The 57,671-nt window shown below is 58.3% G+C and carries 49 protein-coding genes (1 of these 49 only partly in view); 30 read left to right on the top strand and 19 right to left on the bottom strand.

Features of this window, described 5'->3' with window-relative positions:
* Nucleotides 1–1,904, bottom strand: partial view of a phosphoenolpyruvate--protein phosphotransferase gene (ptsP, locus tag ACZCED_RS01070; protein WP_464860018.1) — the 5' portion only. Its footprint begins 367 nt before the window's first position; only the first 1,904 of its 2,271 coding nucleotides appear in the window; the start codon lies at nucleotides 1,902–1,904; its stop codon lies beyond the left edge, outside the window.
* A gap of 358 nt (nucleotides 1,905–2,262) precedes the next feature.
* Between ptsP and gltB the strand changes: the two genes are divergently transcribed.
* The 12 genes from gltB to ACZCED_RS01010 all read left to right on the top strand — a co-directional run bounded on the left by gltB (nucleotide 2,263) and on the right by ACZCED_RS01010 (nucleotide 20,947).
* Entirely contained in the window at nucleotides 2,263–6,804 is a 4,542-nt protein-coding gene (gltB, locus tag ACZCED_RS01065; protein WP_464860017.1) for a glutamate synthase large subunit, read from the top strand.
* 5 nt (nucleotides 6,805–6,809) lie between these two features.
* Nucleotides 6,810–8,270: a glutamate synthase subunit beta gene (locus ACZCED_RS01060; protein WP_462968430.1), complete on the top strand. Its 1,461-nt coding sequence runs from the start codon at nucleotides 6,810–6,812 to the stop codon at nucleotides 8,268–8,270.
* A gap of 163 nt (nucleotides 8,271–8,433) precedes the next feature.
* Nucleotides 8,434–9,672 (top strand): diaminopimelate decarboxylase, encoded by a 1,239-nt coding sequence (gene lysA, locus ACZCED_RS01055; protein WP_464860016.1) that lies wholly within the window; start codon nucleotides 8,434–8,436, stop codon nucleotides 9,670–9,672.
* Nucleotides 9,673–9,702: 30 nt separating this feature from the next.
* Nucleotides 9,703–10,173 (top strand): pyridoxamine 5'-phosphate oxidase family protein, encoded by a 471-nt coding sequence (locus ACZCED_RS01050; protein ID WP_464860015.1) that lies wholly within the window; start codon nucleotides 9,703–9,705, stop codon nucleotides 10,171–10,173.
* Nucleotides 10,170–12,425 (top strand): PEP/pyruvate-binding domain-containing protein, encoded by a 2,256-nt coding sequence (locus ACZCED_RS01045; RefSeq protein ID WP_464860014.1) that lies wholly within the window; start codon nucleotides 10,170–10,172, stop codon nucleotides 12,423–12,425. The genes ACZCED_RS01050 and ACZCED_RS01045 overlap by 4 nt, the downstream gene beginning before the upstream one ends.
* A gap of 774 nt (nucleotides 12,426–13,199) precedes the next feature.
* The gene (locus ACZCED_RS01040; protein ID WP_464860013.1) at nucleotides 13,200–15,065 is read left to right on the top strand and encodes a hypothetical protein; all 1,866 of its coding nucleotides are present in this window, start codon (nucleotides 13,200–13,202) and stop codon (nucleotides 15,063–15,065) included.
* A gap of 194 nt (nucleotides 15,066–15,259) precedes the next feature.
* On the top strand, nucleotides 15,260–15,790 hold the full coding sequence (locus tag ACZCED_RS01035) for a DUF2867 domain-containing protein (protein ID WP_464860012.1): 531 nt from the start codon (nucleotides 15,260–15,262) through the stop codon (nucleotides 15,788–15,790).
* 455 nt (nucleotides 15,791–16,245) lie between these two features.
* A complete protein-coding gene (locus ACZCED_RS01030) occupies nucleotides 16,246–18,177 on the top strand; it encodes a hypothetical protein (RefSeq protein ID WP_464860011.1) in 1,932 nt (643 codons plus the stop codon).
* An 80-nt stretch (nucleotides 18,178–18,257) separates the two neighbouring features.
* Entirely contained in the window at nucleotides 18,258–19,076 is an 819-nt protein-coding gene (locus ACZCED_RS01025) for a hypothetical protein (protein ID WP_464860010.1), read from the top strand.
* 35 nt (nucleotides 19,077–19,111) lie between these two features.
* A complete protein-coding gene (locus ACZCED_RS01020; RefSeq protein WP_464860009.1) occupies nucleotides 19,112–20,059 on the top strand; it encodes a peptidoglycan recognition protein family protein in 948 nt (315 codons plus the stop codon).
* Nucleotides 20,060–20,070: 11 nt separating this feature from the next.
* The gene (locus ACZCED_RS01015) at nucleotides 20,071–20,451 is read left to right on the top strand and encodes a hypothetical protein (RefSeq protein ID WP_462970697.1); all 381 of its coding nucleotides are present in this window, start codon (nucleotides 20,071–20,073) and stop codon (nucleotides 20,449–20,451) included.
* 40 nt (nucleotides 20,452–20,491) lie between these two features.
* Nucleotides 20,492–20,947, top strand: a complete 456-nt coding sequence (locus ACZCED_RS01010; protein ID WP_462970696.1) for a hypothetical protein — start codon at nucleotides 20,492–20,494, stop codon at nucleotides 20,945–20,947.
* Nucleotides 20,948–21,420: 473 nt separating this feature from the next.
* On the opposite strand, the gene ACZCED_RS01005 is transcribed toward ACZCED_RS01010, so the two are convergent.
* Together ACZCED_RS01005 and ACZCED_RS01000 are read right to left on the bottom strand one after the other, a co-directional pair.
* A complete protein-coding gene (locus tag ACZCED_RS01005; protein WP_464860008.1) occupies nucleotides 21,421–21,693 on the bottom strand; it encodes an OsmC family protein in 273 nt (90 codons plus the stop codon).
* Nucleotides 21,694–21,888 (bottom strand): hypothetical protein, encoded by a 195-nt coding sequence (locus ACZCED_RS01000; protein WP_319257385.1) that lies wholly within the window; start codon nucleotides 21,886–21,888, stop codon nucleotides 21,694–21,696.
* 366 nt (nucleotides 21,889–22,254) lie between these two features.
* Between ACZCED_RS01000 and ACZCED_RS00995 the strand changes: the two genes are divergently transcribed.
* The 8 genes from ACZCED_RS00995 to ACZCED_RS00960 all read left to right on the top strand — a co-directional run bounded on the left by ACZCED_RS00995 (nucleotide 22,255) and on the right by ACZCED_RS00960 (nucleotide 28,941).
* Nucleotides 22,255–23,313 carry a tartrate dehydrogenase gene (locus ACZCED_RS00995; protein WP_464860007.1) on the top strand — a complete coding sequence of 353 codons (1,059 nt, stop codon included), beginning with the start codon at nucleotides 22,255–22,257 and terminating at the stop codon, nucleotides 23,311–23,313.
* A 283-nt stretch (nucleotides 23,314–23,596) separates the two neighbouring features.
* Complete coding sequence (ahr, locus tag ACZCED_RS00990; RefSeq protein WP_462970693.1) at nucleotides 23,597–24,598, top strand: NADPH-dependent aldehyde reductase Ahr; 1,002 nt, start codon at nucleotides 23,597–23,599, stop codon at nucleotides 24,596–24,598.
* Nucleotides 24,599–24,623: 25 nt separating this feature from the next.
* A complete protein-coding gene (locus tag ACZCED_RS00985) occupies nucleotides 24,624–25,052 on the top strand; it encodes a YbhB/YbcL family Raf kinase inhibitor-like protein (RefSeq protein WP_462970692.1) in 429 nt (142 codons plus the stop codon).
* A 107-nt stretch (nucleotides 25,053–25,159) separates the two neighbouring features.
* A complete protein-coding gene (locus tag ACZCED_RS00980) occupies nucleotides 25,160–26,020 on the top strand; it encodes a PAS domain S-box protein (protein ID WP_464860006.1) in 861 nt (286 codons plus the stop codon).
* Nucleotides 26,021–26,045: 25 nt separating this feature from the next.
* Nucleotides 26,046–26,435, top strand: coding sequence for a DUF2784 domain-containing protein (locus tag ACZCED_RS00975; protein ID WP_464860005.1), 390 nt, complete (start codon nucleotides 26,046–26,048; stop codon nucleotides 26,433–26,435).
* 224 nt (nucleotides 26,436–26,659) lie between these two features.
* Entirely contained in the window at nucleotides 26,660–26,812 is a 153-nt protein-coding gene (locus ACZCED_RS00970) for a hypothetical protein (protein ID WP_462970689.1), read from the top strand.
* Nucleotides 26,813–27,039: 227 nt separating this feature from the next.
* Entirely contained in the window at nucleotides 27,040–27,984 is a 945-nt protein-coding gene (locus tag ACZCED_RS00965) for an NAD(P)-dependent alcohol dehydrogenase (RefSeq protein ID WP_464860004.1), read from the top strand.
* Nucleotides 27,985–28,077: 93 nt separating this feature from the next.
* Nucleotides 28,078–28,941 carry an epoxyqueuosine reductase gene (locus tag ACZCED_RS00960; protein WP_462970687.1) on the top strand — a complete coding sequence of 288 codons (864 nt, stop codon included), beginning with the start codon at nucleotides 28,078–28,080 and terminating at the stop codon, nucleotides 28,939–28,941.
* A gap of 2 nt (nucleotides 28,942–28,943) precedes the next feature.
* Here ACZCED_RS00960 and ACZCED_RS00955 read toward each other — a convergent pair whose 3' ends face one another.
* The 5 genes from ACZCED_RS00955 to ACZCED_RS00935 form a co-directional block, all read right to left on the bottom strand.
* Nucleotides 28,944–29,399, bottom strand: a complete 456-nt coding sequence (locus ACZCED_RS00955) for a VOC family protein (protein ID WP_462970686.1) — start codon at nucleotides 29,397–29,399, stop codon at nucleotides 28,944–28,946.
* A gap of 142 nt (nucleotides 29,400–29,541) precedes the next feature.
* The gene (locus ACZCED_RS00950; RefSeq protein WP_462970685.1) at nucleotides 29,542–30,396 is read right to left on the bottom strand and encodes an ABC transporter permease; all 855 of its coding nucleotides are present in this window, start codon (nucleotides 30,394–30,396) and stop codon (nucleotides 29,542–29,544) included.
* A complete protein-coding gene (locus tag ACZCED_RS00945; protein ID WP_462970684.1) occupies nucleotides 30,393–31,259 on the bottom strand; it encodes an ABC transporter permease in 867 nt (288 codons plus the stop codon). The genes ACZCED_RS00950 and ACZCED_RS00945 overlap by 4 nt, the downstream gene beginning before the upstream one ends.
* Nucleotides 31,256–32,341: an ABC transporter ATP-binding protein gene (locus ACZCED_RS00940; protein ID WP_464860003.1), complete on the bottom strand. Its 1,086-nt coding sequence runs from the start codon at nucleotides 32,339–32,341 to the stop codon at nucleotides 31,256–31,258. Before ACZCED_RS00940 ends, ACZCED_RS00945 begins: the two co-directional genes overlap by 4 nt.
* Nucleotides 32,342–32,558: 217 nt before the next feature.
* Nucleotides 32,559–33,623, bottom strand: a complete 1,065-nt coding sequence (locus ACZCED_RS00935) for an extracellular solute-binding protein (protein ID WP_464860002.1) — start codon at nucleotides 33,621–33,623, stop codon at nucleotides 32,559–32,561.
* Nucleotides 33,624–34,236: 613 nt separating this feature from the next.
* Between ACZCED_RS00935 and ACZCED_RS00930 the strand changes: the two genes are divergently transcribed.
* The 3 genes from ACZCED_RS00930 to ACZCED_RS00920 all read left to right on the top strand — a co-directional run bounded on the left by ACZCED_RS00930 (nucleotide 34,237) and on the right by ACZCED_RS00920 (nucleotide 36,257).
* A complete protein-coding gene (locus ACZCED_RS00930; RefSeq protein ID WP_462970681.1) occupies nucleotides 34,237–34,839 on the top strand; it encodes a GNAT family N-acetyltransferase in 603 nt (200 codons plus the stop codon).
* Nucleotides 34,840–34,899: 60 nt separating this feature from the next.
* Nucleotides 34,900–35,556, top strand: coding sequence for an NAD(P)/FAD-dependent oxidoreductase (locus ACZCED_RS00925; protein ID WP_462970680.1), 657 nt, complete (start codon nucleotides 34,900–34,902; stop codon nucleotides 35,554–35,556).
* 128 nt (nucleotides 35,557–35,684) lie between these two features.
* Nucleotides 35,685–36,257 carry a lipid-binding SYLF domain-containing protein gene (locus ACZCED_RS00920; RefSeq protein ID WP_462970679.1) on the top strand — a complete coding sequence of 191 codons (573 nt, stop codon included), beginning with the start codon at nucleotides 35,685–35,687 and terminating at the stop codon, nucleotides 36,255–36,257.
* Nucleotides 36,258–36,661: 404 nt separating this feature from the next.
* Here the strand turns inward: ACZCED_RS00920 and rlmN are convergent, their stop codons facing one another.
* A complete protein-coding gene (gene rlmN / locus ACZCED_RS00915) occupies nucleotides 36,662–37,714 on the bottom strand; it encodes a 23S rRNA (adenine(2503)-C(2))-methyltransferase RlmN (RefSeq protein ID WP_464860001.1) in 1,053 nt (350 codons plus the stop codon).
* Between the two features lie 275 nt (nucleotides 37,715–37,989).
* On the opposite strand from rlmN, the gene ACZCED_RS00910 reads away from it, so the two are divergent.
* The 3 genes from ACZCED_RS00910 (at nucleotide 37,990) to ACZCED_RS00900 (ending at nucleotide 40,292) form a co-directional block, all read left to right on the top strand.
* Complete coding sequence (locus ACZCED_RS00910; protein ID WP_464860000.1) at nucleotides 37,990–38,127, top strand: hypothetical protein; 138 nt, start codon at nucleotides 37,990–37,992, stop codon at nucleotides 38,125–38,127.
* Nucleotides 38,128–38,158: 31 nt separating this feature from the next.
* Nucleotides 38,159–39,853, top strand: a complete 1,695-nt coding sequence (locus ACZCED_RS00905; RefSeq protein WP_462970676.1) for a glutamine--tRNA ligase/YqeY domain fusion protein — start codon at nucleotides 38,159–38,161, stop codon at nucleotides 39,851–39,853.
* Between the two features lie 73 nt (nucleotides 39,854–39,926).
* A complete protein-coding gene (locus ACZCED_RS00900; protein ID WP_462970675.1) occupies nucleotides 39,927–40,292 on the top strand; it encodes a hypothetical protein in 366 nt (121 codons plus the stop codon).
* Between the two features lie 351 nt (nucleotides 40,293–40,643).
* Here ACZCED_RS00900 and ACZCED_RS00895 read toward each other — a convergent pair whose 3' ends face one another.
* Complete coding sequence (locus tag ACZCED_RS00895; RefSeq protein ID WP_462970674.1) at nucleotides 40,644–41,759, bottom strand: aminotransferase class I/II-fold pyridoxal phosphate-dependent enzyme; 1,116 nt, start codon at nucleotides 41,757–41,759, stop codon at nucleotides 40,644–40,646.
* Between the two features lie 361 nt (nucleotides 41,760–42,120).
* Complete coding sequence (locus ACZCED_RS00890; RefSeq protein ID WP_464859999.1) at nucleotides 42,121–43,332, bottom strand: THUMP domain-containing class I SAM-dependent RNA methyltransferase; 1,212 nt, start codon at nucleotides 43,330–43,332, stop codon at nucleotides 42,121–42,123.
* Between the two features lie 153 nt (nucleotides 43,333–43,485).
* Between ACZCED_RS00890 and ACZCED_RS00885 the strand changes: the two genes are divergently transcribed.
* Both ACZCED_RS00885 and ssb read left to right on the top strand, forming a co-directional pair.
* Nucleotides 43,486–44,595, top strand: coding sequence for a DUF362 domain-containing protein (locus tag ACZCED_RS00885; protein WP_464859998.1), 1,110 nt, complete (start codon nucleotides 43,486–43,488; stop codon nucleotides 44,593–44,595).
* Between the two features lie 53 nt (nucleotides 44,596–44,648).
* Nucleotides 44,649–45,110, top strand: a complete 462-nt coding sequence (gene ssb / locus ACZCED_RS00880; protein ID WP_462970671.1) for a single-stranded DNA-binding protein — start codon at nucleotides 44,649–44,651, stop codon at nucleotides 45,108–45,110.
* 92 nt (nucleotides 45,111–45,202) lie between these two features.
* On the opposite strand, the gene hcp is transcribed toward ssb, so the two are convergent.
* The 5 genes from hcp to ACZCED_RS00855 all read right to left on the bottom strand — a co-directional run bounded on the left by hcp (nucleotide 45,203) and on the right by ACZCED_RS00855 (nucleotide 51,542).
* Nucleotides 45,203–46,831 (bottom strand): hydroxylamine reductase, encoded by a 1,629-nt coding sequence (gene hcp, locus ACZCED_RS00875; protein WP_462970670.1) that lies wholly within the window; start codon nucleotides 46,829–46,831, stop codon nucleotides 45,203–45,205.
* Between the two features lie 94 nt (nucleotides 46,832–46,925).
* A complete protein-coding gene (locus ACZCED_RS00870; RefSeq protein ID WP_462970669.1) occupies nucleotides 46,926–47,261 on the bottom strand; it encodes a cupin domain-containing protein in 336 nt (111 codons plus the stop codon).
* 175 nt (nucleotides 47,262–47,436) lie between these two features.
* Nucleotides 47,437–49,734, bottom strand: coding sequence for a nitric-oxide reductase large subunit (locus ACZCED_RS00865; RefSeq protein ID WP_462970668.1), 2,298 nt, complete (start codon nucleotides 49,732–49,734; stop codon nucleotides 47,437–47,439).
* Nucleotides 49,735–50,137: 403 nt separating this feature from the next.
* The gene (locus ACZCED_RS00860; protein ID WP_464859997.1) at nucleotides 50,138–51,028 is read right to left on the bottom strand and encodes a DMT family transporter; all 891 of its coding nucleotides are present in this window, start codon (nucleotides 51,026–51,028) and stop codon (nucleotides 50,138–50,140) included.
* A 169-nt stretch (nucleotides 51,029–51,197) separates the two neighbouring features.
* A complete protein-coding gene (locus ACZCED_RS00855; protein ID WP_462970666.1) occupies nucleotides 51,198–51,542 on the bottom strand; it encodes a DUF2917 domain-containing protein in 345 nt (114 codons plus the stop codon).
* Between the two features lie 264 nt (nucleotides 51,543–51,806).
* On the opposite strand from ACZCED_RS00855, the gene ACZCED_RS00850 reads away from it, so the two are divergent.
* Nucleotides 51,807–53,237, top strand: coding sequence for an aminotransferase-like domain-containing protein (locus ACZCED_RS00850; RefSeq protein ID WP_462970665.1), 1,431 nt, complete (start codon nucleotides 51,807–51,809; stop codon nucleotides 53,235–53,237).
* Nucleotides 53,238–53,375: 138 nt separating this feature from the next.
* On the opposite strand, the gene ACZCED_RS00845 is transcribed toward ACZCED_RS00850, so the two are convergent.
* The 3 genes from ACZCED_RS00845 to ACZCED_RS00835 are packed head-to-tail and all read right to left on the bottom strand — an operon-like array spanning nucleotide 53,376 to nucleotide 56,496.
* Nucleotides 53,376–54,242 carry a hypothetical protein gene (locus tag ACZCED_RS00845; RefSeq protein ID WP_462970664.1) on the bottom strand — a complete coding sequence of 289 codons (867 nt, stop codon included), beginning with the start codon at nucleotides 54,240–54,242 and terminating at the stop codon, nucleotides 53,376–53,378.
* Nucleotides 54,242–55,030: an aspartate/glutamate racemase family protein gene (locus ACZCED_RS00840; protein ID WP_462970663.1), complete on the bottom strand. Its 789-nt coding sequence runs from the start codon at nucleotides 55,028–55,030 to the stop codon at nucleotides 54,242–54,244. The genes ACZCED_RS00845 and ACZCED_RS00840 overlap by 1 nt, the downstream gene beginning before the upstream one ends.
* Before the next feature lie 14 nt (nucleotides 55,031–55,044).
* Complete coding sequence (locus ACZCED_RS00835) at nucleotides 55,045–56,496, bottom strand: trimethylamine methyltransferase family protein (protein WP_462970662.1); 1,452 nt, start codon at nucleotides 56,494–56,496, stop codon at nucleotides 55,045–55,047.
* A gap of 474 nt (nucleotides 56,497–56,970) precedes the next feature.
* On the opposite strand from ACZCED_RS00835, the gene ACZCED_RS00830 reads away from it, so the two are divergent.
* A complete protein-coding gene (locus tag ACZCED_RS00830) occupies nucleotides 56,971–57,600 on the top strand; it encodes a GAF domain-containing protein (protein WP_462970661.1) in 630 nt (209 codons plus the stop codon).
* The last annotated feature ends 71 nt before the right edge of the window (nucleotides 57,601–57,671 follow it).

The following is a 57,671-nucleotide window of genomic DNA, read 5'->3' as shown; positions in this document are numbered from 1 at the left end:
GCAAAAAAATCGGCCTCTGCGGCAAACTCCGCCATGGTTTCCACCACCGCGGGCAACTCGACCATCATGCCGATGGCGGGGTGATCGTTATGGTCCAGCCCATCCGATTTGAGTCGATCCAGGCAGTCGCCCACCACCTGGCGGGCCAGCAAAAAATCATCCACCGAGGAGATCAGGGGAAACATGATTCCCACCGAGTCGCTTGCGGCGGCAGCGCGCAGGATGGCCCGAACCTGCTGCTCGAAAATATCCCGGTATGCCAGGGTGAAGCGGATGGACCGCAGGCCCAACTCCGGGTTCGCTTCCTTGGCTGTATCCGTGTATGCCGGGGTTTTTTCGCCGCCAAGATCCAGTGTGCGAAATACCACCGGCTTGTCTCCCATTGCCGCCACCACCTGTCGGTAGACCAGGTACTGCTCGGTTTCCGACGGAAGCGACGGGCGGATGAGAAAGGGGAACTCGGTCCGGTAGAGCCCGATGCCCGCCGCGTCCATCTCCCGGGCCAGGGGCAGTTCGCCCAGCAGATTGATGTTGGCCAGCAGATCAACCCGTGTGCCGTCCCTGGTGTGGGCGCTGCCCACCCGAACCGGCGCCTTCTGCGCTGTCACCTGCTCCCGGGCCTGATTGCGGGCATCGAAACGGGCAATGATGTCCACCGATGGATCCACATAGACATTGCCCACCTCCCCGTCCACCAAAACCGGCGTCGCTTCGGGCAGGAGCATCAAATCCGGGCACTGGACCACCACCATGGGAATTTTCAGTGAGCGGCAGATAATGGCCACGTGGGAGGTGACCCCGCCATTGGCCAGCACGATGCCAGCCACCGATTCGGCGGCCAGTTTGAGCAGTTCAGACGGGTATAGCTCCCGGGCGATAACCACCCGACCGTGGCTGTCCCCGTTGCCATCCGGTGACGGCGGCACCAGATTGTTCAACAGCCGGCCGGCTAGATCTTCGATGTCGCTGACCTTTTCACGGATATAGGGATGGGGGCTGTCGGCAAACAGATCCAGGTAATAACGGGCCACCTCGCGCACCGCCCGGCTGGCCGGATCCCCCTTTTCGATTTGTGCCTGCATCCTGTCGATGAATTTGGGATCCTTGAGCATCATGAAATGGGCGGCGAAAATCAATGCGGCGCTCTCCGGCAGCCGTTCGGCACATTGTTGCTGAAGGGCGTTCAATTGCTCACCGGTCTTTTTCACCGCCCGCAGAAAGTCGGCCATGGTTCCGCTATCGTCCACGGCAGGTTCAGCCACCAGCCGGCCGTGGCTCCTGCCCCAGATCGTCGCCCGGGCAAAGGCAAAGCCGCCGGAGGCGCTCTGTCCCTTGATGAAGCTCAGGTCGTCAACCGGTCGCTCCGGAATACTGCACATGCGCTGCAGATCCATGAGCAGCCGGGCATTTTCAAGCACCGCAGCCAGTTGGGCACCGGTGGCCTTCAGGGCCATGACATCGCTGGTTTCGAAATAGTCCGGCGTAGCATGCTGGACTACCAGCACACCGATCTTGACCACACCTTTTTGGATGGGCACGGCCAGAAAGGATTCGTATTGAAGCTCATCGGTTTCCGGAAAATAGCGAAACTGCGGGTTGTTGCTGGCGCGTCCCTCGCATACCGGCTGGCGTGTGGCCATGACCGTACCCACGAGTCCCTGGCCGGAGCCCATGCGCACCCGGCCCACCGCTTCCGGATTCAATCCGACCGTGGCCTTGAGTACCAGTTCGTCGGCCGTTTCGTCGTAAAGATAGATGGAGCACACCGGCGTGCCCAGATGCCCGGAAACCAGTGCCACGGTACGTTGAAGAAAATTTTCGATATTTTCACTGCCGGCAACCAGTGCGGACAGGTCGCTCAGGTCACAGAGCATGTTCAACAGGTCGTCTCGCTTGCCGGTCATTGGCGCCTCGGTTTTTTCATATGAATTGGGAACGCTCCGGTTGGATCAGGGAATATAATGCATGTCATGTACCGGGTCCAGTCTCGGTCCAAAAACTGTCAATTATGAACCCTAATGTCGCCCTGCATACCACAATGAACAACAAAAATGCGCTTTCTTGATTAAATATTTACATTTATGTAGGTATGCTTTGGGTACAGTTTCAGACCCATCCACCGCGATCCCGAACAAGGTCCACGTTGATCAAAGGGCTTGCAAAACATCCCGGACTTGGACCATAACCGGTATGTGCCTTGCAGCGTTTTCCCCGTACATTCCCTCCCTCCAGACATGATTTGCAAAAAGAATGGTAATATCCATGACCAGAACCGGCTATACGACATCCCACCGTCCAATCCATAAAGGCCTCTACCGCCCGACATTCGAGCATGACGCCTGTGGCGTGGGGATGGTCTGCGACATCAACAACCGCAAAGGCCATGCATTGGTCCAGGACGCCCTGCAGATCCTGGTGAATCTCACACACCGGGGGGCCTGCGGCTGCGATGAAACCACCGGCGACGGCGCCGGCATCCTCATCCAGAAGCCCCACCTCTTTTTACAGCAAGCGGCCCGGGAAGCGGCCATTTATCTCCCGTTGGAAACGGATTACGCTGCCGGCCTGGTGTTTTTGCCGCCGGATAAAGACCGTTGCCACGCAGCCAAAGCCGCCTTATCGGCCGCCGCCGAAGAAAAAGGGCTGGTTTTTCTGGGCTGGCGAAACGTGCCTGTAGATCCGGAGGCCGCCGGCGACCTGGCCAGACGGGTTATGCCTGTGATCCAAATGGCCTTCGTGGGCCGGGGTGACGCCGGCGGTGGTACCTTGGACTTTGAACGCAGGCTCTACCTTACCCGCAAAGCTGCTGAAAACCGAGTCCGCAAGTGGTTTGATCGGGGGACGGCCCTGTTTCACATCGCCAGTCTCTCGTCGAGAACACTGGTGTACAAGGGCATGCTGCTGGCGGATCAGATGCGCGCGTTTTATCCGGACCTGGGCGATCCGTCCATGGTCAGTGCCCTGGCCCTGGTCCACCAGCGCTACAGCACCAACACCTTTCCCTCCTGGGACCTGGCCCAGCCCTTCCGCTACCTCTGCCACAACGGAGAGATCAACACGGTGCAGGGCAATATCAACTGGATGCGGGCCAGGGAAACCCTTTTCCGCTCGCGTGCCTTCGGCGACGACATGGCCGATGTCATTCCGGTCTCCACCCCCGGCGGCAGCGATTCGGCCACACTTGACAATGCCCTGGAGCTTTTGCTTCACACCGGCCGTCCCCTGGCCCAGTGCATGATGATGCTCATTCCCGAGGCCTGGCAGCACCATGACACCATGAGCCGGGCAAAGAAGGATTTTTATGCCTACCACGCCTGCCTCATGGAGCCCTGGGACGGACCGGCAGCCATCCCCTTCACCGACGGCGTGAGTGTCGGTGCCGTATTGGACAGAAACGGCCTGCGACCCAGCCGCTACACGGTCACCCGGGACGGTCGAGTGATCATGGCCTCTGAAACCGGTGTGCTGCCGGTAGCTCCGGCCAACGTGGCCGTGAAGGGACGCCTGGAACCCGGCCGCATGTTCCTCGTCGATATGGAACAGGGCCGCATTATCCATGACGAAGAGATCAAGGAAACCATGGCCGCCAGGCGGCCCTACGGCCGGTGGCTGAAGGAAAACCGGCTGCACCTGGAAAGCCTGCCGCCAGCACCGCCGCTGCCGGTGTTGACCGGTGCGTCACTGCGAATGGAACAGCAGCGTTTCGGCTACACCGCCGAAGACCTGAAGCTCATTCTGGGTCCCATGGCCGAAAAAGGAGTGGAGCCTACCGGGTCCATGGGCGACGACATCCCCCTGGCCATTCTCTCCAAACGGCCTCGCCTGCTCTATGACTATTTCCGCCAGCTGTTCGCCCAGGTGACCAACCCGCCCCTCGACGCTATCCGTGAAAAACTGGTGACGGCCCTGTCCACCACCATCGGACGGGAGCACAACCTGTTCACCGAAACCCCCCTTCACTGCCGCCAGCTGTACCTGGCGCACCCCATTCTCACACCGGCGGAGATGGCTGCCATCCGCACATCGGGCCACGCTGACCTGAAGTCGGCAGACCTGTCCATCTGCTGGCCCCGGGCCGACGGCGGAGATGGATTGACCCGCGCCTTGGAAGCCTTGTGCCGCTTAGCCGTCCGTCAGGTGGAAGCGGGTGCCCGCCTGCTGATCCTCTCCGACCGGGATATCCCCGACGGCCACGTCCCCATTCCCGCCCTGATGGCCACAGCCGCCGTGCAACATGGTCTCATTGCCGCCGGCATGCGCGCCGGATGCGGCCTTATCGTTGAAACCGGCGAAGCCCGGGAGATCCACCACTTCTGCTGCCTGATAGGCTACGGTGCCGGTGCCGTCGTGCCCTGGCTTGCCCTGGACACCATCAACGGTCTGGTCGATGAAGACCGGCTGGGCGGCACTGACGTGGAGACAGCCCGCACACGCTATATCGACGCCGTTAAAAAAGGGGTCCTCAAAGTCCTGTCCAAGATGGGCATCTCAACATTACAAAGCTATCGCGGCGCCCAGATCTTTGAGTGCGTGGGCCTGGACGCATCGGTGACGGAGCGATGGTTCACCGGCACGGTCTCACGCATCGGCGGAGCGGATATGCAAACGCTCGCCAGGGAAATCGAGGCACGCTACGCCGGGATTCTCAAACAGCCGGCGACAATTGCCGGCACGCTCCTGCCCGCCGGGGGCCGCTACAAATGGCGCAGGGACGGCGAGGCCCACCAGTACAACCCTGCCACCATCCCCTTTCTCCAGCAGGCCGTGCGCCAGGATGATGAAACGGCGTGGCAGAAGTACCGGGAGGCGGTGCACGATCTCAACCGGGAGGAAGGGTTGATCCGCGGCCGGTTTGAATTCAAAGCCGCCGACACACCCGTGCCGCTGGAGGACGTCGAACCCTGGACCGAAATCGTCAAGCGCTTCAAGACCGGGGCGATGTCCTATGGTTCCATCAGTAGGGAGGCCCACGAAACCCAGGCCATCGCCATGAATCGCATCGGCGGGAAGAGCAACAGCGGCGAGGGCGGAGAAGACGCCGACCGCTTCACCCCCGACGCCAACGGTGACTGGCGCAACAGTGCCATCAAACAGATCGCCTCGGGTCGTTTCGGGGTCACTATTTCATACCTGTCCAGTGCGGTGGAGCTCCAGATTAAAATGGCCCAGGGCGCCAAACCTGGCGAGGGCGGCCAACTGCCTGGAGAAAAAGTCTACCCCTGGATCGCCGCCACCCGCCACAGCACACCCTACGTGGGCCTTATTTCGCCGCCCCCCCACCACGACATCTACTCCATCGAGGACCTGGCCCAGCTGATTTACGATCTCAAGTGTGCCAACCCCAACGCCCGGATCAACGTCAAACTGGTCTCGGAGGTAGGCGTGGGCACGGTGGCCGCCGGCGTGGCCAAGGCCGGCGCCGACGTCATCCTGATCAGCGGCGAGGTCGGCGGTACCGGCGCCTCGGGGCTGACTTCCATTCGCTACGGCGGCCTGCCCTGGGAGCTGGGCCTGAGCGAGACCCAGCAGACGTTGATCCAAAACGGACTGCGCGACCGGGTGGTGCTGGAGTGCGACGGTCAGCTCAAAACCGCCCATGATGTTGCCGTGGCCTGCCTGCTGGGCGCCCAGGAATTCGGCTTCGGCACCATTTCCCTGGTGGCTTTGGGATGCGTGATGATGCGGGTGTGCCACCTGAACACATGCCCGGTGGGTATCGCCACCCAGGACCCGGAGCTGAGAAAAAAATTCACCGGCAAACCCGAGCACCTGATCCGGCTGATGCGCTTCATCGCTGAAGACCTGCGCGCCATCATGGCCCGGATGGGCTTTCGCTCTCTTGACCAGATGTCCGGTCGGGTAGACCGACTGAACGTCACCCCCGCCCTGGACCACTGGAAAGCCCGCGGACTGGACCTGAGCCCCATCCTGCACCGTCCGGTGCCGCCGGAACACATCCTGCGGTTGTGCATCCCCAAAGGGTTGATGAACGATTCGCAGACACCGCCGGATGCCGACCTGATCCGGCTGGCCAGGCCGGCCCTGGAGAACGGTCTGCCTGTCAGGATCGACCTGGTCGTCACCAACGTCCGACGCACCCTGGGTACCCGCCTCAGCCATGAGATTGCCAGGCGCTGTGGGGAGAAAGGACTGCCCGACGATACCATCGTAATCAACGCGACCGGCAGCGCCGGCCAGAGCTTTTTCGCATTCGGCGCCCCGGGCATCACCGTGCGTGTCAAAGGGGATGCCAACGACTACTTCGGCAAAGGTCTTTCCGGTGCGGTGCTGGCCATCCGGCCGCCGGAAGGTGCCGCCTTTGCCGCCGAGGAGAACATCATCATCGGCAACGTGGCCCTTTATGGCGCCACTGCCGGCCAAGCCTACATCCGGGGCCGGGCCGGCGAGCGTTTCTGCGTAAGAAACAGCGGCGCCGTGGCCGTGGTGGAGGGTGTGGGGGACCACGGTTGCGAATATATGACCGGCGGCCGGGTGGTGGTGCTGGGACCCACTGGCCGCAATTTCGCAGCCGGTATGAGTGGCGGCGTCGCCTACGTGCTGGACGATGCGGACGGACACTTCCGGCAATTCGGCTGCAATCAGGGATCGGTCGACCTGGAATCGGTGGCCGGAGAAGACGAAGCGGAGCTGTTCGGTCTCATCGATACCCACTTCGCCTTCACCGGCAGCGCGGTAGCTTCGCGGCTGCTCGAAGCACGAGAGGTCATCCGGGGGCAATTCGTCAAGGTGATACCCAGGGAATACAAACGAGCCCTGGCCCGACTGGCTGAAGAGGAGGGATAGCGACCATGGGAAAACCCACGGGATTCATGGAACACGACCGGCAGCTGCCCGACAGGCGTCCGGTTGAAGAGCGGGTGGGAGATTTCCGCGAAATCTATCGCCCTTTTCCTGAAAAGACGCTGCGCGCCCAGGCCTCCCGCTGCATGGACTGCGGGGTGCCGACCTGCCACGCCGGCTGCCCCCTGGGTAACCGCATCCCGGACTGGAACGACGACGTGTACCAGGGTCGGTGGAAAGCGGCCTTCAAACAGCTCATGGCCACCAACAACTTTCCCGAATTTACCGGCCGCCTCTGTCCGGCCCCCTGCGAGGAGGCCTGCGTGCTGGCCATCAACGCCCCGGCGGTGACGATTGAGCAGATCGAAAAGACCGTTATTGAACACGCCTTTGAACAGGGATGGGTCCGCCCGCAACCGCCCACGCGGCGCACGGGCAAGACGGTGGCCGTCATCGGCTCCGGCCCTGCCGGTCTGGCCTGCGCCCAGCAGCTGAATACCGCCGGTCATGCGGTGGTCGTATTCGAGAGAAACCCCAGGCCCGGCGGACTCCTGCGCTACGGCATTCCGGACTTTAAGCTGGAAAAGCCGGTGGTGGACCGGCGCCTGGATCTGATGGAAAGAGAGGGCATCGTATTCAAAACAGGCATCCAGGCCGGCGTGGACCTTAGCGGGGAGGCGCTTTGCACCGACTTCGATGCGCTGGTCATCTGCTGCGGCGCCACCCGCCCCCGGGACCTGCCCATCCCCGGTCGCGAGCTTGACGGTGTATACTATGCCATGGATTTTCTGATCAGCCAGAATCGAGTGATCGCCGGTGAAGCACCGACGGTGTCGATCAATGCCGCCGGCAAACACGTCATCGTCATCGGCGGAGGGGACACCGGCAGCGACTGCATCGGCACCAGCCACCGCCAGGGTGCCTCCTCCGTGGTCAACTTCGAACTGCTGCCCCAACCGACCGAGGCGCGCCCGGAATCCCAACCCTGGCCTTACTGGCCCATGCGTCTGCGCACCAGCAGCAGCCACAAGGAAGGCGGCAGCCGGAACTGGAATGTACTCACCAAACGATTCATCGGCGAAGCCGGCCGGGTGGAGGCGGTGGAGACAATCGAGGTGCAATGGGCCGAGGAGGCCGGCCGGCCAGACCGATTCGAAGCGATTCCCGGATCACAAAAAACCTGGCCGGCGGATCTGGTGCTTCTGGCCATGGGATTCGTCGGTCCGGAGCCGGAAACGCTCGTCGCCCAACTCGAGCTGGCCCTGGACGAAAAGGGCAACCTGCGCACCGGCAGCGACTACATGACATCGCGACCTGGCGTCTTTGCCGCCGGGGACGCCCGCCGCGGCCAGTCTCTGATCGTCTGGGCCATCTCCGAAGGCCGCGAGGCGGCCCGCGGCGTGGACCGGTTCCTCATGGGCCGTACTGACCTGCCGGAAAAAGGGTGCTGCGACCTGCCGCGGGTGTAACAGTGTAAGGAATCAGCATATTCTGTATCATCAGATTCTCTTATAACCGTCTACCGCCACAGCCGCCCTTGCCGGCTGTTTTCCCTGTCGTCCGGGTGGACGCTGTGTTACAATTGGAGCCATCAACTGAAGCATTCGGTTCCCATAGCGAAAGGTGAAAGCCATGGATTATTTCGAGTACCGCGACGGAAACCTCTGGGCGGAAGGGATTCCCGTAAAAGAGTTGGCCGAGCGCTTCGGAACCCCCTTGTATATCTATTCAAAAAAAACGCTGGAACGCCACTTCAAGGCCTTCGACACAGCTCTGGGAGATCTGGATCACCTGACCTGCTTTTCGGTCAAAGCCAACAGCAATGTCAGTCTCCTGCGCCTGCTGGGCGGTCTGGGTGCTGGTGTGGATATCGTTTCGGGGGGCGAACTGCACCGGGCCCTGACGGCCGGCATCGATCCCCGCAAAATCGTCTTCTCCGGCGTGGGCAAGCAGGAACACGAGATCCGGAAAGCCCTGGCGGCCGGCATTCTCATGTTTAACGTCGAGTCCGCCCAGGAGCTCAAACACATCGGGCGCATCGCCGCAGAAATGAACGCGCCGGCGCGGGTCAGCATCCGCATCAACCCTGATGTGGACCCCAAGACCCACCCCTACATCTCCACCGGGCTGAAGAAAAACAAGTTCGGCCTGGATATGCTCGAAGCCACCGGGGCCTATCTGCTGGCCAAAGAGACGCCTTTTGTGGAACCGGTGGGCATGGACTGCCATATCGGATCCCAGCTCACCCAGATCGGTCCCTTTGTGGAAGCCCTGAAAAAACTGCTCGCCTTTGCCGACCGGCTTCAGTCGTCGGGCATTGATATCCGCTACCTCGACCTGGGCGGGGGACTGGGCATCACCTATAACGAGGAGGCGCCGCCCCTGCCCGCAGATCTGGGCCGGGCAATCAAAGAGACCATCGCCGGCCGGGGGCTCACCGTCATCCTGGAGCCGGGCCGGGCCATCGCCGGCAATGCCGGCATTCTGGCCGCCCGGGTGCTGTATACCAAAAAAACCAGCGCCAAGCATTTCGTTATCGTGGATGCCGCCATGAACGACCTGGTGCGCCCCTCACTTTACGGCGCCTATCACCGCATCGGAGAAGTAACTCCCAAAGGTCGAGAAAAAATCGTCGTGGACGTGGTGGGGCCCATCTGTGAGAGCTCCGATTTTTTGGCCCAGGACCGCCGGCTTCCTGCGATGCAACCCGGGGAATACCTGGCCGTCTTCTCTGCCGGCGCCTACGGCTTCACCATGTCTTCCCAATACAACTCCCGGCCCCGTGCCGCCGAGGTGATCGTCGATGGCGACCAGGCCTCGCTGGCACGCCGGCGGGAAACCTATGCGGACCTCATCTCGCTTGAAATTTGAAAGCAGGCCATGCTACCGGAGGTGCAACAGGTGAAAGACATCCACCAGCTCAAAGCAAAACTATCCATTCTCTTTGCCGAGCAGTACTTTGCCGTCCTGGCGACCCGTGCCGGTGAAAACATCCACACCACCCTGGTGGCCTTCGCCGCCGGCGACGACCTGAAAACCCTATTCGTATGCACCCCCCGGGCCACACGCAAGTTTGCCAACCTCAAGCAGAATCCGTCGGTTTCTCTGCTGGTGCACAACAGTTCGAACATGGCCACGGACATCCGCCAGTCCATCGCCGTGACGGTCTCCGGCACCGCCCGGGAAGTGCCCGCGGATCGTCTGGCGGCCGCCCGGGCAGTCTACCTGGCCAAACAGCCCCACATGTCCGGCTTTGCCGCCTCCCCCAACACGGCCATCATCGAGGTAACCGTCGACCGCTACGACGTGGTGGCGCATTTCCAGGACGTTACTATTTTAGAAATCCAGAAAGACCGGATCGTTCAGCCATGAACGGCCTCCTTCCATTCAACCGCATCGAACCCCGGCACCGCCACCTGGTGGGCGGCAAGGCCCTGGCCCTGGCAACGCTGATGCACCGCGGGATCACGGTGCCCGACGGCCTGTGCGTCACCACAACCGTATATGAAGAATTCATCCGCACCACCGGCCTGGGCACACGCATCGGCCTGGAGATGGGCCGGCTTCCCCTGGAACAGATGCGCTGGGAAGAGATCTGGGACATGGCCCTGCGCATCCGCAGCCTTTTTCTCCACACCGCCGTCCCCGGCCCTCTGAGAGAAACGCTCGCATCGGCGCTGGAGGCGCGATTTGCCGGACGCGCGGTGGCGGTGCGCTCCTCCTCGCCCCAGGAGGACCGGGCCGGCAGCTCTTTTGCCGGTCTGCACGAATCCTACGTCAATGTGCGCGGCCTCGATGCAATCATCGAGCATATTCAACTGGTGTGGGCATCCCTGTGGTCCGACGGCGCCCTGCTCTACCGCAAGGAGCTGGGCATGGACATGCAAAAAAGCGCCATGGCGGTGATCGTTCAGGCGCTGGTGGACGGCGAACGCTCCGGTGTGGCCTTTTCCAGAAGCCCCGACGGTGCCGACCACGCCGTGGTGGAATCGGTCTACGGCCTCAATCAGGGCCTGGTGGACGGCAGCGTCACCCCGGATCGCTGGATGCTGGACCGCCGCACCGGCGAATCGATCAGCCACACGCCGGCTGTCCGCGAACTGGCCATGCGGGCGGTGGACGGGGGCGTCATGTTGATGCCGCTGGCGGAAGCTGAACGACACGCCCCCCCGCTGGACGAGGCGTTGCTGGACCGGGTGTTTGGCATGGCCATGCGCCTGGAGAAAATCTTCGAAGGGCCCCAGGACACGGAGTGGACCATCCGGGGAAACGACCTTTTTCTGCTCCAGAGCCGGCCGGTAACCACGACCCCGGACATCGCAACCAACGGCACCCCCTGGTCGGCAAGTGACAAACGCCCCTGGTATCTGAGCCTCAAACGCAGTTTCGACAACCTGAAGATCCTGCACCGCCGCATCGAGGACGAACTCCTGCCCCGGATGGCGGCCGAGGCCCGGGAGCTGTCGACAACCGACCCGGCCGGACTCTCCGACGCCCGGCTCATCGACGCCATCGAGACGCGCAGGCGCATTCATCAGCACTGGGTGGACGTCTATTGGCGCGATTTCATCCCCTTTGCCCACGGCGCCCGCCTTTTCGGCCAGGTCTACAACGACCTGGTCAAGCCCGAAGACCCCTATGCGTTCACCGCCCTGTTGGGCGAAACAGGCATGACCGGCATGGAACGCAATCGGGAACTGCGCGCCCTGGCCCGCATGATCCGATCCGACAAACGCCTGCGTGAACGATTGGTGTCCGGGAAAATGGACGATGAGAACACAGAATTTTCAACTGGTTTAAACGCTTTTCTGGAACGCTACGAAGATCTCACCTTCAAAGCGGTCCGTTTTTTCAGAGACCGCGAGGGCTTGGTCCGCTTGTTGCTGGAAATGGCGCAGCAGGCCGAACCCGGGGCGGCTGCCGGTCGGCCGGACATCGCCGCCCTGACCGATGATTTTGTGGACCGCTTTCCCGAAGACCGCCGCGAATTTGCCCGCAACCTCCTTGAAATTGGAAGATCCAGCTACCGGCTGCGCGACAACGACAATATCGTCCTGGCCCGCATCGAGGCCCAACTGCTCAAGGTCGTGGACGAGGCCAAGCGCCGCATCGGCAGGCTCGACGGGATAGACGCAGAGACCCTCACCCCCGCCCAGGCGGTGAAGGTTCTGGCCGACCCGACAGCCGTCCGCGACATCGTCAAGGAACAGGCAACCATCGACGAACCGGTTCAGCATCAAGGCCGGCCGGGCCTGGCCCCGCCAACGGTGGACACCGCCGACGGGGATTTTGTCATGCGGGCACGCCAGCTCATCGGCCAACCTGCCGGCCCGGGCCTGGCCGTGGGAAAAGCCCGGGTGGTTTCAGCGGTCGACGACCTCTTCCGGTTCAAATCCGGTGAAATTCTGGTCTGCGATTCCATCGATCCCAATATGACCTTCGTGGTGCCCCTGGCCGCGGCCATCGTGGAGCGGCGCGGCGGCATGCTGGTGCACGGCGCCATTGTCGCCCGCGAGTACGGCCTGCCCTGCGTCACCGGCGTAGCCGACGCCGTCACCTTGATCCACACCGGCGACCGTCTCACCGTGGACGGGTACCTGGGTGTGGTGACCATCGGTGACTGACGTAAACCAGTTTGCTGGAAAGGTTTTTTTAACTTGACAGCGGCAGGATTGAGTCGTCCAGAAGACCTATGATCCGTTATAAGCCGCTGGAGCACGAATCACTCAATTCGATTTGATCACCAAGCTGGCGAATACCAATCATCTCTTGACAACGATGCCTCTGGCCGCATAATTTAAGAAAACGTTCCTACCATCTCTTCGCGCATTGCTCCAGATCCTCTGATTTTCGAACTCGATTGACGATTGCCGCTCACGTTTCTGCAAGAGGTGTAGATCTCGCTTTCTCTTGAACCAATTTAACCGTTTTGCTCCCGGAAGGTTAAGAAAAAGGAGACCGCCATGAACACTCAGTCAGCGCTTACGCCGGTGCCCGATCCCAGGCCCAAGCAGCACCTCCCCGGGGACCCGGAGCCAAGACCTATTGATCCGGCACCCAAGCCATCTTTGCCTGGTGATCCTAAACCGAATCCAATAAGGCCCGGGGCGCTGCCTGATCCAATGCCCACACCAATTAAACGCTAATGCAAAAGCAACAATTCTGAACCGTTTGCCGACCTGTTGATTCTCAATTGGGACGGGCATAAAGCTCGACCATCCGTTGCTGCTGCGACCATTCAAGAACGACTTGTTCTGCGAAAACTGCTCTCCCACGATGATCTGATCCTGTCGACATATTTTCTTCGTCAACGCCATGTGAAGGGTTCCGTGATGAATCACCTCACTTTTTTGAAAAAACAGGCTCATGGATTGAGCTTCTGAAGGGAGATTGAAACCATGACAGATGGCAAAGATAAGACTCCAAAAGACAAATGGGACAAGATCGAGATTCTTACCAAATTCCTGCCGGCCATCGTGGTCGCATTCATTGCCATATTGGGGAACTATTACCTCCAAAATAAACAAAGAGAAGACAACAACCTGAAGTTATACACGCAACTGCTCGCCAACAAAGAAAACTCGGAAAATACGCTTCGCAAGGATATGTTTTTTGAAATGCTCAAGTCTTTTCTTTCACCAGACAAAAGTGGTGAAGGTGGTGAGCAGACAATCACGAAAATCAGGGAGAAACTTTTCAGTCTTGAGTTGTTGGCCAGGAATTTTCATGAATCCTTAGACATGAAACCGCTTTTTAAACACGTCCTTATGGAAATTGTGCGTCCCCGGATCAAAATGAGAAAGCAGAATCACCAATTGCGCCCTATAATCGGTCTTTTTGAATTAATCATTGCTCTGGAGACAATTCCGAACGAAGACGATCTTGGCGAACAGGAAATAAAGGATAAATTATTCAATACAATTGAGAAGATTAAACGAGATTATTATTCGGTGACTTCTCTTGCCAAAAAAGAAAAAGAGATAGTGGAATCACTCAATGGTTTTAATCAGAATCTAAGGAAGCCGGACACGCAAGTTCATGCAGTGAGCGAAGAATTGATGAATAAGTTGGTTGGCATGATTGACAAGGATGTAATAAAAAAAGTATTAAAAAACAATAGCGAATGGATAAACAAACCAGATACGACAGTCAATAGTGAGAATACGAAACCTAATTATCTGTTGCTATACATGACCAATAAAGACGACTTAAAAGAGACCTTCGAAAAAATCGATCAGCGTTTGTTTGAGCCGACTGTAGTCAACCGGCCAGAACTGGAGGTCAAAATAGATCTTGTCAGGCTTAATGAGATTTTGAGTAAGATTAAGATTGACGATGAAGATGTAACAAAATTATACGAGCTATTAATTCCTGTGATCAAGAAGCAGTATGAAAAAGCCCATAAAGAGTTGTCACAATTTGATCAAGAACTAGACCGGTTATTATCCGTTGCCAAACGGGTGACGAGGAAACAGATCGAAATACTTGAAGATGTAGCAGGAAAATTCAGCTTGACGATTCCTCTACCTGATGATGAAAACCCGTCAACCACCATCTGTACTAGCGTAAAGCCTAATGAAGAAATTATAATACCAGGAATTTGTCCTGAACCGGAAGGATCCGAACCGTGGAAAAAAGGTCATAGGGTGGATGGTGTAAAAGAAGAAGGAGAGTTGTTCTATTTGGATTCAAATGGTTTTAAAGTGGATCAATCAACACAATATTTCTCTATTCATGTCAGATATGTTTATCCGCGATGGCGGCAGGTTTATGTTGAAATCATAACCTGCCCCAAAAAGGCCAATCACGATGAATATTTGAACTCTTTAACCGTGTTCAATGAAGAGAACCAACTTAATAAGCAAGCGTTTTTAAAAAGAGAAGAAGGATACTTGAACGTCCTTTTTGAAAAATTGAAAAATAAATATAAAATCGATAGAACAACGTACGATAAAATGATTGAAAACAATTTCGAATTGTACTTCAAACCATTCTTAAAAGATTATTATGGCGTGGAAGAATCCGCCTTTTGGCTGGAATACTTTGATTTTCCCCTCGTTGACAACTCCTACATCAGCAGTAAACAGCGTTACTCCGTGATACTAGAAGACTTTAAATCCGGACCAGAAGGCGAAGATGAAAGCGCGAAAATCTCCTTGCTTTACTACCCTGCTTCATATGCCGGACTTAAAGAAAAATCTTTTTACAACAACCAGTTGATGCATAATCTGATGGAAGACGAATTTTTTTCCAAAAATAGATGATCTGGTGAGGTTCTGAACGACTTCATTGTCTCGGGCGGCGGACAACAGGAGCCTATATTCGGAATAAAGAGAAATCATTTCCACATCTGTAACCGCCCCTGGAAGACCGCCCTGAGATTGCCACCGATATCTTATCCATCGCCGTCCAATGAGAAAAAAGGCGTCAATTTTCGCAAATCGGTCAATTGTGGAATATGATCAAAATTAAATTCCTACACCAATACAATATTTTAGATGAGTATTTCGTCAATGCCGATGTTACCGATGTAAAAATCTTCGAGGGAAGAACTACATTACGAAAATTCATTGCGTCGATGCTGTCATACTATCCATGGTGGATCATTGGACTGTATCGCATCCGCAAGCTGCTGGTCAGGCTTCTCGGTCTGGTCAACCATCAAGCGCCCGACGCACTGCCCGATCTGCAACCGCAAGACGTTTCCTTCACGCCTGGTGAAAATGTGACATTCTTTATCGTCCGTTGCGCTGAGGAGGAGCGTTTTTGGATGTCGGAGGCACCTGAGGACAACCATTTAAAAGCCTACTTCGGCGTCGTCCGAGAGCCGGTCACCGATTCGGTCAATCGATTCTACGTGATTACCACGATTTACTATAAACACTGGACCGGACCGGTTTACTTCAATCTCATCCGGCCCTTTCATCATCTGGTGGTGTCGCGAATGGCTCGGCATGGTATACGACATTCGACGGGGGTTGGCCGTTAAGCGTCCCGCTCCATGCACCTTCGGGAGCGCTGTTACCGGTCTCGAACAGGTTGAAATAAGGAGAAGCCGTTGTCATGCGCCTCCCCGCCACCTGCTCACCTGGTTTGAGATGCAGATGAGGCCGATGCATTTTTCCGCCCTTGATGTGGCTCTAAAAATCAATTATGGTCTATTCATTCCCAGAGAAATCCGATCCTCTTATTCCGCGTTGAGATGCTTTTCCACCACTAGCGGCCTAACGATAGCACTGACTGCGCGCTCCACCCTGACCGGCGAACTGAGCTGCAATTGTTTCAATACCGGTTCTTTCTGCGTTGACCTTTGATCTTTTGTTTGTGTACGGCACCCCTTTGCCAAAAAGCGGGACGTGGCAGGATGAATAACGACCGGCACATAGATCCACCGGTTACCGACCAACCCGTCTGCAATGGAAACCAGTTAAGAGGAAGGCAACCATGACCAACGAAATATTCATCGTGGCTTACGCCATCCAGGCGGCCATACGGCTCGGCAGAAAGGTCCGGACCGTCTTTGAAGAAGAGACGCGTGACCGGGACCTGGTCCTGCCCCCCATTGAAACGCCGGATCTTCCGCCGTGGGGCGTCGTCAAGTCCTTTTTCGAAAGCGAGGGACAGGCCTTCGTGGCCGATTCAGCGTCGATTCCCGGTCGGGATGCGACCCCTCACGGGCTCTACTGCGAATGGTGGCGAAGGCAGAATGACGACCGGGCCTGCCGGGACAATCTGCGAAGGGCCTACCTGGCCATCCAGCAGGGATTGGACCCGTTGCGCAGCGCGGACGATGTGAACAGGGGGCATCGCATCCCCGAATCCTTCTATACCGGTGCCAACGCACTGTTTCTGGTCAAACAGTGGCGCGACGGCGCAGACCCGAAACGCAGCCCGGTGCAGCGCATCGCCGGCACGGTCATCGACATCGCCCTGGACTACGTCAAGGTCGACCCGACACTTTTTAGCGGCAACGGAACCGGTGATCGCATCACCCGGGCGTTTCTGCTCTCTCTCAGCGACGTCGATTTTGCCGAATCCGACTACGACGATCTGCTCCTGGATGTCATGCGTGCCTCACTGGACACCTTCCGGGCGCATGCCGATATCGTCATTTCGGAAGAGCATCTGGCGGTGCTGCTCAGGCAGGTCAGTCGCACCCTGGCCGGTTCGATCGACGCAGCCGAACGAAGCGGCGACGACGACAAGCTCAGAGCCCTGTATCGCTTGCGGCGGGACGTGCTGCAGGATGTCATCCGGGTCTCTGCACAAACTGTTTCGGAAAACATGACCGCCTTTGTCGGGGTGGCCGACAACCGCAAGGAACAGCTTCTGGAAACCGTCTTTTCGGCTGTCGTGGATACCATCGCCACCGAATCCGACCTGATCAACCGCAAGACCTTGACGGATATATACGCCGCCTCGCTGCGGGCCGTTGCCCAGAATCCGGCGCTGCTGTTACCGGAAAAGGAAGGCCGCCCAAGCCAGGCCCTGCTGCGCAACCTGATCGCCGGTATTGGCGCCGAACTGGCCCGTTCATCGTCGACCGTCCCTCCCGGCATCTTCACACCGGAAATAGGTAAAGACATCATCGGCGTGGCCCTGCAGGTGCTTGCCGATCACCTGCCGACGCTTGCCGATCCCGGTGACCCGGAAAAGCAGTTGCTCGTCGATGCCCTGCATCGGCTGGCCCTTTCGATAAGTGATGACTTTCATGCAGACAAGAAACTGTCCGCTCTTCTGGACGGCCTGTTTTCTCGCCACCAACTGGTCAACCTGGCCCGGGTTGTTTTTACGGCGGTTTCCCGCAACCCGGAAGGCCTGCTGCAGGGTGTCGACGACGATTCCCGGCGTTCGGCGCTGGCCCAGATCGTCGGCTCGGTGGCAGCATCGATCAGCACCGATGCCAAGCGCTTTTTGAGCGGGGACAACTATCTTGATCTGCTTGCCGTGGCCCTTGAGGCCTTCATGGTGAATCCGGATCGCCTGCTCTCGCTGGACACCGCGGATCCTGCGGACAACGTGATGGCCCGTGTCATCGCCGCCGTCGTCGATTCGGTGATAAAAAATGCCCGATCCGAGGGCCGGAACCTGCTCAATGGCGACCTGCTGGTGGCTGCCGTGGAAACTGCCCTGGCCGTGGTCTCGAAAAATGTGGACGGGTTCGCCAGGGAACCGGAAATCATATCGATGGTCATGGACCGCCTGCTCAACGCCGCCACCCATGTGCTGGCCAACGAACTGGACGCCGAAAACCTGATCGTGGCGCTCGAGGCCATATTGCCCGCTGCCTTGCGGGGCCGCGAGGTGCTCGACCAAAGCGATGCGGACTTGATTCTGCCCCACATCGCTCATGAACCGCGCTATCGAGCGCATTGAAAAATAGACATTCATTCTTAGGACGACCCCGCCCCACGGCACGCCGCGCCGAGGAGTCGAGGACGAAAAGGAGGTCGACCATGCACCGCTTCCGACGGACAACCGGATACCGCACCGCTTTGCTGACCGCCTTCATCGCGGCCGTGATCCTGGGCGGTTGCCCGAAGACCACCAACACCCTGCACGAGGTGCAGGACGATTTCAACGGGCTCAACCCGACCTTTTTTCAGGCTGCGGCCCCGAACACCCTGACCGCTGACGAGGAGTCGGCTTACCGGCAGATTGTTCAGAAAATAGAAGCCGGGCATCTCAAATCGGTCGACCGGGATGACCTGAAGGTGGCGGCCTACGCCATCGACGCGTTTTCCAGGTGGCGGTTAAGAGACTACGCCGCTGCCAAGGCCGCTGCCGAAAAAGGATTGGACATCTTTGCGCGCGCCGGCCTGCAAACCAATCGGCGGGATTACGGCATGCTGTTGATTACCGGCGGACTGGCCGACTATTCGGAAACGTTCTGGGACTACCAGAACTGGCTCCGCGATCATCCCAATGACTTCATACCCGGAGAAGATGCGGCTGAATACACCGACCGGATGGCGGCCGCCATGAAAAAGATCGACGCGGTCAACCAACCGCAAAAGGGGCTTGGACCGGAGGAACCGATCGTTCTTTACGCCAATCAGCAGCAGTTGCGGGTGATTACCGGAATCCTGGACATATGGAGCAATGTCAGGGATGACGCCGACCAGAAGGGCCCGGTATGCCGTTGGACGAAGCGGGCCGAGACCCTGGTTGGACAGCGATTTCCTTCTGCCGGGGACTATTCCGGCAAAGCCCAGACGGACGAATTGGAACGAAAAATTGCAGCGGTCGCACAAAGCTACCAGTGTGACGGTTAGATCGGCAACACGCCCTGCAATCACGGAGGAATACCATGCGCTATTTTGAAGACCCGATGTTGGCCCTGAATCTGGGCAGCAAGGATCGTAATGTGCTTCCCAAGGCGCAACCCAACGCAAAGGACGATTACGTGCGCGATCTGCAGCAGGATCTCAACGCGCTCGGGTACGCCGCCGGGAAAGCCGACGGCTGGTTCGGGGAGCGCACCTTGAAAGCGGTGCGCACTTTTCAGACCGACGCGTTGCACCCGCTGCGCCAGGAACAGGATTCGTCACTGGGTCCCGGCCGTCGATTCCGCGAGGAACCCGCGGTCTATGCCGGCGGGGTGACCGGCGCGGTGGACCCCTTGACCGCTGCGGAACTGCAACGCTGGAAAGGCAACCGCTGGCAAAAACCCCGCCCCGAAACCACCTGGCGGGAAGAAGACCTTCGCGATCGCCTGCCGGTGAATCCCCGGCGCAGTCCCCGTATCCGGCGGCTCAGCGACATCGACCGCATCGTGCTGCACTGCACCGATGCCAAGCCGACGTGGGGGGCGATGCAGTGTGCGGCGTATGATGTCGGCCCCAACCATATCAGCCAGCAGGGCTGCCCGACGATCACCTACGCCCACTTTGTCAATGCCGACGGATTGATCCAGAAATGCCTCTCCCGAACCGTCGTCAGCTGGCATGTGGGCACCTGGAACACCCGCAGCCTGGGCGTGGCCCTGGCATACCGGGCGACCGGCAACCCGGACCCACCGCCGCCCGCCCAGCTGGACGCCGCCGCCGCCCTGTTTGCCCGGATCTGCCTTGAACTGGCATTGGACCCACAGGCGACCGTCGTTGGGCATCGGGAACTGCTGACCACCGGCTATCGCCTGGACGCCCACGGAAAAAAAGTCTATCGCAAGGCCTGTCCGGGGTGGCAGGTCGACATGGATGAATTCCGGCAGGAAACGGCGCACCTGTTGGATGGTCTGAAAGCCACCGGCGCGTGATGAGGTCATCGATGAAACTGCTAATCGATTTAATCCCAACCGGGATTCTTTGGGGGGGCTGTCTGACGCTGGGCCTGATCTTCCTGGTCGTGGCGCGCTCATTTATGAGTGCCGAGGATGCCTGGGGAAGTTTTTTCTCCGAAGTAGCCGACGGAACGCCTCACCTGTCGCGCTACGTTCTTCTCTTCGGTACCGTCATCGTGGCCATCCGATTCCTGATCGCCGTAATCGGCGCCGATCCATGCAACGTGGCGAGTCGGGTCAAAGGGGCGATGGAGGTCTATGATTGGCTGGACATCGACGTTCTGGCCGGCGGATCGGGTGCCGCGTACCTGATGTCCAAGGTGACGGAAGGGCAGATCCTGACGCTGTTCGGGCGCAAACGTTCCTGAAATGAGTAAATGTCGGCAATACCGGTAAAGGAGGTAACCCATGTTCAAGTTAATCGTAGATAATATCGACACCATCACTCTGGGGTTGGCGGCGCTCGTATTAACATTGATTGCGGCCGTGATCATTTTTATGATGTTCCGGGGCACCCACGACAGCCGCGCTTTCAATTTTCTCTATGAAACCGCCGACGACGGTAAAACCGGCAAGCCCAGCGTATCACGCCTGCAGATGCTCATCTGGAATTTCGTGGTCGCTTTCGCGTTTCTGTACGTGCTCGGCAAGACGGGGGCAACCGAAGAATCCATCCAGGCCTTGCTGCAACCCGAGGTGCTGATTCTGCTGGGCATCAGCAACAGCACTTACCTGTTGGGCAAGCGGACCAAGCAGGGGTCAGCCAGTGCCAAACCGCCCGAAACCGCTGAGAACGCAGACGCAAGCGGCGGTCAGCCCCTGGTCGGAGACGGGGAGGGGCCGGGACCGCAAGGTACCCCGTAAGGGAGATTTACGGAAAGTCGCGCGGCTAAACGGCTGGGAATCATGGTGACGCTGGCTTGGCCCGGCCTGACGGCCGCGATCGGCATCGGGAAAAATGCAACGGTTTTTCTGTTTTCCGATACCCGGTAAGACCCGTATTCCTGCCATTATTTATGTTAATGCTTACCGCTCTGGTATTAATCATCAAGCGCGATGGCAGCAGGCGCGCCGTCGAGCCATGGGTTTAACGATAAACCAGTAAAGGAAAAAACGGGTGCCGCCAGGTCAATCGGCGGCACCGGCGACCCTGGCGTGAGGAGAGCTTGTGGAAAACAGTATTTTCAGGATGCACCCCTATCGCTTAATGCAATGGGTTGTCGTGTATTATTGTATCTTCCACCTGACCATTTTCATCCTGCTGAAAAGTGCCAGCCTCATTAGGAAATGGCTAAAAGCGCCCCCTGGAAAAAACCGGGGATAGCCGCTGGCACCTGTCAGGCCTCGTCCGCCATTTCCAGCTCATGCGTAATCGTGATCGCCTCGACCACGCTCTGGGCGGCCGGGCACAGCGTAATGTAATTGTTGAATGCATCCTCGGCATCCGCGCGCTTGTCCGCCGGCAGCTTCAGACGATAGTGAACGTTGATGCGTACGATTTTCAAGACACCGTTGACATCCTCGATGTCGCCGGTGACCGTCGCCGTGTAGCGGTCCTGAAAGGTCCGTATCTTTTTTTTGGCCAGCACCGCGGCCAATGTGCCCATCATTCACCCGCCCACCGCGCCGACCAGGTGATCCAGGGTGGCGGCGTGCTCCTCTTCCGGATCGACATTGTAGAATTTCTTGATTCCGCCGTGCACGCCATAGTAGACCGGCTTGTCGAACCCCCGGATGTGGGCGATACGGGTGGGGCCTTTCTCGCGGGTTATCGTGATGTGCGACTGATGGATGATCTCTCCCATGGTATCTTCCTTTCTGTGAAATGATTTTATGGTCATCCCCACGAATACGGGGAAGCTGTGGCTTCAGACGGCCGATGACTCACGCTTGAACGGAATTGACGCCGGTTGCGGTTTCTGTTTGAACCTTCCCCGCGGCAGGCTGCGGAGAAATGCGCTCGCTGTCGCGGTCCAATCAACCCGGCACGACCTAAAGTAGGGATGCATCGGCCGAATGTAAAATGGTCGCGCCATTTCCTTGATGCCGAGGGAAAAATCATGTAGCTTTTACTTGTCGCAATATTTCCCATCAGACCGGTATGGCTAATAGAATGAGAATCGAAAACTGATCGGCGCATGCCGGCATGAACACACTACCGGAGGGTTCCAATGAATCCCATAAAGATTGCGGTGATTCCGGGAGACGGCATCGGCAAGGAAGTCATTCCAGAAGGCATCGATGCCCTGGAAGCCGCCGGCAGCAGGCAGGGCGTCCAATTCGAGTGGACCGAATTCGATTGGTCCTGTGAGACCTACCATAAAGCGGGGCGCATGATGCCCCAGGACGGTATCGACCAGCTGCGGCGTTTCGACGCCATCTACCTCGGTGCGGTCGGCTTTCCCGGCGTACCGGACCACATCTCCCTGTGGGGGCTGCTGATACCCATCCGGCGTGCTTTCGACCAGTACGTGAACCTGCGCCCGGTGCGGCTGTTCGAAGGTGTACCCTGCCCGCTGGCAGGCAAGCAACCCGGCGACATCGATTTTTATGTGGTACGCGAAAATGTCGAAGGCGAATACTCTTCGGTCGGCGGCATTCAATATGAAGGCACCGAGCACGAGGTCGTATCCCAGGTCAGCCTGTTTACGCGGCGGGGTATCGACCGCATTCTCAAATACGCCTTCGAGCTGGCCCAAAGCAGGCCTGCTCGTCATCTGAGCTCAGCCACCAAATCCAATGGGATCTTTCACTCCATGCCCTACTGGGACAGCCGCTTGAAACAGATCGCCACCTCCTATCCCGAGGTCACCGTCGACCAATACCACATCGATATCCTGACGGCCAATTTCGTGCGCATGCCCGAGCATTTCGATGTCGTGGTCGGTTCCAATCTGTTTGGCGACATTCTTTCCGACCTGGGGCCTGCCTGCGCCGGTACGATCGCCATCGCCCCGTCTGCCAATATCAACCCCGACAGGGTGTTCCCGTCGATGTTCGAACCGGTGCACGGCTCCGCCCCCGATATTGCCGGCCGGGGTATCGCCAACCCCATCGGCACCGTCTGGGCCGGAGCGATGATGATGCAGCACCTGGGCTATCCCAAGATCCACGACACGCTGATCAATGCCATCGAAACCATTCTTAGGGATGGCGCGAACCTGACGCGTGATATGGGAGGGCATGCCAGTACCCGCGAACTGGGCCGGGCGCTGGTGCAAGCCATATAAATCGGTATGGACGCCCATCACAGACCCCATGAACGAGGAGAAACACACACAGTCGACCCAACCCGATGAAACTGCCCTGAGCCCTCCCGTTGATATTGGCCCCATCCGCTCTTCACACGCCGCTGACCGGAATTGCATGTTCCATGATGATTGTTATTCTTTATTCACTTACCGTGAGGGATCGAATCACCCCTGATCGAACCTGACACCAGGTAAAAGCAACCATTTATCGCAATCAAATAGAAACCGCCAATAAAAGGGAATAGATACAAGGAGATCAATCATGATAAACGCCTACGCTGCATCTGAACCCAAGGGAAAACTCGAACCCTTCGCCTATGATCCGGGAGAGCTGAAACCCGATGAGGTAGAGATCGACGTTCACTCCTGTGGCATCTGCCACAGCGACATCAGCGTCATCGACAATGAATGGGGCAATGCCCGATACCCCGTTGTTCCCGGTCACGAAGTCGTCGGGTCGGTTGCCAAAACCGGAAATAACGTTAGACACCTGACCGTCGGTCAAGCCGTGGGGCTGGGCTGGCATGCCGGCTACTGCAACGACTGTGCGCCTTGTCACGCGGGCGATCACAACCTGTGCGCCAACTCGCAGGCGACCATCATCGGCCACCATGGCGGCTTTGCCGACAAGGTGCGCGCGGCGGTGAACAGTGTCATACCCATCCCGGACGGTATCGACCTGGCATCCGCCGGCCCCCTGTTTTGCGGAGGGATCACCGTTTTCAACCCGCTGGTCCAGTTCGATGTCAAACCCACCGACAAGGTGGCGGTGATCGGCATCGGCGGCCTGGGCCACTTGGCGCTGAAATTCCTCAATGCATGGGGCTGCGAGGTGACGGCATTTACCTCCAGCGCCGACAAAAGAAAAGCAGCCTTGGACCTGGGCGCCCATCATACGCTGGACTCCCGCGATGGGGCAGCGATCGAGGCGGCGGCCGGCCGCTTTGACCTGGTCGTCTCCACGGTCAACGTCAAGCTGGACTGGAACCTCTACCTCGGTACACTGAAACCCCGCGGCCGCCTGCATTTTGTCGGTGCGACGCTGGATCCGCTGGATATCGGTGTGTTTCCGCTAATCATGGGTCAACGGTCGGTATCCGGTTCGCCGGTCGGCAGCCCCGCAACCATCGCCAGGATGCTTGATTTTGCCGTTCGGCACAAGATTGCGCCGGTCGTCGAGACATTCAGCTTCGATGACATCAATGCGGCTATCGACAGGTTGAGAAGCGGCAAGGCCCATTATCGCATTGTGCTCAGCCGATGATTTCCCCCGGGCAACGGAGGCAATGATGAAAAAAGCGCGTTTTCGGCACTACGGTTTCTGGGCCGTGGTGTTGCTTTTTATCGCGGCTGCCCCGGCGTGTGAGAAAAAAGCGGAGGTGGTCGCCGAAATGGGCGTCGCCTTCCAGTGGAACCCGCCGGGAACACCGGTGGGGCGCAATCCGGAGATCCGCGTGACCCACGTTCCGGAATCCACCGTCCGTTTTTTAGTGGCGCTCGAGGATCTGGATCTGAAGTCATACAACCATGGTGGCGGGTCTTGCCCGTACGATGGCTCGGGAGTGATTCCTGCCGGTGGACTCGACGGATACTACCAGGGACCGACGCCGCCGCCGGGCGTCGTTCACCGGTACGCGTTCACCGTAAAGGCGCTGGATGCCGATGGGGTCGTTATCGGCCAGGGCAGGCAGACCCGCCGATACCCGGAGAACGACTGAAAGCGGCGTATTCTTGGCAATCGGCGGCATTACCCTAACGTTGCATACAATCGGGTGAAGCTTTCCACAAAGAGGGACGATTTACCTGACAACTGGAGAACCCGCTCATGGGCATCATCTTCTGGTTTTTGATTCTTCTGCTTTCCGGCCTGGCCGTGTGGGGGTTTCTTCGATACCGCCGCCTGGACCAACAGATGCAGACACTTAAACGATCCCTCCTGGAAATCAATCAAAAAACACACGCAAGCGAGGAAGCCCACACCAAAAACCAGGCCCGATGGGAACAGACAGAAGAAAAATTACGCAGCTTCCTGCTGTTGATGGACACCTTGATGAACACCATCCCCAACCCCATCTATTTCAAGGACGCCGAAGGGGTCTACCAGGGGTGCAATAAAGTCTTCGCCAAACAGATCCTCGGCCTGACCCGGGACCGAATTATCGGCAAACGACCCATGGAGATGCCCGATCAGATCCCGGCCGACCTGGCCGCCGCCTATCAGCGAGAAGAGTACAAGATGATCGACAAAGCCGGCATCCACGCCTTCGAGACCCAGGTGCAGTGCGCCGACGGGCAGCGCCGGGATTTTCTTTTCAGCCTGGCCCCGGTAATGGATCGCCATGGCAATCTCAGCGGCAGCGTGGCTGTCCTCTCGGACCTGACCGACAAGAACCGTGCGGCCCAGAACCGCATGCAAAAAGAGCGACTGGAAGGCGTGCTGGAAATCGCCGGCGCCGTCTGTCACGAATTCAACCAGCCCCTGCAGGCCATCTCGGGCTACACCGAGCTGATGGCCATGAAGCTGAACGGCCATGAAGCCCTTTCCTATATCGACAAACTCACCGACCAGATTGAACGCATGCGCGATATCACCGACAAATTGCAGGGCCTCACCCGCTACGAAACCAAGGACTATACCGGCAACACGAAGATCATTGACATCGAGAAGGCATCTGAAAAACAGTAGGCGTCAATCAAACCACTGAACCCTCATGAATGCAGGACTCGCCGCAGATATACTCGTGCTTGTCCACTTGGGTTTTATAGTCTTCGTGGCCCTGGGTGGATTCCTCGTCATCAAATGGCCTAAAATCGCCTTCCTGCACCTTCCCTGCGCATCGTGGGGTGTAACGATCGCATTTGGCGGGTGGATCTGCCCGCTGACGACCCTGGAGATGCACGTTCGGCAATCGGCCGGTCAAGCCGGGTATGGCGGCGGGTTTGTCGACCACTATGTCTTGCCGATCGTCTACCCGCAAGGATTGACGAGCGGGTTGCAGATCGTTTTCGGCGTTATCCTTCTTTCCGTTAACTTGTGTGTGTACGGACGATTGCTGGCGAATCTGAAGAAGAAAAAGAAAACGGACCGCACCGTACCATGAAATCAGTTAATTGGCCGGTCATCGTGTTTGGGATGCTCCTGATTGAGATGGACCGCCTGCCGTCGAACCGCGAATCAATGGGTTGGGATGCCAATCTGTTGTGGTTTTATCGTTAATTGGCTGTATCTGTTTTCTCCCGCCGATCCCGATTAAGCTCAGACCGGTTATGCCGTAACAGGCCGAACCGTCTTACCGACAACCGCCGCAACTACGGAGCCGCAACCATGAGCACCGCTGACGAGAGGATTTCATTGGCCCATGCCCTGGGCGCCAGGGAAATCATCCGGCCCCACCTGTCGCCCACGCCCCTGAGGCAGTATCCCCGCCTGGCCCGTCCCCAGACCTCCACGCCCCCCTTATCGGCTCAGCGCGTTTAGACCGCCTAATGCCCGGCGGCGCTTGCGGGGTACAGATGCTTGGGATTCCAACACGCCCTAGCGGAACCCTTTCCAAACGATGAAAGAAACGCTAAAGTGGCATCCTATCTTTCTTACGGACAAATGCCATGGCAACGGAGACTGTCGCAACAGTCATTGGGGTTCACGATCAAGGTGAATACGCTTAGCACCCCTGATCATAACCGACTGAGGAAAAGACAATCAACATGAAAGCCGCCACCATAACCGGCTATGGGCCGCCGGATGTATTGGACGTTGGCGACCAGCCTGTCCCCCGGCCGCAGGCGGATGAAGTGCTCGTGCGCGTTCGGGCGGCGGCCGTCAACCCCAAGGACACCTTCATTCGGAAAGGTCGCTTCAAGCCCTTTACCGGCAGTGCTTTCCCCATCCTGACCGGTTTCGACTTTGCCGGAGAAGTGGCCGAGGTCGGCACACACGTGACGGATACATCGGTGGGTGAAGCGGTCTACGGCATGCTGGACGGTTGGCAGGGGGGCGCCTGTGCCGAATATGTGGCAGTCAAAACCGGCCGGTTCTGCAATAAGCCGGAAGGGGTGTCTTTCGACGAAGCCGCGGCGCTGCCGCTTGTCTCGCTGACAGCCTTGCAGGCCCTGCGCGACCGGGCCGGTATGGCGACGGGTATGCAGGTCTGCATCAACGGAGCCTCGGGTGGCGTCGGCAGCATGGCCGTTCAAATCGCCAGGATAATGGGCGCCAGGATAACAGCCATCAGCAGCCCGCCCAACCACGACTACCTGGCGGACCTGGGCGCCGACAACTGCATCGACTACCATCGCGGCGACATCGCCGCCCCCGGGCGGGGGTTCGACATCTTCTTCGACGTTTTCGGCAACCGGCCCTTCCGGTCTGTCAAGCCGATACTGAGCGACCGGGGCGTGTGGGTCTCCACGGTGATCCGGCCGCATGTGTTTCTCAGCGTCGCCCTGACCCGTTTTTTCTCCCGACGCAAAGCCAGGCTGGTGGTGGTCAAATCTTGCCGGGATGACCTACAGCAGGTCCGCCGCTGGGTTGAGAGCGGCGTTCTCAAGCCGGTTGTCCACAGCGTTTACCCGCTGGAGAAAATCCGGGAGGCCCATATCCAGCAGGAAACCAAACACACCCGGGGGAAAATTGTCATTCATGTCGGATGACAAGGCCTCACGACGGCAATGGGCGTCCGCAAAAATCCGGCTTGCGCGTCGCCTGCACGCGACGTGTTTAACCGGGAAAACGAAGGAAATCCCATGCAAACCGACCGGGAGGCCTGGATAACGGCCATCATTGGCAATTTCGTGGCGTCATCGAGCGAAAACAACCTGAACACGCCTGCCGGCGAAAAGGTTTTTGATCCGCCACTGGTCGGCTTTTCCACCGGCAGCGATCCCCTTTACGACGAATACGTGTCGCACATCGGCGATTTTTACCTGCGCCCCATCGACATCTATCGCCGGGCCTTTCCGCAAGACGCGGCCACATCGCCAGGCGCCTTGACGGTAATCAGCTGGGTGCTCCCGTCCACAGCACGCACCCGCCATGACCAGGCCGCCGAGACGAAGCGGCCGTCGGAGCGATGGGTTGGCGTCAGGCATCATGGCGAGCACTTCAACGAAGCGCTGCGCCGGTATGTGGTCGAGAAGCTGTGCGAAGCCGGCATCCAGTCAGTGGCCCCGGTGTTGGCGCCGTTCTGGAGCAGATCGAACCAGGGGCCTTACGCCCCATGCTCCACCTGGTCTGAACGGCATGCAGCCTATGCCGCAGGCCTCGGCACCTTCGGACTGTGCGACGGGCTGATCACCCCGGTCGGAAAAGCCATGCGGACCGGTTCGGTTGTCGCGCGGGTGTCCATCGCCCCGAGCCCGCGATCCTATACGGATCGCCACGCCTACTGCCTTTTCTATTCCCATGGCACCTGTGGCAAGTGCATGGCCCGTTGCCCGGTAGCGGCCATCAGCGAGGCCGGCCATGACAAAACGCGGTGCAAGCAGTACACCAACGTTACGATGAACGCCTTCATCCGCAAGACCTATGGCATCAGCACCTTCGCCTGCGGCCTCTGCCAGGCCGGTGTCCCGTGCACGGATCATATCCCCGACCCGGAGGAAGGATAGCCCTATTGCTTCGACGAGAAAAAGGCTTGCGCTCTCTCTGCCATTTCTTCGGGTGAGAGCGCCTCAACCAATTGGTTGAAAGACCACCGATATCCGAACGGATCTTTGATCAGCGCCGATCGGGCTCCCCAGAATTGGTTCTCCGGTTCGCTCAACGATTGCGCGCCGGCCTGGATTGCTCTGTCGTAGGCTTTATCACAATCTTCTGTCATGATCGAAAAAAGGCATGAGGCGGTGGTGCCTTCGGGCATCGCAATTGCGTGGTATTCTTCGGCCTCGTCCGAAATATAGATTCGGGTATTTCCAATCATAAATTCTGCATGGGCGATACCGCCGTCCGGTGCAGGCATGCGGAACAATTCCACCGCACCCAGAGCGGATGAGTAAAATTTCAACGCACTCGTCGTATTTTTCACGGTAAGCGACAATGCAACTGTTGGTTCTGCTTTTTGTTCCATTTTATTAATTCCTCCGTATTTCTTTCATTGTCGTGTTGTCGGCGTTAAGCGGATTAAGATGGCAAGGAGAGAAAGAGGAATTCGTACCGGGCGTCCGCGACAGCTGAGAACGAGGTCCGAACCAATTACCCAAAGCCCATAACTATTCCTTTTTACGGCTGAAAGTCAGGTTGACCACAGCCAGCAAGGAGGTGCCCACGATGAGCAGAAAGGAGACGGCGTTGATCACGGGCGTCGACCCGTCGCGCACCTGAAGATAGAGGGTGATCGGCAAGGTGGACTGGGAACCCACCAGAAACAAGGTGGTGTTGAAGTTTTCGAAAGACATTAGAAAGGCCACGGCAAAGGCGCCGATAATGGCGGGGCGAAGGAACTTGAGCGTGATGTGCCAGATCACCTGCAGCCGGGTAGCGCCAAGGTTTAAGGCCGCCTCCTCCAGGCTGTGGTCGAATTTTTTCAGCCGGGCCGACACCACCAGGGTCACCAGGGTCGATATGAAAGAAAACTGGCCCAGCACCACTAGCCAGAAGCCCGGCCGGAAAAGGGGCACGTCCAGATTGAAGGTGTTTTCGAAGAACATCCCCAGGGTGTTGGCAAAAAGCAGTATGGAGATGCCCAGAATCACACCGGGAATCACCAGGGGGGCCAGCATGAGAAAGTAGAGCGCCTGCTTGAAGCGGAAATTCTCCTGCTCGAATAAAAATGCACCGCAGGTGCCGACAAGGGTCGAAAAGATCGACACCCAGAAGGCGACCTTGAAGCTAACCCCGATGGCGGAAAGATTGAGAGCGTCGTGAAAGATGCCCACCCGCTCCGGCAGATCCGCGGTGAACCACTCGAAGGTGAATCCCTTCCAGGGAAGCGCCGGAAACTGGGAATCGTTGAAGGCCAGCACGCAGGTGATCAGCAGCGGGGCGAACAGGAACACGAAAAACAGGACGACATAGATCCTGAAGCCCAGGGTGTAGGGTCGGGTGTTGGGCAGCGAACGGATCATTGGACCACCTGGCTGAGTTTCTGGCGGGTGAGTTTGAGCCCGATCCAGATGATCGTGGAGGAGAGGACCAGCAGGAGGAAGCCGAAGGCCGCTCCCTGGTTCCAGTTGAAGCTGGCGATGAACTGGTTGTAGATCTGTTCGGTGAACCACAGCGAGTTCTTGCCGCCGATCAGGTTGGGGGTGAGGTAGTTGCCCAGGGTTAGCATGAAGACGACGATGCCACCGGACACGATGCCGGGCATGGCGTGGGGGATGATGATCCGCGTGACAATCGAAAACACATTTCCACCCAGATCATAGGCCGCCTCGATCAGGCTGTCGTCCAGGCTCTCCAGCACCGAGATCAACGGCACCACCATAAAGAGCATGGAAGTGTAGACAAGGCCCATGACCATGGTGATGTCATTGTAGAGCATCTCCACGGGTCGCTGCAGCAGGCCTGCCTGGAGCAGGAAGTGGTTGATCACACCGCTCTCGCGCAGCAGGATCATCCATCCGTAAACCCGCACCAGTTCGCTGACCCAAAAGGGCATGAGCAGCAGCAGGCTGAGAAAACCGCTGAAGCGGGGCGAGACCACCTTGGTGATGTAAAAAGCCACCGGCAGGGACACGGCAAAGGTGATCACGGTGGTCAGGATGGCGTACACGGCGGTACGCGTGAACGTGCGCCAGTAGATCGGCTCGTCAAAAAAATTCAGGTAGTTGACCAGACTCCACACCATGGCTCCGGCATCGTCCTCGATCCGGAAGGACATCAGCAGCAGATCGATGTGGGGCAGGACGATGAGCAAGAACAGCCACATGAGCACAGGCGTGACGAAGATCAGGAAAGGCAGGGTGATGCGGGACCGGGCGGTGTTCATGACACCCTGAAGCAGCTGGCGGAGCGGGCGTTCCAGCCGATGTCGACACGGTCCCCGGCAGCGAGGTGATCGTACTGTCGGTTCTGGGGAAGGGCGATCATCAGTTCGGCATCACCGTCCACCGGCGTGGCCAGGAGCCGGCTGTTGGCCCCGTCGAAAAGGATCGACTTGATGGTCACGGTCAAGCGGTTGAAATCGTCCAGACCGGATTCCGGGGCAATGATGATCGCCTCGGGGCGGATAAAAAACGAAACCGCGGTACCCGGTTTCAGATCTGCTGCTGCGCCGGCCGAAAAAGTCTGGCCGTCGGCGGTCTTGATCATGCACAAATCATCCCGGTATTCGGCCACGGTTCCGCTCCAGGCGTTGTTGTCTCCCACGAAACGCGCCACGAAGGGCGTCTTCGGATTGGCGTAGAGCATGCGAGGGGTGTCCACCTGTTCGAACCGGCCCTTGTTCATCACGGCCACATGGTCGGACATGACCAGCGCCTCCGACTGGTCGTGGGTGATATAGATGAAGGTCGTCCCCACCTGGGCCTGCAGCTTTTTTAACTCCACTTTCATCTGTTCGCGAAGCTTAAGGTCCAATGCCCCCAGGGGTTCGTCCAGCAGCAGCACGGCCGGGTCCAGCACCAGGCAGCGGGCGATGGCCACCCGCTGTTTCTGCCCGCCGGAAAGCTGGTCGATCTTTTTGTTGCCGAACCCCGGCAGCCCCACCCGCTCCAGGATGTCCGCCACTTTTCTATCGACATCGGGCTTTTTCTCCCTGCGCCGCTGGAGGCCGAAGGCGATATTCTGGGCCACGTTCATCATCGGAAAAAGGGCCAGGTGCTGAAAGATCAGGTTCACCGGCCGGCGGTTGGGCGGGAGGTTCGCCATGTCGCTGCCGCGGATGAGAATCCGCCCCCTGGTGGGCTCGATGAATCCGGCGATCATTCTCAGCAGGGTGGTCTTGCCGCAGCCCGACGGGCCCAGAATCGAAAAAAACCGCCCCTGCTCCACGGCAAAGGAGACCTCGCTCACCGCGGTAAAATCGCCGAACGCTTTGGTTACCGCTTCAACGGAAAGGTCTAAGGCCATATCAATCGCATTTTGAAATAATGGACAGTTGTGAGAGGGTTTATGCCTCGTGTTTGTCCGGAGGTGGTAGATTGCGGTTCAGGCCAAGGCCGCAGCGTTTCCGCAACCAGAGGCCTAGCGACGCTACGTCGAGGATAGCGCTAAAGCTTCACTACGTGCGTGGAAACGCGAGAACGCCGGCCTGGGCCGCAAGATGCCACCTCCGGATGAACACGCGCTAGTTGGCGGCCTTGACCTTATCCAGGATCAACCCCTCAATCGATTCCAGCTTGGCAGGAACCGGCGGATACCATTTGATGTTGTCGATATCGGCCTTGGAAAAAGAGCGCTGGAAATTGGCCTTGACCTCGGCATCGTAATACTCGATGGCCCCGGCGGATGCGGTGCCGTATTTTTCCTTGTTGGTGAACACCGCCGCGTTCTCGGGCTTCAGCATGAAATTGATCCATTTATAGGCCGCCTCGACGTTCTTGGCTTTGGCCGGAATGGTGAAGGTGTCGATCCAGCCCAAGGCGCCGCTTTTGGGAGCCACGAAATCGATGTCCGGATTTTCGGCATGCATTTTCCATCCGCCGTTGTCCCAGGCCATGGCCACGAAAACCTCTTCCGAACGCATGGACTGTAGGAGGGCATCGCCGTTGGTCCAGTAATTTTTCACCAGCCCCTTACCCGCGATCAGCTTTTCGCCGACCCGTTCCATCAGCTTTTTATAGCTTGTCGGGTTGGCGTAAAGCACAAAGGGATCCTGCTGCATGGAAAAAGCGATGCCGATCAGGGTAGGCCGTTTGAGCCGATAGCTGACTCTGCCGCTGTAGGCGGGGTTGAGCAGATCCTTGTAATCTGAGGCGTCGGGTGCGTATTTGCGGTTCACGATCAAACCGGAAGTGCCGTAGACGTGGGGAACGGCATAGCTCTTATCCCCGACCATGGTGTTTTTCTTTACCGCCTCGAGCATGGAAGGAACGATCTGGGCGGTATCCACTTTCGCAAAGTCGATCGGCTGGTAAAGCTTGTACTTGGCCTGCACCGACGAGATCCGGTCCTGGCTGGGCTGGGCCAGATCGAAACCGGCGCCGCGGGTGGCCCGAAGCTTGGCAATAATCTCCTCGTTGTTGGAGTAGGTCGGCTTTACTGTGATTCCGGTCTCCTTCTCGAACTTATCCATCAGCTCTTTGGGGGCGTACCCTTCCCATGTGAGTAATTCGAGCGTTTCGGCCTGGCATGCCAGGGAAAATGCGAGGACCAGTGACACGGCGATACACACAACGGCTGCTTTTTTCATTTTTTTCTCCTCCTGTTGACACGCGATGTTCATCATGCAGAATCGAACCGGTTGCAATGCTTGGTGCTGCAAGGTTCAACGCCGAACCTGATCGGGGGATCATAAACTTGGAAATGGTGTTGAGAAAGATGCATCGAACTTTTTTATAGTATTCCCGGGCCGCCGTGTCGTCAATACGAAACCTGAAAATTATCGGCATCCGGCCGGCGAGGCTGCCCGCGCCGCTGACGGCAGTGGAACCGTCGTTTTCCGGAAACGGCTTCGGCGAATATGGCAGGCAAATGTTAGGCGCCGGTGAGAAAGCCGCCGGTTCCGCACCGGTTGATCCCGTTGCAGCATCCGGATTGCATTCATACGCGCTTTCCCGTATGAAAAGGCTCTCGCGGTGTGCTTGGCGATGAGCCTGCGGCGCTCGTTAAAACGTCCACCATGTGACAAAAGCAACTCCCCCTGAACCGCGATAGCGAGGGCATCCCTCGCCGCCTGCGGCGGGGTTAGCGAGCGAACGTTAAATCGAATTTGATCCTTACGGTGGAACTTTCCCACGGCTTGCCGCAGGGAGGGGTCAATACATTTTTCAATTGGCCGTCGGCCCCCAATTGGGTTGATTGAAATGGACTACATTTTTAATTACCGGGCGTTTTCCGAGGCGCTTTACGATGCCCTGACCGAGGATGCCTTCTACATGGCCATGGAAAGCAGCGTTTCCGGTGGACCGGATCAGCGCAGGGAAGCCATGCTGCGCTACTATGACTACTCGATACGAGAAGCCCGCAAATATGGTTGCCTGTATCGTCCCGACGGCACGGCCGTTGGCGTATCGATCTGGTCCAGGCCGCTCGACGCTGACCGGTCCAGACAGATGACCAAAGAAAAAAAAGCATTTCTCAGGAAACACATGGGCCATGTCAGCCTGTCCACGTATGCAAAAATCACCGGATTCATGGCTGCACAGACGACGAGGGTCGTTCCCCCGGGCAGCTGGTATCTTTCGATCGTCGGGGTTGCTCCACCATTTCAAGGGCAGGGTCTTGGCCCCGGCCTGATCCGGCCGATTCTGGACCGGACGGACGAATTGGGCCGCTCCACCTTTCTGGAAACCTTTACCCCGCGGAATATGCGTTTTTATGAACGCTTGGGGTTTAAGGACACCGCCGGTTTTTTGGAGCCCGCGACCGGTGTCGAATACCGGGTGATGATCAGGGATCCATCATAGCGGCAAGCACCTTTTTAATGCAGCAATAAACCCTTCCGCAGGACCCATAAGGAGGAAAAGATGTTGAAACTTGGAGAAAAAGGCGCCATTTTACAGCGAGACAAAGAGACGTATGCCATCGCCCCGCACATCCCCTGCGGGCTAGTCACCCCGAAACTGCTGCGAACCATCGCCGATGTGGCCGAAAAATACGAGGCGCAGGCGATCAAGATTACCGGGGCCACCCGGGTGGTCCTGGTGGGGTTGAAAGAAGAGCACATCGATGCCGCCTGGAACGACCTGCAGCTGGACAAGGGAGCTGCCGTGGGGCTGTGCGTGCGCAGCGTGCGGGCCTGCCCGGGAAACACCTATTGCCGCCTGGGCAAACAGGACGCCATGGGCATGGGCATGACCCTGGACAAGAAATATCACAGCGCGGAGCTGCCCGGGAAATTCAAGATGGCCGTATCCGGCTGCCACCTGAGCTGCTCTGAATCCTGGGTGCGGGATATCGGCCTGATCGGCCTCAAGGATGGCTGGACGGTCGTTATCGGCGGCAATGTGGGCGCCGAGCCGCGCATCGCCCAGGAACTGGTTTCGGGGCTGGATGACAATCAGGTCCTGGACGCCGTCGACAGGACCGTTGCGTATTACAGGGAAAATGCCTCGACGGGTGAACGTTTAGGCAAAATGATCGAGCGGGTGGGGCTGACGCCTTTTCAGAAGGCGCTGTCCTGACTGCCGGTTGAACCGCGACAGAGAGCCTGTTTGGAATCGGCACGCCACCGCATCCCGGCGGTTGCCTGCGTTCTTGGGACGGCATACCGCAGCTTTTGTCAGTCAAACCTTAAACGAAAGGGTACGCTATGAAACGCTTTGTTTTTATTGCCCTGGCTGTCGTGATAATGGCTGCCGCGCCGGCTTCGGTCTTTGCCGACAGCCACGCCAACGCGATCGCCGCATTTAAAGCATCCCCTGCCGTGATGCCGTTTTTTGAAACGGCTTACGGCTATGCCGTTTTTCCCACCGTGGGCAAAGGGGGCCTTTTCGTCGGCGCCGCCTATGGCAAAGGCAAAGTCTTCAGGGGCGACACAGCCACCGGAACAGCCACGCTGATCAAAATGTCGATCGGTTATCAAGTGGGCGGTCAGGCCTTCCGCGAGATCGTATTTTTTGAGGACCAGCGAGCCTACGATGAATTTACCCGCGGAACCTTCGAGTTCGATGCCAATGCATCCGCAGTGGCTGTCACGGCCGGCTTGCAGGCAAAAGCCGGGTCCATGGGCGCGTCAGCGGGTGCCAGCGTGTTGCCGTCCACGGCCAAACAGGTCGAAACCAGTTACTACAAGGGAATGGCGGTTTTTATCCAGACCATGGGCGGCCTGATGCTCGAAGCCGCCGTCGGCGGCCAAACCATCTCCTTCGAACCGTACCAATAGGCAACGCGTTCGGCCTCCGGGCAATCGGTTCGTAAGGAACAGGGCCTTGCTCGACGGGTATGGCGTATCGCCGGACATTTTAGGCACCACCGCCTCGGTTTAGCCTCCCTTGGCGGCAGGCCATACATGCCGGGATAGCCACGCATCCGGACCTTTAGAAAAAATAAGGGGAAATCATGGGTTGGTTCATGATTTCCCCTTTTCGTATTGGAGGGTGTTCGGATCGTCAGGTCAATGGCATTTCCTGACGATTCAGAACAAACATAAGTGCTGTGTCAGGTTCATGCAAGGGGGCGGCAGGCATCTGTGTCAACTATTCCTCAAGCGCTGCCTACAACCACGCTCCTTTGGGGTGCGGCGAGCAAACTGAAAAAAAAGGCGCCCTTGCTTAAAAGCGAACAGGATCACCCAAGCGGCAGACGGCCGGGTGGCTCGTTTTTTCCACCCAGCTGACCGCAGGCGGCCATGACGCGGCCGCCTTTTTCGCCGCGCCTGCGAACGAATACGTTTTCTGCCACCAGCCATGCGTGAAACCGGTCGCCGGCAGCCGCTGACGGGGGTTGCCATTGGCAGCCGGGCGCCGGGTTGTATGGAATCAGGTTCAGTTTGACCTTCATGGGCGCCAAGTATCGCGCCAGGGCCCTGGCGTGTTCCTGCCGGTCGTTGACACCCTGAATCAATACATACTCCACAAACAGGGCTGACTTTCTGGCCAGCGGGTATCTGAGCAGCGACGCCTGCAGCACTGCCATTGGGATGGACCGGTTGATGGGCATGATCCGGGAACGGATGACGTCGGTAGGTGCATTGAGGGAGACGGCAAGGTTCACCGGCGCACTATCCAGCCGGGCGAGGCGGTCGATGCCGGCGGTCAGACCAACGGTGGAAACGGTGATATAGCGCCGGGCGATGTCCAGTCCCCGCTGATCCGTCAGCACCCGAATGGCCTGAATCACGTTATCCAGGTTGTCCAGTGGCTCCCCCATGCCCATGAACACCACATTGCGGATATCGAACCCCAACCGGTGCCGGGCGACATAAACCTGGCCGACGATTTCCGCTGCGGTGAGGCTGCGCAACAGGCCCATCTGACCGGTCCGGCAGAAGCGGCATCCCATGCGGCATCCCACCTGGCTGGACACACACAGGGTGTGGCGCCGGAACATGGGGATGACCACCGACTCGATATCCAGGTTGTCCGCCAGGCGGGTGACGAATTTTTCCACATCCCCGTCGGATACCCGCTTGATCAGCCGGCCGGGTGTCAGTGCCAGGTCGGTTTCCAGTTGGCCGGCCAGTTCCGACAAACCGGCAACGGCGGCCAACTCGTGAAATGCGGTTTTCCCGGTCTTCATCACATGGCGGTAAACCGGCGAGCTGATGTGGGCTCCCTTGCCGTATCGCCGGCGAAAGGCATCGACAAACTGGTCATGGGTGGTATCGAGAATCTTTAGCAACGATCCTCCAATGCGCTTGGTTCAGCATACGGATTTTTGATGGTGACCGCATGTTATCAGCATAAAAGCGCAACTTCAATGATTAGCAGCAAATGCAGACATGGCGCATTTCTATGATTGAAATGCGAATCAGGAACATGTATTGGCTGAAACGAAGCGGTTTGCATCAGGCTCGGTTTGACACCCCCTATGCTTTTTGCGATATATAACCCTCCCCGCGGCAAGCCGCGGGGCATGTTCTGCCGGCAACGCCAGTGCTGCGGCGCACCGTATGGATGAACGTCTATTTTCAATTGGCCCGCTACGCCCGCCGCCAGCGACGGGGAGTGCGCTCGCTGACGCGGTTCAATGCCGCCCGGCAGGCGATTTCCGTAGCCGCTGTCCGGATCAGACAACCCTTGCAGGCAGTTTGAATCTGCCAGGCAATAACCAAGGAAAGAAAAGATGACGGAAAACGAGACCATGCCCGGATCCAACTTTATCACCACCATTATCGAAACGGATCTGAAGGCCAACAAAAACAACGGCCGGCTGGCCACCCGCTTTCCCCCGGAACCCAACGGCTACCTGCACATCGGCCACGCCAAATCCATCTGCCTGAACTTCGGGGTGGCCAACACCTATAACGGCACCTGCAACCTGCGCTTCGACGACACCAACCCGACCAAAGAGGACGTGGAGTATGTGGACGCCATCATGGCGGATGTACGCTGGCTGGGATTCGACTGGGATGACCGCCTGCACTATGCCTCGGACTATTTCGAACAGCTCTACGATTATGCCGTTCAGCTTATCCGGGCCGGAAAAGCCTACGTGGACGATCTGAACGCCGACGAAATACGGCAGCATCGCGGCACCCTCACCGAACCGGGCACGGACAGCCCCTGGCGCAGCCGCAGCGTGGAAGAGAACCTGGACCTGTTCCAGCGCATGCGTGCCGGCGAGTTTGAAGACGGCGCCCGGGTATTGCGGGCCAGGATCGACATGGCCCACCCCAACCTGATCATGCGCGACCCCACCTTGTACCGCATCCGCAAGACCAGCCACCATCGCACCGGCGACACCTGGTGCATCTACCCCATGTACGACTTTACCCACTGCCTGTCCGACAGCATCGAGGGCATCACCCACAGCCTGTGTACCCTGGAATTCGAAAATAACCGCGCCCTCTATGACTGGGTGCTGGACAATGTGGACGCTCCCTGCCACCCCCGACAGATCGAATTTGCCCGGCTGAACCTGAGCTACACGGTGCTGAGCAAACGCAAGCTGATCCAGCTGGTGGACGAAGGCCAGGTGAACGGGTGGGATGATCCGCGCCTGCCCACCATCTGCGGCCTGCGCCGCCGCGGCTACACCCCCGAATCCATCCGCAACTTCTGCGACCGCATCGGGCTGGCCAAGCGCGACAGCGTGGTCGACGTGGCCCTGCTGGAGTTCAGCGTCCGCGAGGACCTGAACAAGCGGGCCCCCCGGGTCATGGGCGTCTTGCGCCCACTGAAGGTGGTTATCGACAATTACCCCGAGGGCCAGGTCGACGATCTGGAGGCCGTCAACAATCCCGAAGATCCGGATGCCGGTGTGCGCAAGGTCCCCTTTTCCCGCGAAATATACATCGAGCGCGACGATTTCATGGAGAATCCGCCCAAGAAATTCTTCCGGCTGGGACCGGGCCGTGAGGTGCGCTTGCGCTACGCCTTCTTCGTAACCTGCACCGGTGTGATCAAGGACGAGAAGACCGGCGAAGTGGTCGAGCTGCGCTGCACCTACGATCCGGCCACCCGCGGCGGCGACGCACCGGACGGCCGCAAGGTCAAGGCCACCCTGCACTGGGTGTCGGCCGCCCACGCTGTGGACGCCGAAGTGCGGCTCTACGACCGGCTCTTCAACAAGGCCAACCCGGACGAAAAGATGGACGGCACGACCTACAAGGATTTTATCAATCCCGAGGCACTGGAGGTGCTGCGCGGCTGCAAACTGGAACCCTGCCTGGCCGATGCCGGCCCGGGTTACTTCTGCCAGTTCGAGCGCATGGGGTATTTTTGCGTGGATGCGAAGGATTCACAATCCGGGGCGCTGGTCTTCAACCGCACCGTCACCCTGAGGGATGCCTGGGCCAAGCTTCAAAAAAAGTCCTGATCTATAATCGCCTGCGAAAAGGAGCATGATGGAATCAACCACCGAAGGCCAATTAAACACCGGATGATTGATCATGCGATTGGGACTGGCGGCAACACTCATGGTTTACGCAGTCCCGCGGCTTATGGACGGTGCAGAGGTTTGGACCGCCGTAGGAAAGGATATGCGGTTTCTGCATGCCGACTTTTCAGCCCAGGTGGTGGGTCTTATCATTCTGCTGGTGGAAGTCCTGGCCGGATTGGGGATGTTGACGGGTTACTTGTTTCGTATGAGCAGCGCCTTGCTTGCGGCCGTCTACAGCCTTTACTTTTTTAATTACATCAATGTCGGCTATAAAACTCTGCCGTTATACGCAGGGGCACTGGCATGCATCAGCCTTGGGCTTCTCCTGACTGGCGCTGGAAGGTTTGCGGTATCCGTGAAAATTGAGAAAAAGTAAACGTGTCACGGCTGATGCAACCCCAGGGATTTCAGAGATGCCCTTTGATTCATAAAATTCGATCTGAATGTCGGGCGCATTCCCCGAACCGGACCCTTGCCTCCTGAAACATCGTTTTTGAAACCAAAAGAGATCGTTTAAGGCATTTCGAGACCTGTTTTTTTGTTCTCTTTTATCTTATTCCAGAGCATTTGCTTGTGCCGGTCCCGAGTCTCACCCGAACCCCTTTCTCCGCAAATGGTTGGCAAACGCCTGTTCAAGGCACGGAGACCGCCGCCGGCGTGAGAACGACGGTTGTGGATCGAAAATGCATCTTGGCGTCAAGCATCTGACCATCCACAAACGACGTTCTCATCGACTAAAACGCGCTGTCGTCTCTTTGAGCTTCGAAATGCCCCATCTGATTTTATCCGGCGCATACGCCGGAAAGGTCAATCTGATAAAAAGACCTTTTTTGCGTGCTTCTTCCACACAATTCGGAGGGATGGCATCCCACGCAGCAGCAATGCCCACGCCGGCTTGTTGCACGGATTCGATGAAGGATGCTTCTTTTTGGATCGAAATACTTTCAAGGGTGAGTGGGGCAAAAAAGCCACCGCTGATTGAAACTGGAAACGCTCCGGGGAACAGGCTGTTCAGCGCAGTATTTAAAGCCTCCATTCTCGGTCTGTAAAGGTTGCATAAGTATTTGACGAATTCGTCATACCGTCCTGATTCGATAAAATCGGCTATGAACGCCTGCGTCGGCAGGTTGGGGTTTATGCGTGTATTGGCAATAACGCGGGATAGATGCCCGACATAATGATTTGGAACGACCATATACCCGCACTTGGTTCCCGGAGAGATCGTTTTCGTAAAGGAGCTTGTTAAAATGGGTCCCCATTCCGAAACCGCTATCAACCCATTCTCCTTTCCATCATACCGCAGGGCTTGATAACAGATGTCCCACACGCACAGCATGCCCTGCTCCCGGCAAACGCGTTCAACCCCCTTTCGGTTCTCCTCAGTGTAGTTGATGCCAGTCGGATTGTGATGAAACGGTATCCCGTAAAAAGCCGCAACCGCGTTCTTATTAACGACTGCTTTTAATTGATCTAAATCGACCCCCTCGGGTGTCAATTGGACACCAATCAAATGATGCCCATAGCGCGTTGCATCGAGTAACACGCGATCGTAACTTGCTTCTTCGACAATGATATTGCTTTCTCTGGGGAGCGATTTGAAAAAAAGCGAGATAATCTCCAGGCCGCCGTTGCCGACGATAACCCGTTCAGGATTGACACGATGAAAGCCGCCAATCAGATCCCGCAGTGGCTTAAAGCCGGTAAAATGTCCGTATTGAAGCACATCCACCCCATGCCGCCTGATGACTTTTTCGTATCCCTCCGACGCCATTGGGATAAGAAATGATAATGCTTCTTCAGCAGGAACCCCTCGCAGGAAATTAATCGACTGTTTCTCGCTCATTTTGTCCTTCCTGATCTCCTTTTGCTTTTTTCAAAGCATAACATTTTTTGACTGGCAGGTGCATGGTCGTGGCGAAACACCTGTCTGGTGGAAAGAAGGGCTGTCCGTATTTACGGATAGTACGGACCCTACCAAAAGAATTCATTTAGTTAGGCGCCTTCGAATCCAGCACGTTTCGGACGGCTTTCGACAAACCGCTTAGCGTGACCGGCCTGATCAGCACATGCTCGATGCCAATTTCTTTTAGCGCATTAGAATTGGCCATGGAACTGAACCCACTGCTCATTCTGGGGCGGGTCGAGGAAGCTGGGATGCTGATCCAAGGATGTCGGGGGTTCATGAACATGTATTGAAACGGTTTTTAGTCGATAGTTCCCCATACTAGCGTCAGCTTAATTCCCCCATGCAGCAACGGCATCTGCCTGACCGGAAAGGGCAGGCTGCGAGCCAGTTCGGGCCTGGGAGCGATCAGGGCAACCGACCACCCCTTGAATCGTTGTTCCAGGTGCCGGCCGATATTCCTGAACAGCTCATTCGCCGTTTTGGCCGAACCGATACGGATGCCATAGGGCGGATTGATCGTCACCAGGCCCATCCCGCTGCCATACTGATCGCCCGCGCAATGGAAAAAATCCTTTTGCTCCACGCTGACGGCATCCGACAACCCGTTGCCGGCGATCGTACCGGCCAGCCGCTCACAGGCACCGGCATCAATGTCCGAGGCGAAGATCAAGGGCTGCACCAAGTCCTGCACGTTCGACTCGGCCTCCCGCCTGAGAAAGCCCCACTGGCCTTCAGGATAAGCCGGCCACCCCATGAAGGCAAACTCCCGCTTCAGGCCCGCGGCCATCTGTTTGGCCATCATGCCTGCTTCCAGGGAAAAGGTCCCGGACCCGCACAAGGGATCCACCAGCGGCCGCCGGGGGTCGTAACCGGCGGCCATGAGCATGGCCGACGCCAGGGTTTCCCGAATGGGCGCCCGGGCCGGGCCCGCTTTCAGGCCGCGTTTGTAAAGCGGCTCCCCGCTGCTGTCCAGGGAGAGCGTAAACCGGTCTTCCACCGCACGCACAAACAGGGTCTGGGGGAAACCGGCTGACGACGGTCCGCCAGCCCCATCCAGCCGGCGTATGATGCTGTCGCCAATGGTCCGGGCAATGGCCTCTGTGTGGTAGAGCCGGGAACGGCGGCTGCTCACCTTCACTTCAGGCAGGAGCCCCGGCGGGAGAAACAGATCCCAGGCAATATCGCCGGCCTTTTTCTCCAGCCGGCGCAGGTTGGTGGCACTGAACGCCCCGATGCGCATCAGGATGCGTGTGGCCGTGCGCAAATAAAGATTGGCCCGTTGGCAATCCACCAGCCGCCCGGCAAATGCCACTCCCCCGCCATCCACGGTCAGCCTACTGGGGTCGAGGCCCAGACCGATCAGTTCCTGCCGGCAGATGTCCTCGACGCCCGGTGTGGTGACCGCATAGTACTCCCGGATGCGGCCGCCAACATGGCGGCGCACCCGCTTGATAAACGCGCGGTCTTCAGTATAATCCGTTGTGGCTTTACCGGTGGATGAATCCGTCATCGGTTGGGGTGCTCCCTGGGCGGGGAAAGGACTTGATTAACCGGTGCATCAATACTAAGTTGCGCTAATGAGCGCACTTTATCAGCTGCCCCGACGCTTGTAAATAATCGACTGTTGACGTAATTTCGACGTTTTCCAGAGAGCACCACAGGCATGTCCACCGTCCATATCCGACAAGCGGCTTACGATTACCAGGTGCTTCGGCCCATCGTTTTTGAGATGTTGGGATCCGCTGAAGGGCCGTCCATCGGGGCCGGCACCCGGGTATTGATCAAGCCCAATTTCCTCGCCCCGGCAGCGCCCGAAAAAGCGCTGACCACCCACCCGCTGATCGTCAAGGCAACCACCGAATTCGCCTTGGAAAAAGGGGCCCGCGTCCAGATATCGGACAGTCCGGCCATGGGCAGTTTTTCCACCCTGTGGAAAAAGGGCGGCTACGAGCAGATCCTCAAAGACCTCGACGTGACGGTCAGGCCCTTTGAAAAAACCATGGCGGTGGACGTGGGTGAACCTTTCGGCAAAATCGATATTGCCAAAGATGCCATGGAAGCCGATGTGGTAATCAACTTGGCCAAGCTCAAGACCCACACCCAGATGATGTTGACCCTGGGGGTAAAAAACCTCTTCGGCTGCATCGTGGGCCTGAAAAAGCCGGAATGGCACATGCGCACGGGTGTGGATCGGCACATGTTCGGGCGGCTGATCGTAAGCATCTACGAAGCCATCGGACCCGCCTATACCATCATGGACGGCATCCTGGCCATGCAGGGCCAGGGACCGGGCAAAAGCGGATCCCCCCGCGAATTGGGGCTGCTGATGGGCGGAAAAAATGCCCACGCCGTGGATCATGTGGTCTGTCTTCAGGTGGGCATGGATCCCGACAACCTGGAAACCCAGCGCAATGCCAGGGAACTGGGGGTGTATGACGGCAGTGTCCATATCAACGGGGACCTGAACATCCTGGACGACTTTCAATTCCCGGAACTGGGCTCGATCACCATGGGTCCGGACTTTCTGGGTCGGTTCATGCGCAAGTTCGTCATTCAACAGCCGGTGGCGGACAACAAGGCCTGCAAACTGTGCGGGGAATGCTGGAAGATTTGTCCGGCCCAGGCCATCTCTTACACGGACCGGGGGATAAGCTTTAACACCGACACGTGCATCCGCTGTTACTGCTGCCTGGAGGTGTGCCCCCACGCCGCCATCCACGCCAAAAAGCCGCTGGCTGGAAAAGTGGTTGCGTGGTTGACCAAAAAACGATGAAAAAAAACCAACGGGCTGCCCTCCGGCGCCCATGAATGAAAGGAAGGTAACTTATGGCGGGTGGTATCAATAAAGTCATCTTGGTGGGTAATCTGGGACAGGATCCTGAAATCAGGTATACCGCCGACGGCAGACCGATAGCCAATTTTTCCATTGCGACATCTGAATCCTGGAAAGATAAAAACAGCGGGGAAAAGCGGGAAAAGACCGAATGGCACCGGGTGGTCGTGTTCGGCAAACTGGCCGAAATCTGCGGGGAATACCTGTCCAAGGGACGGCAGGTCTACGTCGAAGGCAAACTGCAGACCCGCAAATGGCAGGGGCAGGACGGGCAGGACCGTTATACCACGGAAATCGTGATCGACCAGCGCGGCACCATGCAGATGCTCGGCACCCGGGAGGGCGGCGGTGGTGGTCCCCGACCGGCAGCGGGCGGTGGTGGCGGCTATCCGCAGGATCAGGGTTACCCCCAGCAGCCCTACCAGAATGACAAGGAGGATGATATTCCCTTTTAGGAACATCTGTTGACCGTTGACGGGATCGTAAAAAGGGGCTGCCGCGATCATTGCGGGCAGCCCCTTTTTCAGGTCGATCCATCCAAGATCAATTATCCCAAAATAGCCTTTAAGTCCTCATCGGCCGTGCCGATGGGCTTGATGTCAAAATTCTTCACCAGGGTGTCCAGCACATTGGGCGTGATGAACGCCGGCAGCGACGGCCCCAGGCGGATGCCCTTGATGCCCAGATGGAGCAGGGCCAGCAGCACGCACACCGCTTTTTGTTCATACCAGGAGATGATCAGCGACAGGGGCAGTTCATTGACCCCGACATTGAACGCCTTTGACAGGGCCGTGGCGATCTGTACGGCCGAATAGGCATCGTTGCACTGGCCGGCGTCCAGCAGCCGGGGAATGCCGCCGATGTCGCCCAGGTCCATGTCGAAAAAGCGGTATTTGCCGCAGGCCAGGGTCAGAACGACACAGTCCCGGGGAACTTTTTCCACGAATTCGGTGTAGTAGTTGCGCCCCGGTTTGGCGCCGTCGCAACCGGCCACCAGGAAAAAGTGCCGGATACTGCCGGCCTTGACCGCCTCGATGACCTTGTCGGCAACGCCGAGCACCGCATTGCGGGCAAAGCCCACGGTGACCTCCTGGTCGACATGGTCTTCCTGGAAGCCAGGCAGTTCGAGGGCACGATCGATGACCGGCTTGAAGTTCAGGTCGGCAATGTGGGGAATGCCCGGCCAACCGACCATGCCGCTGGTGAACAGGTTGGCCTTGTAATCATTCTTGGGCCGCTGGATGCAGTTGGTGGTCATCAGAATGGCCCCGGGAAACTCGGCGAACTCCTTGATCTGCTTTTGCCAGGCCGTGCCGAACTGGCCGTAAAAATGCGGGTACGCTTTCAGTTTGGGATAACCGTGGGTGGCCAGCATCTCCCCGTGGGTGTATATGTTGATGCCAGTACCCTCGGTTTGCCTGAGCAGCTCTTCCAGATCTTTCAGGTCGTGCCCGGAAACCAGGATGGCCTTGCCTTTCTTGTGGCCCAGCGGCACCCGCGTGGGCACGGGGTGGCCGTAAGTTTCCGTATTGCCGGCATCCAGCCGTTCCATGGCCTTGTAGGCCGCTTCGCCGCAGCGCAGGGCCATGGCGACCCACTCGTCCACGCCCATGTCGTCGCGCTGGATGGCAGCCAGTCCTTCGTGAACGAAGGCGTAGACGCTTTCGTCCTCCTGCCCCAGGATCAGGGCGTGGTCCGCATAGGCGCTGACCCCCTTGATGCCGAACAACACGGTGTGCTTCAGCGACAGCACGTCAGGGTTGTCGCCCGGGTAGGATTTCAGTCCCACCTGTTCAGCCTGGGCCACCAGGTCCTCAAGGGTGGCTTTCGGCTGGAAGGCGGCGGCACCGTCCGCCCAGGCGCCATTGCCGCCGGCCGCCTGAACCTTGGCTTTCAAACCTTCCCGCCGGTCCACCGCCTGGTTGATCAGGTCCACGAAACGGTCCGGATCGAAGTCCACATTGGTCAGGGTGGAGAAGGCGGCCTTGACGGTGAAGATGTTGACGTCCCTGTCGGAGACACCGGCCCGGCGACCCGCCACCGCCACCTGGGACAATCCCATGAGCGAGTAAAGCAACAGGTCCTGCAGCGCGGCCACCTCGGGCTGTTTGCCGCAAACCCCCTGGACGGTGCAGCCGGTTCCTTTGGCGGTCTGTTCACACTGGTAACAAAACATGGTGTCCCTCCTTGTCTTTACTGGTTGGTCCAGCGAGCATTTTAACTCGCCGGTATGCCTGAACGATGTCCATTTGTCCGCGGACTCGCGGCACTTATTCACCCCGGATCATCACCAGCAGCATTTTAAACCGCTTCTGCGCATGCAGCGCGTGGGAAATGTTGGCCGGCATGATCAGCATTTCACCTTCTCCGACGTCCTGCGGGCTGCCGCCGATGGTGATCCGGGCCTGGCCGTCGAGAATATAGACCACCGCATCGAAAGGGGCCGTGTGTTCGCTGAGCCCCTGGCCGGCGTCGAAAGCGAAAAGGGTGAGGTTGCCGGTTGTCTTCTTCAACAAGGTTTTGCTGACGACGGAATCGTCGGCGTAATCGACAAAGTTCGCCAAATGAAATGCGGTGCCTTTCATTTTATCAGGTTCAATGGTCATGTAAACCTCCTTTTTATCTAATTTTTTTCTGTATGTTGGACGGATTTCATGTATTTTCTTCCATCATCTTCCGGGATATATAATAATGCGCCGCCTGTTCCTATGCGAGCCAATCTTTGACACGTTCGGGTCCGGGCACTGATCAGCCGGTTGGATGCCCGGACGCCGTGCTCAATTATGCCGTTAAGCCATGGGGCGCGGGCGCGTCTTTGCGATCGAGCCGGTCCGTGTCTGTTTGGTACGACCAGCCGGTGATCAGGCCGACCACGAACCAGGCCAGGGCACCCACCCCCACCAGGAACACCGTGTCACCGATGGTCCTCAACCAGCGCAGACGCTCCATGAGTGGCTGCTGCAGGAACTCGGCGCTACGGGCGTACCACAGCCCGTGTTCGATACTGGCCCAGGTCTGCATCAGGCCGATGGGTAGCAGGCTCAACACGATCATCAGCGACAGGCCGCCGTTCATGGACCAAAAGGCGATCCGCAGCGGTGCTTCCCGCCATGCTCCCCGGGGGAAGAGGCGTCTGAGCACCACCAGCACAAGCCCGAGGGCCAACAGGCCGTATACCCCGAACAGGGCCGCGTGGGCGTGCAGCGGTGTCGTGTTCAGCCCCTGCATGTAATACAGGGCGATGGGCGGATTGATCAGGAATCCGAAAACGCCGGCACCCACCAGGTTCCAGAAGGCCACGCCCAGGAAAAAGCGGATGGGCCAGCGGTATTTTTCCATCCAGCCGACAGCGTGGACTTTCTGATAGGTCTCCCAGGCCTCGTAGCCGATCAGGGCCAGGGGCACGACCTCCAGGGCGCTGAAGGAGGCCCCCACGGCCATGATGGAGATCGGCGTACCGCTGAAGTACAGATGGTGAAACGTCCCGGGGATGCCGCCGAACAGGTAGATGGCCGACGAGAAGAGCACGGCCCGTGTGGCACTGATCGAGCGGACCAGTCCCAGGCGGGTGAAGATGAAGGCCATGGCCGCGGTGGCGAAGACCTCGAAGAAGCCCTCCACCCACAGGTGAACCACCCACCAGCGCCAGTACTCCATGATCGTCAGGTGGGTTCGGGCGTTATAGAAGAACCCGGCGCCGTAGAACAGGCCGATGGCCGCCGATGAACCTGCAAACAGCAGGACGAGCTGACGTCGGTGGCCCTTTTGCTGCAGCGCCGGCCACAGGCCGCGCAGCATCAGCACCAGCCAAAGCAGCAGCCCCACGAACAGCAGGATTTGCCAGAAGCGTCCCAGATCCACGTATTCATAACCCTGGTGCCCGAACCAGAAGCCGGCATCCAGGCTGAAGGTCTGCTGAACCGAAAGCCATTCGCCGACCAGGGAACCGGCCACCACCAGCAGCAGGGCACCGAAGAGCACATTGACCCCCAGGCGCTGGAAGCGCGGTTCATGCCCGCCCACAGCCGGGGCCAGGTACAACCCGGTGGCCAGAAAAGCGGTGGCGATCCAGAAGACGGCCAGCTGGATGTGCCAGGTCCGTACCACCGCATAGGGCAGGACGCCGGCCAGGGGCAACCCGAAAAAGGAATCGCCTTCCACCGTGTAATGGGCCGTCAGGCCGCCGAGCAGCACCTGGAAAACGAACAGGGCAATGACCGTGACGGTGTATTTGCCGGTCGCCCGCATGGACGGCGTGGTTGCAATGCGGTCCAGGGGATCTTGCCGGTCCGGTGTGGGCGGTACTTCCTCGCGGTCGTGAAACCGCTTATACCACACCAGGGCACCCACACCGGCCAGCAGGAGGGCGATGCTGACCATTGACCAGACCAGGCTGGCGGTGGTGGCCAGGTTGCCTACCAGCGGCTCGTGGGGCCAGTTGTTGGTGTAACTCACGGCCATACCCGGTCGCTGGGTCGTGGCCGCCCAGGCGGTCCAGAAGAAAAAGGACGTCAAGGCTTGACGCCGAACGGGATCGGGCAGTGCGCCTTCATGCAGCGCGTAGGATTCGCGAAGGCCGGCCAGTTCAGGATCATCGTTGAACAGCGCCAGATAATGGTCGGCGGTCCGGGCCATGGCCGTCGCCCGCTCGTTGGATACGCGCACCGTACCGAATTCCGGCTGGTACGTGTTCGTGCGCATCTCGGCCTGCAGGCGGTGATTGATCTCCGCCTGCTGCGGCCGGGTCAGGTTCTCGAATGCGGCCCCGTGATATTTTCGGCTCAGCAGATCCCGCAGGACCACGGCCTCGCGGTGCAGCCAGTCCGCCGACCAATCCGGTGCCTGGTAGGCCCCGTGCCCCCAGATGGATCCCACCTGCTGACCGCCGAAGCTCTGCCAGGCCTGCTGACCACGAAGAATGTCATCGCGTGTCATCAGCACGTTGCCCGATTCGGTTTTAACCGTCAGCGGGATCGGCGGCACCTTGCGGTACAATTCGCGCCCAAACCAACCCAAAACAAACAGGGTGGATAAAATGACGACCCCCAGCAACATCCACAGACGTCTGGTCTCGTTCATGGCTTCCTCCTTTTTTCCTTTCGGTGTAACGGTCTTCGATCTCTGTTTTTCCAAAAGGTAGAGCAAGCCGGATGCCAGATTAATTTATCAAATATTTCAATACACTAAAATGAAAGTTACAAATATCGCAACGTTTCATATGTTTATGTTTTAACAACACTGTTGATAAAAAAACAACAAATGATGGGGTCGATTAAGGAGGGTCGATGGGGAAGGCATGCAGTGGTGCACGGCTCCCGGCAAGCACCATTCGTATGCGCTGAGCACAGGTTATAAAGGGCGCTTCCTGGCGGGCCGGTTTCATTCGCCGAACGGTAATCCCGCCACATGCCCCCCGCAGAAAACCAATGGCGGGCATCCCGATGCCGGCCGCAGGAGAGCGAGCGGATTCAGCAATGGTCCACTACCCCGTTGGGCAGGTCAGCGGCAACGGCTTGACCGGGCGATGAGGGATCCGTCCGTGGTACGCCATGACCAGACCGCGAACCGTCACCGCGGCAAGCACCAGGGCGCCACCGGCAGCGGCCCAAATTCCCGGTGCTTCACCAGTGGCCAGAAAGACCCACATGGGATTGATCAACGGTTCGATGGACGGGATCAGCGTCGCCTCGAGCGCCCGGACCCGTTTGATCGCATAGGCAAAAACCGCGTAGCCGGCCCCCAGCGAAATCACGCCCAGCCCCACCAAACCAAGCCAGTCGATCGACGAGGGTGCCTGCCGGAACATGAACGGCAGACACAGGCCGGCGGCCATGAAGTTGCCCAGGGCAATGGGCCAAGCCGTGGATCCATTGCGCGATTTTCGCAGAAAAATCATGGCGCCCGCCCAAAAGACCGACCCGACCATGCCCACCAGAATGCCCATGGCGCCGCGCGGGGAAAGCGTATCGAAAAAAAAGAGCCCGATGCCGGCGACGACCACCGACAAAAAATACCAGTCCTGGCGCCGGGTGGGCTCACCGAGCATTCTGGGGGCAAGGATGGCTACATAGGCTGACGCCGCATACTGCAGAACGATGGCGTTGGCGGCCGTGGTGAGCTTGGTGGCGACCACGAAACAGATGCAAAACAGGCCCATGCAGGCTGCGGCGAGAACCGGGTTGATGCCCCAGGAAACATTGATCTCTTTTCTGCACAGCAGCAGGATCACGCCGCCGGCAATCAGGCTTCGCCAGCCGGCAATGGCCATGGGATGAAGGGCGACCATCTTGATGAGGATCCCGCTGGTGCTCCAGAAGAGGGCAGCCGAAAGGAGCATCAGCACGGCCAGTCGATTGTCGTTAATTTTGTGCATGCGTATTGCTGATCGGAAAATGGTCGATTTGGGTTCAGGCCAAGGCCGCAACGATGTTGAAACCGGAGGTGTAGCACGGCTGCGTCGAGAATCGCGCTGACGCATCACTACGTGCACAGCAGCGTGCGAACATCGGCCTGGACCGAAAGATGCCGTTTGTGAATGGGCATTAGTTAAAAACCGTTTGGCTGAAACGCCCCCTGAACGGCTCCGGCATCATGCTTTCGGCGTAGCCGACGCGTGCCGGCGCTAATGCCCGGACCAGAACCAGACCCGGCAGGGTGACGACAAACGCATCGCCCTCCGCGAGCACGTAGTCACGGATGTCACATTCCTGGGTGACCCAGACGCTTCCCTTAAGGCAAAAAAGTGTCTGCTGCCGGCGTTTTCCTTTTAGCCCCCAGCCCTGCCCGACGGCCAGATCGACAATCGTGTCCGGCGTGCGCAGGTTAGACAGAAAAAAGCGCCTGTGAGCACCCATCATGCTGCCGGTTTCCTGAAGTTGATGATTCATTGCGACCTCCTCACCCCGCCCTTCACCGGCAGGATCATTAAAGCGGTTTTCCCAAGCAGCCGCTGCGATCGGCAACGCTGCTGAATCAAGGCAACCTGTGCTACCCTGGCATCATGAATACCGTTTAATGAAAAAGAATAACAGCCACAAATATCATGTTTTGTTATGCGTACAGTTATGATAATTTTGTGACTGTACTGGTAAAGAAGCCACACAATTGTACTGATTTTAACTGTGACATCGTTCATCCGGGGAGGCCCGCCCATGGGTAAAACACCGAAATATCAACAGGTCGCCGACCAGTTCACCCGCCTGATCGAAGAAGGGGCCTTCGGCCCTGGGGCGGCGGCACCGTCCGTGCGCAAGTTGAGCCAGCAATGGAAGGTCAGCATCACCACGATACTCAAGGCCTACTACCTGTTGGAGGCGCGCGGCCTGTTGGTTCCCCGGCCGAGATCGGGGTTTTATGTCAACAGCCAGCTGCCCAGTGCGCCCCTCGAACCGGCGCTTTCCGATCCTGAACCGGACCCGAGCACCGTGGGTATGCGCGAGCTGATTACCATGATCGTCTTGCGGGACACCCTCAACCCGAAGTTGACCCAGCTGGGCGCGGCCCACCCCGCCCAGGAACTCACCGCCACCCGCCAGCTGAACCGGATCATGGCATCCGCAGCCCGGCGCATGGGGGATCGTGCCGGTTTGTATATGGCACCACCCGGCAACAAGCCTCTTCGCCAGCAGATCGTCCGGCATGCGGTGGTGGCCGGCTGCACCCTGGACGCCGAGGAAATCGTCATCACGTCAGGCTGCGGCGAAGCCGTCTCCAGCTGCCTGCAGGCCGTCTGCCGACCCGGCGACACGGTTGCCGTGGAGTCACCCATCTGCTTCGACGTGTTCCAATACATGGAGAATCTGGGCCTTAAAGCACTGGAAATACCCACGCACCCCAGAGACGGCATCAGCCTGGAAGCCCTGGGTTTTGCCCTGGAAAACAATTCCGTACAGGCCTGCCTGGTCATTTCCAACTTCAACAACCCCCTGGGAAGCTGTATTCCGGATGAGCGCAAAAAAGCCCTGGTCAACCTGCTGGCGCCTTACGACATCCCTTTGATTGAAAACGATATCTTCGGCGACATTCACTTTTCCGCCAAGCGGCCCCTGTCGGCCAAGGCATTCGATACCCAGGGCCTGGTGTTGTGGTGCGCCTCCTTTTCAAAGACGCTCTCACCGGGACTCAGGGTGGGCTGGGCCGCACCCGGGCGATATCGATCCACGGTGGCATGGCTGAAATACAGCACCAGCCTGGCCACGGCCACCCTGCCCCAGGTGGCTGTGGCCGAATTCATGGCAGAAGGCGGCTATCGCAAACACCTGCGACGGATTCGCCGGGTGTACCAGGATCGCGTGGCCGAATTGAGGCGGGCGGTGATCCGATTTTTTCCATCGGATATCCGCGTGACCGATCCTGCCGGCGGTTATCTGCTGTGGATTGAATTGCCCGAGTGCATCGATGCGCTGGCGCTTTACCGAACCGCCCTTGATGAAGGCATCGCCATCACGCCTGGCCATCTGTTTTCCACCGGCGACCGCTACGGCAACTTCATTCGCCTGAACGCGGCTAACTGGTCCGACCAGGCCACGCCCGCCATCCGGCGGCTGGGACGGGTCATCGACAGGATGGCGCAGGCGGGCTGAAGCGCGGATAACGCCGTCTATATGGGTGTCGGTCGAGTTCCGGGCGTGCAGATCCTCGAGGAAAAAAAAGGACGGACGGCGGGCCTCCGTGACGAGGGGGTCAAACGTGATGCAGGTATCGGACGGTTCACGGAGCCGTCAGAGGTTTAGCATGGCAACGGACACCAAACCGATACCAATTCCCACCATATGCCGGCCGGAGATCCTTTCGGCAAACAGAACCATTGCGCCGACGGTGCTGACCACCACCACCCCGACACTATAGGTGGGAAAGATCATCGCACTTTGCCAGCCGTCGACACTCAGCACCCGTGTCAGCGAAAAAAGTGCGCAATAGTTGCACGCTCCCAGCGTGAGGCCGCCCAGCAGGCTCCGGGTGCGATCGATCGAACCGGCGGGATGATGCGTGACCATCAACAGACAGAGGCTGACGAGAAGGGCGAAGAAAAAGGATGCGGCCAGGTAATCGTGGTGCTGATTGCGGACCAGCAAAAAATGCTGGACAAATTTCAGCAGCGCAAACTGCAGCCCGAATGAAAAAAAAACGACGACCGGGAGCCCGGCTGAACGCACCCTGCGCTGGGCGGCCGGTTCGGTCGTCACCGCGGAGGCAAGCCCAAGCGCCACCAGTGCCCCTAAAACCCCCAGGCCATTGATGACACTCAACCGGTCTCCATAGAGAGGGATCGCCAGGACCACGGGAATCGCCACGGACAGACGGCTGGAAAGTGCTGCGATGGACACCCCCGAACGCTGCGCCGTGAAGGCAAGCAGATAGAAATTACCCGCCAGAAAAGCCCCCTGAAGGACGGCCGGCAAGGTCCAGGAGTGAATCCGGACCCACTCCGACGCCTCCCTTTCCAATGAGAAGATCGCACCCACAACCACACAAACCAGATAGTTCAGGGTAATGGCCATGACCAGGCTGACCCGCCAGGATGCAAACGCCCTCAACAGCAACGGCAGACAGGAGGAAAAAAGGATGCTCAACAGAAGATAAGCCATCAGACGTGACCGTAGTAGTCCCGATGCACCACGATGGAATACGCATAGTCGAGAAGCGTGCCCCAGCTGAAGACCGGGAGGTCCGTCGCCCGCTGAACGGCCCGGGCAAAGGGCTGCATGCCGGTGCATTCGAGCATGAGGGCCCCGATACGTGGATTCGATTTGCTGAATTCGGTACATATCCGGACCATATCCGATTCGGCCTTGTTGTAAAATATGGCCGGCACGTCCGGCCGTTTCTCATGGTCCCACAGATTGTCGAATTCGGGACAGCCGTATTCGTCCTGGGCGCCGGCGACGATGAACCGGCTGTTCAGGTCGATACCCACGTTTTCAAGGTGGGCATCACTCAAAAACCGTTTCTGGGCACAGAGGATGCCCACGGCTTGATCCGGCCCGATGACCTGTTGAATGAAGGGCACCTGGAGCAGACTGGACATGAACACCGGTATATTTACATGCCGGGCCACATCTTTTTGGAAATAGGCAAAATACCCGCATTCCGCGGCAACGGCCCGGCAGCCCATGCGTTCGAGCCGGGCGGCGGCACGCAGGATGGGCTCCCGGCAGGGTGTTTTGTCGGCCTCCCACACCAGGGTGTGGTTGTCCACACCCTCGGCAATCTCGTACTGCACTGGGTAGGGAAAGGCGCTGGCATTGCGCACGTCCCCCGGAAACCCGGGGTAGGCATCGTCCAGCACCATGATGCCGATGCCCATGCCGTAGCAGGTGTGATTCTTGCGTGTGCGGATATAGTTGATGCCGGCATCCCGATTGCCGTAGATCATGGCGTCCTCCTGTTTTAATCGTTGCAGGGGGGTGAATTCCCCCATGCCTGGCTGCGTATCGTGGACAGCCGTCCCCGGTCGACGCCCTGCCGCACCATCATGCCATCCAGTTCGGCTAGCAGCGCCCGATCCATGGGCGGAGCGGTGTAGCTGTCCAGCATGGCCTGTTGCCGGACGGCAAGGCTATTTAAGAATAGCTCCGGCGGAGACCCGCCGCTGGTGTTCCCGTGCACGCCGATAAGCGGGTTCCAGGCGTGCGTCCGGCATTTGTTCAACGTGTCCCTGGTCGTTAGAAATTGCCCTCCCGGTCCGACGCTCCTGATTAGTTCCAGGTTGAGTGTGCTGGGGTCAATCTTCAGATCATCGAAGTAATACTTCACCATATCGATAATCTGGATGTCCATGATAAGCTTTTCATAGGAAATGGCTGCAAACCGGTCCAGCGTACCGGCGCTGTGGACGACGACGTTCACCCCGTTTTGAAATGTCGCCAACATGTTCAACATGCTTTCGTAGCCGCTTTGTGGCGACAGGTAAGATGCATCGGTCAGCGTACCGCCGCAGCGGCTGGGCAGGTGGTACATGCGGGCCAGCGCCGCGGTATATTTGGACTGGAGGGTATAGGCGGGAGAACCGATCGATATGTTGCCGCTCCTCAAATCGGCGCCCAGGCATTGCAGGCCGAAAATCACCGGCGTTCCGGGCCTCAAGGTCTGAACGATGGCGATGCCGGCAAGCGCCTCGGCGGTGGCCAGGGAAATGTTGGCCGCCATGTCGATGGGGCCGGTGGTGCCGGCCGCCGGGGAGGGCGAAATGATCACCGGTTGGTTATGTTCTGCCGCGACGATCATGGCGTCAAGTGCCATTTCATCGATCTGGAGAGGGCTGATGGTGTTGATCAGGGTCAACAGGTGCGGTTTGGCGGTAAACGCCGCCTGGCCGCCGAAGGCGACCGCGCCCAGTTCCATCAGCGCCTGCATCTGCAGCCGATGGCCTGGAACGCCCATGAGACACTTGTCCGAACTCAGCATGGCCGCGTATACCATCAGCAGGTGGCTCTGATCTGCCGGGACATCGGATGGCTGGGCCAGAATACCCCCGTTGATGGTAAAATGCGGGCATTGGTGGATCAGTTGGGCCAAGCGGACGTAATCCGCCATCACGGCATTGCGCCGCCTGCCGTCAGGCGCGCATACGGTCGCACAGCCGTATCCTGGGGCGCAGTTAACGTGGTCGCCACCGACCACCGTGTCATGGCGGGGGTTGCGGGCATGAAGGGTGAATGATGCAGGTGCCCGGCCAACGGCATCCATGATGAAATCGGGCGTAAAAAAAGCGGTGTTGGTGTTGACCGATACCCCGGGTTGTCGAATCCGCTGGATAAGTTCCGCATGATGCAGTTTGATACCGACTTTTTGCAGAATCCTCAGCGCCTGGTCATGAATAACGGCCAACTTCTCTTTCATGTTTTTTTCTCCATGATGACACCGTCGGTGCTTGTCCGTTGAAACCGACCGGGTTCCCATCGCGTGCCCGGGTACACCCCCGGCCGCTGTTTACCGGCGTCATCGCCTCGGCAGGCCCGGATCAGCCGCCATTCGAAGCGGAGCGATAAAAAGAAGAATGCTTCCTATCTTTTAAATGAAGATAATCGCGCTGGCAAGGCAACAATGAGAATTATCGCTTGCCAAGGCTGTCAACCTGTGGGATAGTTTAACTACCAGCCATCTGAAAATTCGACCATCAGCACCTGATTGAAGCCACCCCGTGCATACGCACCCTGCAAATTCTCTCAGTGACGCTTTGCTTCTTTTGACCCGTTGAGCCGACCACGCAACGTGGCGTGACAACCGCCCACTCCCTTCCCAGTTGCTCTCTTATCGATACGCCTGCAATCGATGGCCGGCACGAATCAACCCTTTTACCCGAAGGAGGCCGCCATGGAAAAACCCGTCATCACCTATGAAAGCCTGGTCCGCATCACCCGATCGATCTCGATGATCCGGGACCCGGAAGAAATCGTCCTGATATCGGTGGAAGGGGTCACCAACGCGCTGAACGTCAAAGGCTGCACCCTGTTTTTGTTCGACAAAAAAAGCGAGGTGCTTTCGCTTGCCGGCAGCTACGGACTCAGCCGGGAATACCTGGAAAAGGGGCCGGTCAGCGCCATGCGTTCGATCTCGTCGTCCATTGAAGACGGCCAGCCGGTGGCCATTTACGACGTCAATGACGATCCGCGGCTTCAATATCCCGAAGCCGCCTTGAAAGAGGGCATCGCATCGATACTGTCCGTGCCCATCATCATCGGCGAACGCATCATCGGATGCCTGCGGGTCTATACGGCTAAGCCCTGGGAATTTGGGCACAATGACGTGAATTTCGTCCAGGCTGTCGCCCAGGTGGTCGGCATGGCCCTGGAATTGTGTCGGATCAACAGAGGCTATAAAGAAAGCATCGACATCCTGAAATCCATGCGTGATCCCAAGACGCTGAAATCCAAAAAGCGGACCCCGTACGAAGGTGTGCCCAAAAGCTTTTCTAAAGGGGAATTGGCCCGGGCCAACGCCTGATGGCTGGCCCCATGCTTATCCTCGAGACAGGGCTTGCCAGGGGCAGGTCCGGCGTGCCTGACCGATGTGGT

Source organism: Desulfosarcina sp. (genome assembly GCF_055467485.1).
The sequence above is the reverse complement of the archived record's forward strand: the minus strand, read 5'-3'. Positions and strand labels throughout refer to the sequence as shown.

What these genes read in the sequence shown, in the direction of transcription:
- ACZCED_RS00925 (WP_462970680.1), top strand. Translation starts at nt 34,900, where the DNA reads ATGTTGAAACTTGGAGAAAAAGGCGCCATTTTACAGCGAGACAAAGAG.
- ACZCED_RS00865 (WP_462970668.1), bottom strand. Translation starts at nt 49,734, where the DNA reads ATGAACGAGACCAGACGTCTGTGGATGTTGCTGGGGGTCGTCATTTTA.
- ACZCED_RS00920 (WP_462970679.1), top strand. Translation starts at nt 35,685, where the DNA reads ATGAAACGCTTTGTTTTTATTGCCCTGGCTGTCGTGATAATGGCTGCC.
- ACZCED_RS00970 (WP_462970689.1), top strand. Translation starts at nt 26,660, where the DNA reads ATGAGCACCGCTGACGAGAGGATTTCATTGGCCCATGCCCTGGGCGCC.
- ACZCED_RS00885 (WP_464859998.1), top strand. Translation starts at nt 43,486, where the DNA reads ATGTCCACCGTCCATATCCGACAAGCGGCTTACGATTACCAGGTGCTT.
- ACZCED_RS00830 (WP_462970661.1), top strand. Translation starts at nt 56,971, where the DNA reads ATGGAAAAACCCGTCATCACCTATGAAAGCCTGGTCCGCATCACCCGA.
- ACZCED_RS00855 (WP_462970666.1), bottom strand. Translation starts at nt 51,542, where the DNA reads ATGAATCATCAACTTCAGGAAACCGGCAGCATGATGGGTGCTCACAGG.
- ACZCED_RS01060 (WP_462968430.1), top strand. Translation starts at nt 6,810, where the DNA reads ATGGGAAAACCCACGGGATTCATGGAACACGACCGGCAGCTGCCCGAC.
- ACZCED_RS00975 (WP_464860005.1), top strand. Translation starts at nt 26,046, where the DNA reads ATGAATGCAGGACTCGCCGCAGATATACTCGTGCTTGTCCACTTGGGT.
- ACZCED_RS00945 (WP_462970684.1), bottom strand. Translation starts at nt 31,259, where the DNA reads ATGAACACCGCCCGGTCCCGCATCACCCTGCCTTTCCTGATCTTCGTC.
- ACZCED_RS00985 (WP_462970692.1), top strand. Translation starts at nt 24,624, where the DNA reads ATGAAAAAAGCGCGTTTTCGGCACTACGGTTTCTGGGCCGTGGTGTTG.
- ACZCED_RS00960 (WP_462970687.1), top strand. Translation starts at nt 28,078, where the DNA reads ATGCAAACCGACCGGGAGGCCTGGATAACGGCCATCATTGGCAATTTC.
- ACZCED_RS01030 (WP_464860011.1), top strand. Translation starts at nt 16,246, where the DNA reads ATGACCAACGAAATATTCATCGTGGCTTACGCCATCCAGGCGGCCATA.
- ACZCED_RS00955 (WP_462970686.1), bottom strand. Translation starts at nt 29,399, where the DNA reads ATGGAACAAAAAGCAGAACCAACAGTTGCATTGTCGCTTACCGTGAAA.
- ACZCED_RS00940 (WP_464860003.1), bottom strand. Translation starts at nt 32,341, where the DNA reads ATGGCCTTAGACCTTTCCGTTGAAGCGGTAACCAAAGCGTTCGGCGAT.
- ACZCED_RS00995 (WP_464860007.1), top strand. Translation starts at nt 22,255, where the DNA reads ATGAATCCCATAAAGATTGCGGTGATTCCGGGAGACGGCATCGGCAAG.
- ACZCED_RS01040 (WP_464860013.1), top strand. Translation starts at nt 13,200, where the DNA reads ATGACAGATGGCAAAGATAAGACTCCAAAAGACAAATGGGACAAGATC.
- lysA (WP_464860016.1), top strand. Translation starts at nt 8,434, where the DNA reads ATGGATTATTTCGAGTACCGCGACGGAAACCTCTGGGCGGAAGGGATT.
- ACZCED_RS01015 (WP_462970697.1), top strand. Translation starts at nt 20,071, where the DNA reads ATGAAACTGCTAATCGATTTAATCCCAACCGGGATTCTTTGGGGGGGC.
- ACZCED_RS01045 (WP_464860014.1), top strand. Translation starts at nt 10,170, where the DNA reads ATGAACGGCCTCCTTCCATTCAACCGCATCGAACCCCGGCACCGCCAC.
- ACZCED_RS00930 (WP_462970681.1), top strand. Translation starts at nt 34,237, where the DNA reads ATGGACTACATTTTTAATTACCGGGCGTTTTCCGAGGCGCTTTACGAT.
- ahr (WP_462970693.1), top strand. Translation starts at nt 23,597, where the DNA reads ATGATAAACGCCTACGCTGCATCTGAACCCAAGGGAAAACTCGAACCC.
- ACZCED_RS01025 (WP_464860010.1), top strand. Translation starts at nt 18,258, where the DNA reads ATGCACCGCTTCCGACGGACAACCGGATACCGCACCGCTTTGCTGACC.
- ACZCED_RS00840 (WP_462970663.1), bottom strand. Translation starts at nt 55,030, where the DNA reads ATGATCTACGGCAATCGGGATGCCGGCATCAACTATATCCGCACACGC.
- ACZCED_RS01035 (WP_464860012.1), top strand. Translation starts at nt 15,260, where the DNA reads ATGATCAAAATTAAATTCCTACACCAATACAATATTTTAGATGAGTAT.
- ACZCED_RS01020 (WP_464860009.1), top strand. Translation starts at nt 19,112, where the DNA reads ATGCGCTATTTTGAAGACCCGATGTTGGCCCTGAATCTGGGCAGCAAG.
- ACZCED_RS00850 (WP_462970665.1), top strand. Translation starts at nt 51,807, where the DNA reads ATGGGTAAAACACCGAAATATCAACAGGTCGCCGACCAGTTCACCCGC.
- ACZCED_RS00895 (WP_462970674.1), bottom strand. Translation starts at nt 41,759, where the DNA reads ATGAGCGAGAAACAGTCGATTAATTTCCTGCGAGGGGTTCCTGCTGAA.
- ACZCED_RS00965 (WP_464860004.1), top strand. Translation starts at nt 27,040, where the DNA reads ATGAAAGCCGCCACCATAACCGGCTATGGGCCGCCGGATGTATTGGAC.
- ssb (WP_462970671.1), top strand. Translation starts at nt 44,649, where the DNA reads ATGGCGGGTGGTATCAATAAAGTCATCTTGGTGGGTAATCTGGGACAG.
- hcp (WP_462970670.1), bottom strand. Translation starts at nt 46,831, where the DNA reads ATGTTTTGTTACCAGTGTGAACAGACCGCCAAAGGAACCGGCTGCACC.
- ACZCED_RS00980 (WP_464860006.1), top strand. Translation starts at nt 25,160, where the DNA reads ATGGGCATCATCTTCTGGTTTTTGATTCTTCTGCTTTCCGGCCTGGCC.
- ACZCED_RS00860 (WP_464859997.1), bottom strand. Translation starts at nt 51,028, where the DNA reads ATGCACAAAATTAACGACAATCGACTGGCCGTGCTGATGCTCCTTTCG.
- ACZCED_RS00835 (WP_462970662.1), bottom strand. Translation starts at nt 56,496, where the DNA reads ATGAAAGAGAAGTTGGCCGTTATTCATGACCAGGCGCTGAGGATTCTG.
- ACZCED_RS00935 (WP_464860002.1), bottom strand. Translation starts at nt 33,623, where the DNA reads ATGAAAAAAGCAGCCGTTGTGTGTATCGCCGTGTCACTGGTCCTCGCA.
- ACZCED_RS00890 (WP_464859999.1), bottom strand. Translation starts at nt 43,332, where the DNA reads ATGACGGATTCATCCACCGGTAAAGCCACAACGGATTATACTGAAGAC.
- ACZCED_RS01005 (WP_464860008.1), bottom strand. Translation starts at nt 21,693, where the DNA reads ATGATGGGCACATTGGCCGCGGTGCTGGCCAAAAAAAAGATACGGACC.
- ACZCED_RS01010 (WP_462970696.1), top strand. Translation starts at nt 20,492, where the DNA reads ATGTTCAAGTTAATCGTAGATAATATCGACACCATCACTCTGGGGTTG.
- ACZCED_RS00950 (WP_462970685.1), bottom strand. Translation starts at nt 30,396, where the DNA reads ATGATCCGTTCGCTGCCCAACACCCGACCCTACACCCTGGGCTTCAGG.
- ACZCED_RS00905 (WP_462970676.1), top strand. Translation starts at nt 38,159, where the DNA reads ATGACGGAAAACGAGACCATGCCCGGATCCAACTTTATCACCACCATT.
- ACZCED_RS00845 (WP_462970664.1), bottom strand. Translation starts at nt 54,242, where the DNA reads ATGGCTTATCTTCTGTTGAGCATCCTTTTTTCCTCCTGTCTGCCGTTG.
- ACZCED_RS00910 (WP_464860000.1), top strand. Translation starts at nt 37,990, where the DNA reads ATGAACGTCTATTTTCAATTGGCCCGCTACGCCCGCCGCCAGCGACGG.
- ACZCED_RS00900 (WP_462970675.1), top strand. Translation starts at nt 39,927, where the DNA reads ATGCGATTGGGACTGGCGGCAACACTCATGGTTTACGCAGTCCCGCGG.
- gltB (WP_464860017.1), top strand. Translation starts at nt 2,263, where the DNA reads ATGACCAGAACCGGCTATACGACATCCCACCGTCCAATCCATAAAGGC.
- ACZCED_RS01000 (WP_319257385.1), bottom strand. Translation starts at nt 21,888, where the DNA reads ATGGGAGAGATCATCCATCAGTCGCACATCACGATAACCCGCGAGAAA.
- ACZCED_RS00870 (WP_462970669.1), bottom strand. Translation starts at nt 47,261, where the DNA reads ATGACCATTGAACCTGATAAAATGAAAGGCACCGCATTTCATTTGGCG.